Annotated in this window: 51 protein-coding genes (2 of these 51 only partly in view); 46 read left to right on the plus strand and 5 right to left on the minus strand. The window is 39.1% G+C overall.

Going from position 1 to position 57,671, the window contains the following annotated elements; translation table 11 throughout:
* Together pnp and MKY07_RS05170 are read left to right on the plus strand one after the other, a co-directional pair.
* Positions 1-1,715, plus strand: partial view of a polyribonucleotide nucleotidyltransferase gene (gene pnp / locus MKY07_RS05165; RefSeq protein WP_065216404.1) — the 3' portion only. The gene continues 400 nt to the left of window position 1, outside the view; the window shows 1,715 of its 2,115 coding nt (coding positions 401-2,115); the start codon falls outside the window, past its left edge; its stop codon occupies positions 1,713-1,715.
* Positions 1,716-1,947: 232 nt separating this feature from the next.
* Positions 1,948-3,174 carry a pitrilysin family protein gene (locus MKY07_RS05170; protein ID WP_339263992.1) on the plus strand — a complete coding sequence of 409 codons (1,227 nt, stop codon included), beginning with the start codon at positions 1,948-1,950 and terminating at the stop codon, positions 3,172-3,174.
* A 44-nt stretch (positions 3,175-3,218) separates the two neighbouring features.
* Here the strand turns inward: MKY07_RS05170 and MKY07_RS05175 are convergent, their stop codons facing one another.
* Genes MKY07_RS05175 through MKY07_RS05190 form a run of 4 tightly spaced genes read right to left on the minus strand, consistent with a single transcriptional unit; the run spans position 3,219 to position 5,648 of the window.
* Positions 3,219-3,839, minus strand: a complete 621-nt coding sequence (locus MKY07_RS05175; RefSeq protein ID WP_339263993.1) for a hypothetical protein — start codon at positions 3,837-3,839, stop codon at positions 3,219-3,221.
* Positions 3,836-4,432, minus strand: coding sequence for an ATPase (locus tag MKY07_RS05180; protein ID WP_339263994.1), 597 nt, complete (start codon positions 4,430-4,432; stop codon positions 3,836-3,838). The genes MKY07_RS05175 and MKY07_RS05180 overlap by 4 nt, the downstream gene beginning before the upstream one ends.
* Positions 4,432-5,274 carry an ABC transporter ATP-binding protein gene (locus MKY07_RS05185; RefSeq protein WP_339263995.1) on the minus strand — a complete coding sequence of 281 codons (843 nt, stop codon included), beginning with the start codon at positions 5,272-5,274 and terminating at the stop codon, positions 4,432-4,434. The genes MKY07_RS05180 and MKY07_RS05185 overlap by 1 nt, the downstream gene beginning before the upstream one ends.
* Positions 5,275-5,276: 2 nt before the next feature.
* Positions 5,277-5,648 (minus strand): GntR family transcriptional regulator, encoded by a 372-nt coding sequence (locus tag MKY07_RS05190; protein WP_065216400.1) that lies wholly within the window; start codon positions 5,646-5,648, stop codon positions 5,277-5,279.
* Between the two features lie 250 nt (positions 5,649-5,898).
* On the opposite strand from MKY07_RS05190, the gene MKY07_RS05195 reads away from it, so the two are divergent.
* From MKY07_RS05195 to MKY07_RS05305, 23 genes are all read left to right on the plus strand, one after another.
* On the plus strand, positions 5,899-6,171 hold the full coding sequence (locus MKY07_RS05195; RefSeq protein WP_008403221.1) for a YlmC/YmxH family sporulation protein: 273 nt from the start codon (positions 5,899-5,901) through the stop codon (positions 6,169-6,171).
* Complete coding sequence (locus MKY07_RS05200; RefSeq protein WP_014824458.1) at positions 6,164-6,940, plus strand: NAD(P)-dependent oxidoreductase; 777 nt, start codon at positions 6,164-6,166, stop codon at positions 6,938-6,940. The genes MKY07_RS05195 and MKY07_RS05200 overlap by 8 nt, the downstream gene beginning before the upstream one ends.
* Complete coding sequence (locus MKY07_RS05205; protein WP_008403219.1) at positions 6,933-7,523, plus strand: dipicolinate synthase subunit B; 591 nt, start codon at positions 6,933-6,935, stop codon at positions 7,521-7,523. The genes MKY07_RS05200 and MKY07_RS05205 overlap by 8 nt, the downstream gene beginning before the upstream one ends.
* An 84-nt stretch (positions 7,524-7,607) precedes the next feature.
* Positions 7,608-8,648, plus strand: a complete 1,041-nt coding sequence (locus tag MKY07_RS05210) for an aspartate-semialdehyde dehydrogenase (RefSeq protein WP_339263996.1) — start codon at positions 7,608-7,610, stop codon at positions 8,646-8,648.
* Between the two features lie 17 nt (positions 8,649-8,665).
* Positions 8,666-9,577 carry a 4-hydroxy-tetrahydrodipicolinate synthase gene (gene dapA, locus MKY07_RS05215; protein ID WP_008403217.1) on the plus strand — a complete coding sequence of 304 codons (912 nt, stop codon included), beginning with the start codon at positions 8,666-8,668 and terminating at the stop codon, positions 9,575-9,577.
* 326 nt (positions 9,578-9,903) lie between these two features.
* A complete protein-coding gene (locus tag MKY07_RS05220; RefSeq protein ID WP_008403216.1) occupies positions 9,904-11,571 on the plus strand; it encodes a ribonuclease J in 1,668 nt (555 codons plus the stop codon).
* 331 nt (positions 11,572-11,902) lie between these two features.
* Positions 11,903-14,200, plus strand: a complete 2,298-nt coding sequence (locus tag MKY07_RS05225) for a DNA translocase FtsK (protein ID WP_339263997.1) — start codon at positions 11,903-11,905, stop codon at positions 14,198-14,200.
* 199 nt (positions 14,201-14,399) lie between these two features.
* The gene (locus MKY07_RS05230; protein ID WP_014824455.1) at positions 14,400-15,128 is read left to right on the plus strand and encodes a GntR family transcriptional regulator; all 729 of its coding nucleotides are present in this window, start codon (positions 14,400-14,402) and stop codon (positions 15,126-15,128) included.
* Between the two features lie 61 nt (positions 15,129-15,189).
* Positions 15,190-16,302 carry a BMP family protein gene (locus MKY07_RS05235; protein WP_008403211.1) on the plus strand — a complete coding sequence of 371 codons (1,113 nt, stop codon included), beginning with the start codon at positions 15,190-15,192 and terminating at the stop codon, positions 16,300-16,302.
* 258 nt (positions 16,303-16,560) lie between these two features.
* Complete coding sequence (locus tag MKY07_RS05240; RefSeq protein WP_014824454.1) at positions 16,561-18,102, plus strand: ABC transporter ATP-binding protein; 1,542 nt, start codon at positions 16,561-16,563, stop codon at positions 18,100-18,102.
* Positions 18,102-19,151, plus strand: a complete 1,050-nt coding sequence (locus tag MKY07_RS05245) for an ABC transporter permease (protein ID WP_008403209.1) — start codon at positions 18,102-18,104, stop codon at positions 19,149-19,151. Before MKY07_RS05240 ends, MKY07_RS05245 begins: the two co-directional genes overlap by 1 nt.
* 1 nt (position 19,152) lies before the next feature.
* A complete protein-coding gene (locus MKY07_RS05250; RefSeq protein ID WP_014824453.1) occupies positions 19,153-20,112 on the plus strand; it encodes an ABC transporter permease in 960 nt (319 codons plus the stop codon).
* An 843-nt stretch (positions 20,113-20,955) separates the two neighbouring features.
* On the plus strand, positions 20,956-22,218 hold the full coding sequence (locus MKY07_RS05255) for a pitrilysin family protein (protein ID WP_339263999.1): 1,263 nt from the start codon (positions 20,956-20,958) through the stop codon (positions 22,216-22,218).
* Positions 22,219-22,221: 3 nt separating this feature from the next.
* Positions 22,222-23,526, plus strand: coding sequence for a pitrilysin family protein (locus MKY07_RS05260; protein ID WP_339264000.1), 1,305 nt, complete (start codon positions 22,222-22,224; stop codon positions 23,524-23,526).
* Positions 23,523-24,251, plus strand: coding sequence for an SDR family oxidoreductase (locus MKY07_RS05265; protein WP_339264001.1), 729 nt, complete (start codon positions 23,523-23,525; stop codon positions 24,249-24,251). Before MKY07_RS05260 ends, MKY07_RS05265 begins: the two co-directional genes overlap by 4 nt.
* A gap of 47 nt (positions 24,252-24,298) precedes the next feature.
* Positions 24,299-24,556, plus strand: a complete 258-nt coding sequence (locus MKY07_RS05270) for a DUF3243 domain-containing protein (protein ID WP_008403201.1) — start codon at positions 24,299-24,301, stop codon at positions 24,554-24,556.
* Between the two features lie 267 nt (positions 24,557-24,823).
* Positions 24,824-25,612 carry a DUF3388 domain-containing protein gene (locus MKY07_RS05275; protein WP_008403200.1) on the plus strand — a complete coding sequence of 263 codons (789 nt, stop codon included), beginning with the start codon at positions 24,824-24,826 and terminating at the stop codon, positions 25,610-25,612.
* Positions 25,613-25,666: 54 nt separating this feature from the next.
* Entirely contained in the window at positions 25,667-26,569 is a 903-nt protein-coding gene (locus MKY07_RS05280; protein ID WP_231918688.1) for a RodZ domain-containing protein, read from the plus strand.
* Positions 26,570-26,615: 46 nt separating this feature from the next.
* Positions 26,616-27,194 carry a CDP-diacylglycerol--glycerol-3-phosphate 3-phosphatidyltransferase gene (gene pgsA / locus MKY07_RS05285; protein ID WP_008403198.1) on the plus strand — a complete coding sequence of 193 codons (579 nt, stop codon included), beginning with the start codon at positions 26,616-26,618 and terminating at the stop codon, positions 27,192-27,194.
* Between the two features lie 303 nt (positions 27,195-27,497).
* On the plus strand, positions 27,498-28,757 hold the full coding sequence (locus MKY07_RS05290) for a competence/damage-inducible protein A (protein ID WP_339264002.1): 1,260 nt from the start codon (positions 27,498-27,500) through the stop codon (positions 28,755-28,757).
* A gap of 166 nt (positions 28,758-28,923) precedes the next feature.
* Complete coding sequence (gene recA, locus MKY07_RS05295; RefSeq protein WP_339264003.1) at positions 28,924-29,997, plus strand: recombinase RecA; 1,074 nt, start codon at positions 28,924-28,926, stop codon at positions 29,995-29,997.
* 729 nt (positions 29,998-30,726) lie between these two features.
* Complete coding sequence (gene rny, locus MKY07_RS05300) at positions 30,727-32,280, plus strand: ribonuclease Y (RefSeq protein ID WP_008403194.1); 1,554 nt, start codon at positions 30,727-30,729, stop codon at positions 32,278-32,280.
* 263 nt (positions 32,281-32,543) lie between these two features.
* Entirely contained in the window at positions 32,544-33,308 is a 765-nt protein-coding gene (locus MKY07_RS05305; protein WP_339264004.1) for a CpsB/CapC family capsule biosynthesis tyrosine phosphatase, read from the plus strand.
* Between the two features lie 556 nt (positions 33,309-33,864).
* Here MKY07_RS05305 and gucD read toward each other — a convergent pair.
* Positions 33,865-35,334, minus strand: a complete 1,470-nt coding sequence (gene gucD, locus MKY07_RS05310; protein ID WP_339264005.1) for an alpha-ketoglutaric semialdehyde dehydrogenase GucD — start codon at positions 35,332-35,334, stop codon at positions 33,865-33,867.
* Positions 35,335-35,731: 397 nt separating this feature from the next.
* Between gucD and MKY07_RS05315 the strand changes: the two genes are divergently transcribed.
* The 21 genes from MKY07_RS05315 to dnaK form a co-directional block, all read left to right on the plus strand.
* The gene (locus MKY07_RS05315; RefSeq protein ID WP_339264006.1) at positions 35,732-36,919 is read left to right on the plus strand and encodes an iron-containing alcohol dehydrogenase; all 1,188 of its coding nucleotides are present in this window, start codon (positions 35,732-35,734) and stop codon (positions 36,917-36,919) included.
* A complete protein-coding gene (locus MKY07_RS05320; protein WP_339264007.1) occupies positions 36,916-37,947 on the plus strand; it encodes a DctP family TRAP transporter solute-binding subunit in 1,032 nt (343 codons plus the stop codon). Before MKY07_RS05315 ends, MKY07_RS05320 begins: the two co-directional genes overlap by 4 nt.
* Positions 37,948-38,006: 59 nt before the next feature.
* The gene (locus MKY07_RS05325; RefSeq protein ID WP_339264008.1) at positions 38,007-38,513 is read left to right on the plus strand and encodes a TRAP transporter small permease; all 507 of its coding nucleotides are present in this window, start codon (positions 38,007-38,009) and stop codon (positions 38,511-38,513) included.
* Positions 38,514-38,523: 10 nt separating this feature from the next.
* The gene (locus MKY07_RS05330) at positions 38,524-39,789 is read left to right on the plus strand and encodes a TRAP transporter large permease (protein ID WP_339264009.1); all 1,266 of its coding nucleotides are present in this window, start codon (positions 38,524-38,526) and stop codon (positions 39,787-39,789) included.
* Between the two features lie 188 nt (positions 39,790-39,977).
* A complete protein-coding gene (locus tag MKY07_RS05335) occupies positions 39,978-40,739 on the plus strand; it encodes an IclR family transcriptional regulator (RefSeq protein WP_339264011.1) in 762 nt (253 codons plus the stop codon).
* A 58-nt stretch (positions 40,740-40,797) separates the two neighbouring features.
* Positions 40,798-41,751 carry a U32 family peptidase gene (locus MKY07_RS05340; protein WP_339264013.1) on the plus strand — a complete coding sequence of 318 codons (954 nt, stop codon included), beginning with the start codon at positions 40,798-40,800 and terminating at the stop codon, positions 41,749-41,751.
* A gap of 448 nt (positions 41,752-42,199) precedes the next feature.
* Positions 42,200-43,111: an ATP-grasp fold amidoligase family protein gene (locus MKY07_RS05345; RefSeq protein WP_339264015.1), complete on the plus strand. Its 912-nt coding sequence runs from the start codon at positions 42,200-42,202 to the stop codon at positions 43,109-43,111.
* Between the two features lie 27 nt (positions 43,112-43,138).
* Positions 43,139-44,092: a glycosyltransferase family 2 protein gene (locus MKY07_RS05350; RefSeq protein WP_339264016.1), complete on the plus strand. Its 954-nt coding sequence runs from the start codon at positions 43,139-43,141 to the stop codon at positions 44,090-44,092.
* 61 nt (positions 44,093-44,153) lie between these two features.
* Positions 44,154-44,879, plus strand: a complete 726-nt coding sequence (locus MKY07_RS05355; RefSeq protein ID WP_339264017.1) for an NAD-dependent epimerase/dehydratase family protein — start codon at positions 44,154-44,156, stop codon at positions 44,877-44,879.
* A gap of 106 nt (positions 44,880-44,985) precedes the next feature.
* On the plus strand, positions 44,986-45,783 hold the full coding sequence (locus tag MKY07_RS05360; protein ID WP_251689162.1) for a TIGR00282 family metallophosphoesterase: 798 nt from the start codon (positions 44,986-44,988) through the stop codon (positions 45,781-45,783).
* A 212-nt stretch (positions 45,784-45,995) separates the two neighbouring features.
* Positions 45,996-46,151, plus strand: a complete 156-nt coding sequence (locus tag MKY07_RS05365; protein WP_014824441.1) for a hypothetical protein — start codon at positions 45,996-45,998, stop codon at positions 46,149-46,151.
* 131 nt (positions 46,152-46,282) lie between these two features.
* Positions 46,283-46,549 carry a stage V sporulation protein S gene (locus MKY07_RS05370; protein ID WP_008403166.1) on the plus strand — a complete coding sequence of 89 codons (267 nt, stop codon included), beginning with the start codon at positions 46,283-46,285 and terminating at the stop codon, positions 46,547-46,549.
* A gap of 854 nt (positions 46,550-47,403) precedes the next feature.
* A complete protein-coding gene (locus MKY07_RS05375; protein ID WP_339264018.1) occupies positions 47,404-49,137 on the plus strand; it encodes a 2-oxoacid:acceptor oxidoreductase subunit alpha in 1,734 nt (577 codons plus the stop codon).
* Between the two features lie 2 nt (positions 49,138-49,139).
* Positions 49,140-50,006, plus strand: coding sequence for a 2-oxoacid:ferredoxin oxidoreductase subunit beta (locus MKY07_RS05380; protein WP_339264019.1), 867 nt, complete (start codon positions 49,140-49,142; stop codon positions 50,004-50,006).
* A gap of 36 nt (positions 50,007-50,042) precedes the next feature.
* Positions 50,043-50,204, plus strand: a complete 162-nt coding sequence (locus MKY07_RS05385) for a hypothetical protein (RefSeq protein WP_339264020.1) — start codon at positions 50,043-50,045, stop codon at positions 50,202-50,204.
* Positions 50,205-50,753: 549 nt separating this feature from the next.
* On the plus strand, positions 50,754-52,280 hold the full coding sequence (locus tag MKY07_RS05390; protein ID WP_339264021.1) for a methyl-accepting chemotaxis protein: 1,527 nt from the start codon (positions 50,754-50,756) through the stop codon (positions 52,278-52,280).
* A 513-nt stretch (positions 52,281-52,793) separates the two neighbouring features.
* A complete protein-coding gene (locus MKY07_RS05395) occupies positions 52,794-53,120 on the plus strand; it encodes a hypothetical protein (protein ID WP_008403162.1) in 327 nt (108 codons plus the stop codon).
* 140 nt (positions 53,121-53,260) lie between these two features.
* Positions 53,261-54,406, plus strand: coding sequence for a radical SAM family heme chaperone HemW (gene hemW / locus MKY07_RS05400; protein ID WP_339264022.1), 1,146 nt, complete (start codon positions 53,261-53,263; stop codon positions 54,404-54,406).
* Positions 54,407-54,535: 129 nt separating this feature from the next.
* Complete coding sequence (hrcA, locus tag MKY07_RS05405; RefSeq protein WP_008403160.1) at positions 54,536-55,561, plus strand: heat-inducible transcriptional repressor HrcA; 1,026 nt, start codon at positions 54,536-54,538, stop codon at positions 55,559-55,561.
* Positions 55,562-55,638: 77 nt separating this feature from the next.
* Positions 55,639-56,196 (plus strand): nucleotide exchange factor GrpE, encoded by a 558-nt coding sequence (gene grpE, locus MKY07_RS05410; RefSeq protein WP_065217044.1) that lies wholly within the window; start codon positions 55,639-55,641, stop codon positions 56,194-56,196.
* Positions 56,197-56,288: 92 nt separating this feature from the next.
* On the plus strand, positions 56,289-57,671 hold the 5' portion of the coding sequence (dnaK, locus tag MKY07_RS05415) for a molecular chaperone DnaK (RefSeq protein ID WP_065217043.1). 474 nt of this gene lie beyond the right edge of the window; 1,383 of the gene's 1,857 nt are visible here — the first part of the coding sequence; its start codon is at positions 56,289-56,291; the stop codon falls past the right edge of the window.

Here is a 57,671-nt window from a genome sequence, read left to right on the forward strand (position 1 = left end):
CATTATCATTAGCAATTTCTGATATCCCATTCGACGGACCGATTGCAGGTGTACATGTAGGATATATCGACGGTGAATTCGTTGTGAACCCGACTGTAGAACAATCTGCCAAATCGACTGTTCACTTAACAGTAGCAGGTAACAAAGACGCGGTTAACATGGTAGAAGCAGGTGCTTTAGAAGTAACTGAAGATATTATGCTTGAAGCGATCATGTTCGGTCATGAAGAAATTAAAAAGTTAATTGCCTTCCAAGAGCAAATTGTTGCTGAAGTTGGTAAAGAAAAACTTGAAGTAACATTATATGAATTAGATGCAGACTTAACAGCAGCGATCAAAGCTGAATGTGAAGCTGATATGAATACAGCGATCCAAACAGTGGACAAGCAATTACGCCAAGAAAATATTACAGCAGTAAAAACACGTGTAATTGAAGCTTATGAAGCGCAGGAAGCTGACGAAGCTACGATGAAACAAGTGAATGCTATTTTAGATAAAATGGTAAAAGATGAAGTGCGTCGTTTAATTACAGAAGATAAAGTTCGTCCGGATGGTCGTAAGCAAGATGAAATCCGTCCACTTTCTTCTGAAGTAGATTTATTGCCACGTGCACACGGTTCAGCATTATTTACTCGTGGACAAACGCAAGCGTTATCAATTTGTACTTTAGGTGCTTTAGGCGACGTTCAAATTATTGACGGCCTAGGTATTGAAGAGTCAAAACGCTGGATGCACCACTACAACTTCCCTCAATTCTCGGTTGGGGAAACAGGCCGTTACGGTAGCCCAGGCCGTCGTGAAATTGGTCACGGTGCATTAGGTGAGCGTGCGATTTTAGCGGTAATGCCAACAGAAGAGGAATTCCCGTATGCAATCCGTTGCGTATCGGAAGTATTGGAATCAAACGGTTCTACTTCTCAAGCATCAATTTGTGCATCAACAATGGCACTTATGGCTGCTGGTGTTCCAATTAAAGCACCGGTTGCAGGTATTGCAATGGGTCTTGTTAAAAAAGGCGAGCACTATACAGTATTATCAGATATCCAAGGTATGGAAGACCACCTTGGCGACATGGACTTTAAAGTGGCAGGTACAGCTAAAGGTGTAACAGCACTTCAAATGGACATTAAAATCGATGGTCTGTCTCGTGATATCTTAGAAGAAGCATTAACACAGGCGAAAATCGGCCGTATGCACATTTTAGAGCATATGATGTCAACGATTTCAGCGTCTCGCACTTCATTATCACAATACGCACCAAAAATCGTTTCAATCAAAATTAATCCTGACAAAATCCGCGATGTAATCGGACCGGGTGGTAAAGTCATCAATAAAATTATTGATGAAACAGGCGTTAAAATTGATACAGAACAAGATGGTACAATCTACATCGCTTCAGCTGATGAAGCAATGATTAACCGTGCTAAAGAAATGATCGAATCAATCGTACGCGAAGCTAAAGTAGGCGAGTACTACATGGCAACAGTAAAACGCATTGAAAAATTCGGTGCATTCTGTGAAATATTCCCAGGTAAAGACGGCTTACTGCACATTTCGGAAATTCAGGAAGAACGTACGAAAGAAGTAGAAGACGTATTAAAACTAGGTGATGAATTACTTGTCAAATGTATCGAAATCGATAAACAAGGTCGCGTAAACTTATCACGTAAAGTAGTAATCAAAGAAGAAAAAGAGCGCGCAGAACAAGGAAAATAATTGAAACAAGCGTTTCAAACAAGATAAAAAGGGAGGTTGTACACTATTGTACAGCCTCTTTTTTAAATAACGTTAAGCTGAAGTTTGGAGATTTCCATTACTTGATGAAGTATGGTAAGAGGAGGTATGCGTAATGGAGCATACCCTTACTACAAAAATAAGCTTAAAATTGTAATATTACAGATTTTTAAATAATACTTATAGTTTATTAGCCGAAATAAAGGAGAAATTTATGGTACAAGTAATTACAGCAAAAAATGGCGTGCGCATTGTGACAGAGCAAATGCCACATGTCCGATCTTTATCGGTCGGCATTTGGGTCAACGCGGGCTCACGCTACGAAACAAAAGAAGAAAATGGGATTACCCATTTCATCGAGCATATGCTTTTCAAAGGAACGAAAAACCGTACAGCCCGTCAAATCGCGGAAGAATTCGACCGCATCGGCGGAGAGATTAATGCCTTCACATCGAAGGAACATACATGCTATTATGCGAAAGTGCTGGACCATCATGGGGAACTGGCTATCGATATTCTGGCCGATATGTTCTTTAACTCGCTGTTTGCGCAGGAAGATATCGAGAAAGAACGGCAAGTTGTTCTTGAAGAAATCTACATGAGCGAAGACGATCCGGCAGATGATGTCCATGAAAAATTATGGGGCGTCATGTTCCCGGATGATGCGCTAGGCCGTCCGATTTTAGGGACACCGGAAACATTGGCGACATTTGATGAAGAGATGATCCGTGCGTATATGGCGAAACATTACGGCCCTCAAAATGTTGTCATCTCCATTGCCGGTAATATTGAAGAGAGTTTACTGGAAAAAGTGGAAGCATTATTCGGAAACTATGAAGCAAGTGCGAAATCGATTGTTTCCAAACCATCCTATCCGACATTTACACCAGGTGAAATTGAAAAATTGCGTGATACGGAACAGGCGCATATTGCGATTTCTTTCCCTGCAATTGCGGTAAAAGATCCGAAAATGTACAGCTTTATTGCGTTGAATAATATAATCGGTGGCAATATGAGCTCTCGCCTGTTCCAGGAAGTGCGAGAAGATCGCGGGTTGGCGTATTCTGTATTCAGCTACCAGTCGAGCTATGAGGATGTAGGAACATTTACGATTTACGCGTCGGCATCAAAACAAAACCTCGATTCATTAAAGCAGCAGATCGATCAGACGTTATTTGACCTCGTTGCAGGAGGGGTAACGGAAACCGAGCTTGAAAATGCGAAGGAGCAATTAAAAGGCGGCTTCGTTTTAGGGCTTGAAGGTACGGAAGACTTTATGAACCGTAACGGGGTCAATGAACTCATTCACCAAAATCACCGTTCAGTCGATGAAGTATTGGCAAAAATCGATGCCATTTCGATGGAAACGATCGATGAGTTAATTACACAAATTTTATTATCCGAACCGGCAATTGCGATTATCGGACCGGAAAACGAATAACGCAAAAGGACAGCGCGGGCTAGTAGTTAGCATGCGCTGTCCTTTTAAAATTCGGCAGCTTTAAATTTTGTGATGGCTGTTTTAAAGTAGCGGTAATAAACAATCAATCCTAAAACTGGAACAATCGGTGCCCCTATGAGCTCAATGTCCATCATACTAAATATAAGCATGATCAGTAAATGAACAAAGGTAAAGATAAAAAAATAACCGATAATTGTCCCAATTGATATGCTTTTCGTACCCTTTGTCGGATTGCTTAAATAGTTTTTCAGCATCGAGCCGATAGAAGCAATTCCAGCAGCAAAGACGATTGAAATTAATGAAAGTTCAATGCCTTCCATTTGATTAGTTAAATATAAATAAGTTTGATAAATCCCGATTGGAACCGTGATGATCAGCATAAGCAGCAAACTGAAAATAAATAAACTTTTCACAAAAGTCTTTGGGTCAATCGGCATGACACGGAATCGGTTTATAAAATGGTTTTCAAGTAAATAGCTAACACCTAATGCGGGCGACAAAGCTAAAAAATAGAGTGTCAAAAAACCTAAATTAACTTCTTTAATGATCGCCCACTGAATTCCGATCATGATTAAAAAGAATAAAAAAACAGTGATGAATACCTTTCTTGATAAATAAAAATGCATTTTAAGCAGTGCAATCATGGGACGTCCCTCCTGAATTCACGAAAGTAAGTAATGCTTGCTGCGATGATGAGAAGTATCAGTAAACTCATAAATAAACTGAAACTCTGAAAAGTAGATAAGCTTCCTAAAAATACGAGTAGTTGAGATAATCCTAATGGAATAAGAAATATAGAGAAGTTTATCATTTGCCCAAACTTGCTGCGACGAAACAGCAGGAAAAAAGCGATAATAAAAAAGCTGATGGCGAAGCTTACTAATAGCTGTCTGACGGAAGGCAAAACAAGCTGCTTTTCAAGTAATGTTTGAATAGCGGTCGTTGCTACGATTGTATAAAGGATATAATATAGTGTGTAACGACCTAAAAAAGAGAGATCCACAATGAAAAATGTCTTTCTGGAAATCGGAAATAAACTTGTCATGATGAGCTGGTTCTCACGTTGATCCAAATAGACGGCACATAGCGCTGTAATACTGATGGACAGTATTAAGTATGCAGCCATTTCGGCACCTTCAAATAATAAAGGAAGAGCAAAAAAAGATGCTACAAGTGGTGTAAACAAAATCCAGGAAGCCAACCCCTGTTCGTAATAATGAAGAAGCATTTTTTTCATTATTTTCGCCCCTTTACGAAAAACAACATCAAATCATCAATCGTCGGTTTTTGCAATTCAATCATTGGATTTACAAATTCACGCAAGACTAAGTACTCGATTCCAAATACATAATCCCGTTTGCCGATAATCGAATGGTTCGGTATCACTTTCGCTTCCTCATACGTTCCTTTCCAAATCCCGTAACCGTACAGCAGGTCATCTTTATTTTCACTGAACAAAATTTCGCCTTCATGGATAAATGTAATCGTATCCGCAATTTTTTCTAGATCCGTTGTTATATGCGAAGAAAAGAGAATGGCATGATCTTCTTGTTCCATAAAGTGTTGAAGCATACTTAGCACTTCATCGCGCACAATCGGGTCAAGCCCGCTCGTTGGTTCATCAAGCAGCAAAAGCTTCGGCCGGTGTCCCAGTGCCAGTGAAAGAGCGAGCTTCATTTTCGTTCCTTTTGACATCGTTTTAATCTTGTCATACTTCGGTACATCCAGCTGCTCCAGCAACCCGTCAAAATAAGGACGGTCCCAAGTAGGATACACATTCCCGTACAGGACATCGAGCTCCTTTGGGGTAAAGCTTTCCGGTACATGCAGTTCATCAAACACGACCCCGATTTGCGCCTTTAGCTCCACCTCATGTTCGATATGATCTTTTCCGAATAAAAGAATGTCGCCGTCAATCTTTTTCAGCAAATTTAACATCAGTTTGATCGTCGTTGATTTCCCGGCACCGTTTTGCCCGATAAAGCCTGCAATGGTCCCGCTCTCAACAGTGAACGAAATATTATTTAAACGAAATTTTTTGAATTGCTTCGTAACATTTTTTACTTCGATTGCATTCATCATCATTCCTCCAATAGTAAGTCGAGTAAGTCATGCAGTTCCTCTTTTGGCATATTTGCCGTTTTGGCAATGGATACAGCCTTTGTGAAATGAACTTCAATTTGTCGGATCAGCTCTTCACGCAGGAAATCCTGATTGCGCTCTGATACATAGCTCCCTTTACCGGCAATCGTGACGATAAAGCCGTCCCGTTCCAAATCGGCATACGCCCGCTTCGTTGTCATCACACTGATTTTCAATTCTTTCGCCAACGCCCTAATAGAAGGTAGAGAATCACCGGTTAATAGTGTGCCTGTCAAAATAGCCTGTTTTAGCTGATCGGTAATTTGTTCATAAATAGGCTTTTCGCTATTATTGCTCAATTTGATTATCAATCGTTTCACCTCACATGTTCAAACTGTGTATATACAGTATATACAGATATGGCATATTATGTCTACTGAAAAATTAAACAATTTCAGAGGGATTTTTAAATTAGATTAATTACTACCATTATTTTTCCGACCGAGTGCTGTGTGACTCGTTTCCTGTGAGTAGGTCCTTCAAACTTAAATGATGAACCATTTCACTTCTGCCAAAGTTGATGCATATAGTAATGTAGGCTCTTACAAGAGGAGGGATGCAATGCTTTTATCGGAGCTCGCTGAAAAAGAACTGATCGAAATGGAAAACGGTGTTCGATATGGATTTTTAGCCGAGACGGAATGTATTTTTGATGCCAAAACAGGGAAGATTGTCGGATTTGAAATGCCGGCACAAATGGTGAAAATGCCCTTCCAAAAGAAAAAGGCAGGTATGGTAAAATACATTCCCTGGAGTGAAATTATTTTAATTGGGGAAGACCGGGTATTATTTCAAAAAACAACATCGACATTAAAGCATGCCTATGATGACTGAACGCTGGCTTGTGATCGGGACAGATGAGCGGATGAAGTTTTTGGCGAAGCAATTATCGACAAATGATCGCACGGTGTATTACAAAAACACGACTGTTTGGGATGAAGCGCTGAACAAAGTGGCGTTGGAGCTGCACCCGACAGAAATTGTGTTGCCGATCCACCCTTTAACGATTCAAGTGGAGGAGCTTCTAGGCATTCGACAGGCACAGTTTTTTGCGGGGAAATTGACAGATCAGTGGAAAGAAATACTTGAAAACAAGTGCTTGCATTATTATTTGGAAGATGAAACATTCATCTGGAAAAATGCTGCACTTACTGCAGAGGGCTTTTTAGCGCACCTGTATAAAGAAAAAGTAAATGTGCAGTATAAAACAATTATGATTACAGGGTTTGGACGTGTAGCAAAAATGCTTGCCCTGTTTTTAACACGTCTCAATGCAAAGGTCATCATCGCCGTTCGTTCGGAAACGCAAAAAGCCGAGGCCCTTGCATATGGCTATACTGGTATTGAATTAAATGAGAAAAATGATATGGAAGCGGATTTTCTGATTAATACGATTCCGACAAAATGGCTGACAAAGGATTTTGAATCATGGATGGTCCGTCCGATTTATGATGTCGCATCAAGCCCGGGATGTTTGAACGATATCAAATTATCTCAATATGAGCTGCTACCTGCATTACCTGGGAAATACTTTCCGCAAGCTGCAGCAAACTTGTTATACGAAACGATACTAGATTTACGAAAGGAGGAAGCAAATGCTTGAGGGAAAACGCATTGGTTTAGGAATTACCGCATCACATTGTACGTATGAAGATGTCATACCGAAAATTACCCAATTTCGTGAAGCCGGTGCAACCGTTGTACCGATTATAACGCCTTCTGTATTACACGCTGCTACACGATTTGGAACGGGTGAAGAATGGATTGCGAAAATCGAAGAATTCTCTGGGGAAAAGGTTGTCAGTTCCATTGCGGAAGCGGAGCCATTTGGGCCGAGTAATCCGTTAGACTGTATGGTAATCGCGCCGATGACAGGGAATTCCATCAGTAAATTTGCGAATGCCGCAACAGACAGTGCCGTACTGATGGCAGCAAAAGCAACACTCCGAAATGGTTCACCTGTAGTACTTGGTATTTCAACGAATGATGCGCTTGGGTTAAACGGGATGAATTTAATGAAATTAATGAATGCGAAAAACATTTTCTTCATTCCATTCGGTCAGGACGATCCAATTAAAAAACCGACGTCGCTTATAGCGGATTTCACAAAAATGCTCGATACTGTAGCATATACGCTCGCTCATAAAAAACAGATTCAACCGATATTTATACAATATTTTAAATAATCAAATTATCTCGCACAATTCTAATAATATATGATACAATATCCAACATTATATACATACCGATAATTTTAGGAGAGATGAGACATGACAAAGAAATTGAATGTTGCCGTAGTTGGGGCAACAGGAGCTGTTGGTTCAAAAATGATGGAGAAGCTGATTGAGCGCAAATTTCCAATTGCATCTATCAAGTTTTTAGCTTCTGCTCGTTCAGCGGGAAAACAAATTGAATTTAATGGTGAAAACTATACGATAGAAGAAGCGAAACCGGAAAGCTTTGAAGGGATCGATCTAGCATTATTTTCAGCAGGCGGGGCTGTATCAGAAGTATTGGCACCTGAAGCAGCAAAGCGTGGAGCGATTGTGATTGATAACACAAGCCATTTCCGTATGGATCCAGAGGTACCGCTTGTTGTACCGGAAGTAAATCGCCATGCATTAAAAACGATTCCAAAAGGGATTATCGCAAATCCAAACTGTTCGACAATTCAAATGGTTGCAGCATTACAGCCAATCCGTGAAAAGTTCGGTCTAACAAAAGTTGTCGTATCGACATATCAAGCGGTATCCGGTTCTGGTGTGGCAGCAATTGAAGAGCTGCGTGAGCAAAGTACACAGTGGGATGCAGGTAAAAACGTTGAAGCGAAAGTTTTGCCGGTAAAATCAGATAAAAAACATTATCCAATCGCACGTAACGTCATTCCGCAAATCGATAAATTTACGGACAATGGCTTTACATATGAAGAAATGAAAATGATCAATGAAACGAAAAAAATTATGGAAGCACCTGAGCTGAAAGTCGCTGCAACATGTGTACGTGTTCCGGTTGTTTCCGGCCACTCAGAATCGGTTTATATCGAACTTGAGCAAGAAGCAACAGTACAGCAAATTTTTGACGCATTAACGGATGCGCCGGGTATTGTTCTGCAAGATGACATTCGCGAACAGCTTTACCCGATGCCAATTTTTGCGGAAAATGAAGAACCGACATATGTTGGACGTATTCGCCAAGATTTAGACAACAAAAAAGGATTCCACTTATGGATTGTGTCAGATAATTTATTAAAAGGGGCTGCACTCAACTCAATTCAAATTGCAGAAGCTATGCTAGAGGATCACTTACTATAAGGGGAGGATTATTAGTTATGGATTTCGGACGTATTGGTACAGCGATGATTACACCGTTTAAAAAAGACGGTACGATTAATTATCCTGAGTTAGAACGTATCATTAATCATTTAATTGAAAATGGTACAGATTCAATTATTGCTTGTGGAACAACTTCGGAAAACCCGACAATGTCAACTGAGGAAAAAATCGAGGTCGTGCGCTTTACAGTTGAAAAAGTGGCAGGACGCATCCCTGTTATCGCAGGTACAGGTGATAACGAAACAGCTTACTCGATTATGATGACTCATAAAGCAGAGGAAAATGGGGCAAACGGAATCATGCTCGTAACTCCATATTATAATAAGCCAAACCAGCGCGGCATGTATGCCCACTTTAAAACAATCGCAAAAGAAACGAAACTTCCTGTCATGCTATATAATGTCCCTGGTCGTACAGGTGCCAACATTTTAGCGGAAACAACGATTGCGATCAGCAAAGATGTACCGAATATTACATGCATTAAAGAAGCAAGCGGTAACCTGGATCAGATGGGCGACATCATTGAAAATGTCGATTCGGATTTCCATGTGTACTCAGGTGATGACGGGTTAACATTGCCACTTCTTGCAATCGGCGGTCGCGGTATTATTTCTGTCGCTTCACATGTTGTAGGAAAAGATATGCAGCAAATGGTTCGCGCATTTGAAGAAGGCCGTCATCAGGAGGCTGCAAAAATTCACCGTGCATTACTGCCGCTCGTTCGTGCGCTGTTTGCACAACCAAATCCATCACCAATTAAATATGCGATGACAAAACTAGGCTTTGATACGCTTGATGTACGGATGCCAATGATGGAAATGCTACCGGAAGAAAAGGCAGCATTTGATGAAATTTGGGATACGTATCAGGAAAAAGCAAAAGGTTTCCGCGCATTACAAGTAAACTAACACATACACAGTCACTCCTTCCGATGAGAAGCGGGTGACTGTTTTTTTTATTTTAGCGAAATGAGGATTATAGAGGATGAACTGAGAATTATTCATAACTAACTGAGGATAATGCGTCAATGCTTGAGGAATATCCGTCACCAGCTGAGGATTACACAGTTTAAACTGAGGATTAAAATTTCCGCGCCAAGTAAAACGGCTGCGATTTTAATTTGCCCGGCATAACGTAAAAAAAGAAAATCACTTTTTTATTTGTACTAACGTCATTCTCACCGTATAATGAACTTTAAGTGGTTGCTGTTCGGAACAATTTAGGAGGAAATAAAGTGACAAAATCAAAAAATGAACTAATCCGTGTCATTCCATTAGGTGGAGTTGGCGAAATCGGAAAATCAATGTATGTAATAGAAATCGATGAAGAGCTTTTCGTAGTAGACAGTGGGCTCATGTTCCCAGAAGACGAAATGCTTGGAATTGATATCGTCATTCCAGATATCACGTATTTAGAGGAAAATAAAGATCGCGTAAAAGGTATTTTCCTAACACATGGACATGAAGATGCAATTGGATCGATTGCGTATGTATTAAAGAAAATTAAAGCACCGGTATACGGTTCGAAGTTAACGATTGCATTGGCGAAGGAGCATTTAAAAGAATTGCCTGCACCTTACCAAGTGAAATTCTTTGAAGTATCGAGCAATAGTCGCATGAACTTCAATTCTACTTATGTGACATTCTTCCATACAACACATAGTATTCCAGATTCATTAGGTATCGTGTTCCATACTTCTGAAGGGGCTATCGTTCACACGGGTGAATTTAAATTTGACCAGTCGGCAACAGGCAAGTTCAAGCCGGATTTGGCAAAGATGGCGATGCTCGGTGAAGAAGGCGTATTCATGCTTTTATCAGAATCAATGGAAGCAGAACGCCCAGGTTATACAACAAGTGAAGCAGTTATTGCAGAAGAATTGCAAAAAACGTTCCATTCGGCACCAGGTCGAATTATCGTAGCATTATATGCATCTAACTTTATTCGTATTCAGCAAGTGTTTAGACAAGCTGCCGCATCGCACCGTAAAGTCGCAGTAGTCGGAAAATCGTTAGAAAAAATGGTCGATATCGGTGTGAACCTAGGCTACTTGGAAATCGATGAATCAACACTTGTACCAGTAAACGAAATTCATAAATATCATGATGACGAAATTATTATTATGGCTACGGGCAACAAAGGTGAACCACTTGATGCACTAGATAAAATTGTGCGTAAACACCACCGTGACATTAAAATCAGAAATACAGATACAGTGCTGATTACATTTACACCATCACCAAGCATGGAAGTGCAAATGTATAACACGATGAACCAATTGGCAAAAGCGGGCGCACATGTCATGACTTCGAACAAGAAAGTTCACGTTTCAGGTCACGGCAGCGCCGAAGATTTAAAACTGATGCTGAACTTTATGAAGCCGAAATACTTTATTCCGGTTCAAGGGGAGTACCGCATGTTAATTGCGCACTCGAAACTTGCACAACAAGTAGGTCTGCAAAAATCACAAATCTTCATTGCAGATAAAGGCGATATTGTTGAATACAAAAACGGCAAAGTGCGTATGACAGGTCGTGTACAAGCAGGGAATGTACTGATCGACGGAATCGGTGTAGGCGATGTAGGGAATATCGTACTGCGCGACCGTAAACTGCTTTCTCAAGATGGTATCTTCATTGTCGTTGTGACATTAAATCGTGCACAGAAGAAAATTGCTTCAGGTCCCGAAATTTTATCGCGCGGATTCGTTTACGTTCGTGAATCAGAACAGTTAATGGAAGAAGCATCTGAAATCGCACGCGAAGTGATCGAGAAATATGTCGGCAAAGAAACGTTCGAATGGACAAACATTAAGCAAGAAATTCGCGACACACTAAATCAATATTTATTCCAAAAAACAAAACGTCGTCCAATGATTATTCCAATCATTATGGAGTACTAATTTGAAGGGGAGACATATCATTGCTCCCTTATCTAATAATCAAAAAGGGTTTTCTTACATTAAGCGTGAGAAAGCCCTTTTTCTAACTAAATTTCCGGAGTCGAGATGTTCTTTATAGAGTTGAAATTAGCGAGAGCTGGATAAAGACAGTAAAACCTGAAGATTACGTGAAAAAAACTGATTTTTCGGTACATAGCGGTAAAACTATTTTAATTCAGCACAAACTAAGTTATCGCTTACGCTTAAATAACACATCAACATAATTCGGAAGCCTATATTGCAACTTTGGCGTCTAACAATATGGAACAATTTTTAAGTAGGTGAACAACGATTGGATAAAAAGAAAAGTAGTAAGTCAAAAGCAAAAGCAAAGCCGACGCTAAAGCCAAAAACAAAAGAAGAGATGCATCCGCTCGCATATGAAATTATCGGATTGCTGCTCATCGCATTAGCCATTATCGAATTTCTGGAGTTCGGACTTGTTGGACGAATGCTCCATTCAATTGCCATGTTTTTCTTCGGCAATTTACATTTTATCATTCCATTATTATGCTTTTTAATCGCAGGGATGTTAATGGTTAAACGTCGGGGTGTCGCATTCAATACCCGTGTCGTATACGGTGTGCTGTTTGTTGGGGCAAGCTTGACAATTTTCAGTCATAGTTTGTTATTCGAACAAATGCATGCAACGAATACATTGTTGTCCAATTCCGTATTAAAGGAAACTTGGAGAATTCTCATCAGTACGGAGGGAATCGTAAACCGCAGCAATGCGCTCGGCGGAGGGATGATCGGCGGATTATTATTCAGCCTGTTCCACGTTTTATTTGATGCTTCGGGAGCTAAAATTGCCGCATTTGTATTATTGGCAATCGGAATTATTTTAATTACCGGAAAAGCGCTCGTGCCAATATTAGTGGAGAAAGCCCCGAAACTTAAGGGAAAGTTCAAAAGGACGAAACGCAGCACAAGAAGTAAGCCGCAACCTGAAACGAAAGAGAAGCAGCGTCGTTCTAAAACCGAACCGATTATAGAAGAGGAAGCGGCTGATTTGGAAGACCTGATTATTACAACGGCAACGCCAGCACCACATCATGAACCGATCATTTCAAATTTTGTGGAGCAGGTAAAACAGGAAAAGCAAAAGGGTAGCGAAATTGAGGTAGAAGAAAAAATAAGTGAGCCGATCATGGCTGTAACTTCCGAACCGGACCAAACTTACATTTTACCTTCCATGCAGCAACTGAATCCACCACCAGAACATGATCAAAGCGGTGAATATTCGGTCATTCAAATGAATGCAAAAAAACTGGAACAAACGTTTTTAAGCTTCGGTGTAAAAGCGAAAGTGACACAGGTTCATTTAGGTCCTGCAGTTACAAAATATGAAGTCATGCCGGACACTGGTGTAAAAGTAAGTAAAATTGTCAGCCTTCAAGATGATTTGGCACTTGCCCTAGCAGCAAAAGATATTCGTATTGAAGCTCCGATTCCAGGTAAGTCGGCTGTCGGGATTGAAGTACCGAACAGTGAAGTAGCTGTCGTAACATTACGTGAAGTGCTTGAAGCAAATGAGCAGGTGAAAGTCGGGGCCAAATTGCTGGTAAGTTTGGGACGCGATGTAACAGGTCAGGCGATTGCGGCAGAACTTAACAAAATGCCCCATTTATTGGTCGCTGGTTCAACCGGCAGCGGTAAAAGTGTATGTATCAATGGCATTATTGTGTCACTATTAATGCGCGCAAAACCAAGTGAAGTGAAAATGATGATGATCGATCCGAAAATGGTGGAGCTAAGTGTATATAATGGTATTCCGCATTTACTGGCACCGGTTGTAACAGATCCGCGTAAAGCGGCACAGGCTTTACAAAAAGTTGTGTCGGAAATGGAACGACGCTACGATCTATTTTCACATTCCGGTACAAGGAATATTGAAGGATATAACGAATATATCGATATAAGCAATGAAGAGGCTATGGAGAAACAACCGAAGCTTCCCTACATTGTTGTAATTGTCGACGAGCTGGCGGACTTAATGATGGTTGCGTCAAGTGAAGTGGAGGATGCGATTACACGGCTTGCCCAAATGGCGCGTGCAGCAGGAATTCACCTCATTATCGCGACACAAAGACCGTCTGTTGATGTTATTACCGGTATTATCAAAGCAAATATTCCTTCCCGTATTGCATTTGCCGTGTCATCTGCAGTCGATTCCCGCACCATTTTGGATATGGGTGGGGCAGAGCGACTACTTGGCCGCGGCGATATGCTGTATTTACCGGCAGGAGCATCCAAACCAGTCCGTGTGCAAGGTGCATTTGTAAGTGATCATGAAGTGGAACGAATTATTAACAGTGTTATTGAACAGCAAAAAGCACAATATGAGGAGGCGATGATTCCGACAGATGAACCGATTGTTGATGTGATGGATGAAACGGATGACTTGTATGACGATGCAGTTCAGCTCGTACTGGAAATGCAAACAGCTTCCGTATCTTTACTGCAGCGCCGATTTAGAATCGGGTATTCGCGTGCAGCCCGAATTGTCGATCAAATGGAGCAACGCGGTGTCGTCGGACCACCTGAAGGCAGTAAACCGCGTCAAGTTCTAGGGAACCGATTTAACTAGAAAACCTTGACATTATCGGACTTTTCGGAATATATTCTTTTCTATAAGTTTTGAAATAAATTCGCTAATTTTTCACATTAACGTAACACATTTAAAGAAATATGTTTTCTTTTTTCGTTTAAAGTGTTATATTATTCACGAATTAGTAGGAATGTTGTACATCAGATGTCTGATCTCTATGTTATGGTGGTGATACTAATTGACAATTAAAGCAGATCATCGTCATTTATACTTACAAGTTATTGATCGTTTGAAGTCAGATATAGATAAAGGGACCTATCGTGAGAACGAAAAATTACCCTCAGAATTCGAACTTTCAAAGACATTAGGTGTAAGTCGTGCAACGCTTCGTGAAGCACTGCGACTGTTGGAAGAAGAAAACATTATTGTCCGTCGTCATGGTGTTGGTACATTCGTCAATCCAAAGCCGGTCTTTACGTCAGGTATTGAACATTTATCGAGTGTATCATCTATGATTGAAAACGCTGGTATGAATCCAGGCACAATCTTCATCAGTGCGAAGGAAGAAAAAGCCACGGAAGATGATGTCGAACGTTTCCAAGCTGACATTGATGACAATGTTATCACGATTGAACGTGTAAGAACGGCAGACAATGAACCGGTCGTCTACTGTGTGGACAAAGTACCGGCAAATTTACTGCCAAAAGAATTTATAAGTAATCAAAACGTTTCTATTTTCTCGGCTTTAGAGCAAACCGGATCCATCCGTGTCGCATATGCAGTGACATATATCGATCCTGTAGGCTTCCACGATGAAGTATCACCGATATTGAAATGTGGGCCGGAAACAGCATTGCTTGTATTAAAGCAACTTCACTATGATGAAAATGATCGTGTTGTTCTTTATTCAAAAAATTATTTCAGAGCTGACAAATTCAGCTTCCATGTAGTACGTAAACGGGTGTAGAACAATAATTTCTATTATTTAATTCCTGCTAATATCAATTACCTTTGAGGGGGACTCATTAATGAAAAAGCGTAAATTTGGTTTATTAATTTCTTCTGTAGTAGCAACTGGTGCAATTTTGGCAGCATGCGGAACTGACGATGAGGGCACTGATTCAAAAGACACTTCTAAAAACGATTCTACTTCTGGTTCTGAAACAAGCACAGACGCTGGTTCTGGCGATTTCTCAATCGCAATGGTAACAGACGTTGGTGGTGTAGATGACAAATCATTCAACCAATCAGCTTGGGAAGGTGTTCAACAGTTCGGTGCTGACAACGGCCTTTCTAAAGGTGAAGGTGGTTTCGACTACTTACAATCTCAATCAGATGCTGACTACAACACAAACTTAAACAACTTATTACGTCGTGACTTCGATTTAGTATTCGGTGTTGGTTTCATGATGGGTGATGCAATTGAAGAAATCGCTAATGACAATCCAGATGCACAGTTGGCATTAATCGATGCTGAAGTTGAAGCTGACAACGTAGCAAACATCCTGTTCAAAGAACAAGAAGGTGCTTTCTTAGCTGGTGTTGTTGCTGCTTCAATGTCTGAATCAGGCAAAATCGGTTTCGTAGGCGGCGTTGATATTCCAGTAATTAACCGCTTCCACGCTGGTTTCATCGAAGGTGCAAAAGCTGTTAACCCGGATATCGAAATTCAAGTAAACTACACAGGTGTGTTCGATGATGCATCTAAAGGTAAAATTGCTGCGAACTCAATGTACTCTTCTGGCGTAGACATTATTTTCCACGCTGCTGGTGGTACTGGGAACGGTGTATTCTCAGAAGCAAAAGAGCGTAAAGCAAAAGACAAAGATGCTAACGTATGGGTAATCGGTGTTGACGCTGACCAATATGCAGAAGGTCAAGTGGATGACTCTACAAACATCACTTTAACTTCTATGTTAAAAGGTGTTAACAACGCAGTAGTGGATATCGCTACAAAAGCGAAGAATGGTGAGTTCCCAGGCGGTGAAACAACTGTTTACGGTTTAGCTGAAGACGGTGTTGGCTTAGCAGATTCTCGTGGTGCAATTCCTCAAGAAGTATTAGATAAAGTAGAAGAATATAAAGAGAAGATTGCTTCTGGCGAAATTAAAGTTTCAGAAGAAAAACCGAAAGATAAATAATAATTCTTAATGGTAATCATCATAGGGGAATTATTCCCTATGATGATTTTCTAATGTGAACGCGCGTTTTAAAAATTCAGTAAATTTAGTATTGATAGAAATGTAAGCGTTATATTTTCATAGAATGGTAAGAAAAAGACCTATTTAGTGTTGAATTCGTCTGAAAATTGATAGATGAAAGATTTTACCAAAAATCTTTCATGTGTTAATTTTATAAAAATAATTTTAAAAGATAAATAGCCTAAGGGAGTGAGTCTATTGGAATACGTGATTGAAATGCTAGGAATCCGTAAAGAGTTCGGTAATTTCGTAGCAAACAACAATATCACCCTCCAGTTAAAAAAAGGCGAAATTCATGCACTACTAGGAGAAAACGGTGCAGGTAAATCGACTTTAATGAATGTACTTTTCGGTCTATATCAACCAGAAGCCGGAGAAATTAAAGTACGCGGAGAATCAGTAAAAATTACAGATCCAAACAAAGCAAATGATTTAGGAATCGGAATGGTCCACCAGCACTTTATGCTTGTGGAGAACTTTACGGTTACGGAAAATATCATTTTAGGTAGCGAACCTACGAAACTAGGAGCTATCAACATTAAAGATGCCGCAAAAGACATCGCTGCATTATCGAAGAAATACAATCTGGATGTGGATCCATATGCGAAAATTGAAGATATTTCTGTCGGAATGCAACAACGTGTAGAAATTTTGAAAACGTTATACCGTGGTGCGGAAATCCTTATTTTTGACGAGCCCACTGCATCATTAACACCGCAAGAGATTACGGAATTAATGGCGATTTTAAAACTTCTGATCAAAGAAGGCAAATCGATCATTATCATTACGCATAAGCTAAAAGAAATTATGGAAGTATCTGACCGTGTAACGATTATCCGTAAAGGTGAAGGGGTTGGAACAGTCGTAACGAACGAAACAAACCCGGATCAGCTTGCGGAATTAATGGTAGGCCGACAAGTAGAATTCAAAACAGAAAAAGGGGAAGCAAACCCTACTGAAGAAATCTTCAAAATCGAAAATCTTGTTGTAACGGATTACCGGGATGTCGAAAAAGTAAAAGGTTTGAATTTATCGATTCGTCGTGGTGAGATCGTTGGTATTGCAGGGATTGACGGAAATGGTCAATCAGAATTAATCGAAGCAATTACAGGACTTCGTAAAATTAAGAGCGGTAAAGTTACTTTAGGCGGCAAAGATATTACAGGTTTAAAACCGCGTGAAATTACGGAAACAGGGGTAGGACATATTCCTCAGGACCGTCACAAACACGGGCTTGTCCTGGATTTCCCTATTGGGCACAATATCGCACTACAAACTTACTATAAATCGCCAATTTCAAAAGGCACAATCATGGATTATAAGAAAATTAACGAAAAAGCACGTAAAATTATTGAAGAGTATGATGTTCGTACAGGTCAAGGCGAAATGACGCCTGCACGTGCACTTTCAGGCGGTAACCAGCAAAAAGCAATTATCGGCCGTGAAGTTGACCGTGATCCGGATCTGCTGATTGCAGCACTTCCTACTCGTGGATTGGACGTTGGGGCAATTGAATTTATCCACTCTCGTTTAATCGAGCAACGTGATAAAGGAAAAGCCGTATTATTAATTTCATTTGAATTAGATGAAGTAATGAATGTTTCTGACCGCATTGCCGTTATTTATGACGGGACAATCGTCGATACGGTTTATCCGAAAGAAACATCTGAACAAGAGCTGGGCTTATTAATGGCCGGTGAAAAACGTAAAGCAAAGGCAGTTAAGGAGGGGAACGAATAATGTCAAATCGAGTTGTGAATCTGCTCGTTCCACTCATCTCGGTAGTTTTAGGATTACTCGTTGGCGGAATCATCATGGTTGTCAGCGGCTATGATGCAATCGATGGGTATACTGCCCTATGGAATGGTATTTTCGGAGATTCTTATTCTATCGGTAATACAATTCGCCAAATTACACCGTATATTTTAGCAGGTCTTGCGGTAGCATTCGCCTTCCGTACTGGATTATTCAACATCGGTGTTGAAGGTCAGCTATTAATGGGCTGGCTTGCAGCGGCATATGTCGGATATGCAATTGAAGGATTACCACGTATTATCCACTTGCCATTAGCATTACTAGCGGCTGCGGCAGCTGGTGCATTCTGGGCATTTATCGTCGGTTTCCTGAAAGCAAAACTTCAAGTACACGAAGTAATTGCGTCGATCATGTTAAACTACACAGCATTATATTTAACAAATGCTGCAATTAAATCATTATCAGACGGCGGTTTCAAAACGCCGACAGTATTAGAGTCCGCTACACTACGTAATCAGTGGTTACGTGACATTACAGATAATTCAAGTCTTCACTTAGGGATTATCGTTGCGCTGATCATGGTTGTTGTTATGTGGTTCATTTTAGAAAAAACAACGCGCGGTTATGAGTTGAAAGCAGTAGGGTTCAATAAAAACGCTGCTGAATATGCAGGTATGAACGTAAACCGCAATATCATTTTAGCGATGACAATTTCCGGTGTATTCGCCGGTCTTGGCGGTGCGATGGAAGCATTGGGAACATACCAGAACGCATCGATTAAAGCAGCTGCTTCAGGTATCGGATTCGACGGGATTGCCGTAGCATTACTTGGTGCAAACAATCCAATCGGTGTATTCTTCGGGGCTTCATTATTCGGTTCCCTGAAATACGGTTCTTTAAACATGCCGAACGAAGCTGGAATTCCGGAAGAAATCGTATCGATCATTATCGCAGTAATTATTTTATTCGTAGCATCAGGCTATATTTTACGTGTTGGTTTACAGAAATTCGGAAAGAAAAAGGAGGGCAAGTAACATGAGCTTTTTAGAAGTGTTATACTTTATCGTCCCTTCTGCCCTTTTATACGCAACACCGCTTATTTTAACAGGTATCGGGGCTCTATTCTCGGAGCGTGCAGGGGTAATCGGTCTTGGTGTTGAAGGGTTAATGATTGTCGGTGCATTTACAGGTATTTATATAAACCTTGAATACTATGCTGATTTTGGGAAAAACGTCATTTGGCTGGCTTTATTGGCAGCGTTGTTGGCAGGGGCCATCTTCTCGTTGATTATTGCCGTTGCAGCCGTAACATTCCGTGCAGACCAAACTGTTACAGGTGTTGCGCTGAACATGCTTGCTGCAGCGATTACAGTATTCTTGGTAAAATTAATTTACGGTAAAGGTCAAACAGACATGGTTTCAGCGCCATTACAACGTTTTGAAATACCGTATTTATCCGATATACCGTTTTTAGGACCGCTTTTGTTCCAAAATGTATACTCTACAACAATTATCGCATTGGTTGTTGCGGTAGGAGCATGGTTTGTTCTTTACAAAATGCCATTCGGTTTACGTATTCGATCAGTAGGAGAACATCCAATGGCAGCGGATACGATGGGGATTAACGTAGCAAAAATGCGTTATATCGGCGTTATGATTTCCGGTGCATTAGCAGGTGTTGGTGGTGCTTCATTGGCTATGACATCATCTGGTGATTTCTCTGGCTCTACAGTAGCAGGACAAGGTTTCATCGCCATTGCCGCAATGATCTTCGGTAAATGGCATCCACTTGGTACCCTAGGTGCTGCACTGTTCTTCGGATTAGCACAAACATTAAGTATCGGTGGCGGGAATATCCCATACATTCAAGAGATCCCACCAGTAATCCTGCAAGTCCTGCCATACGTCCTGACAATCCTGGCATTAGCAGGCTTCGTAGGAAAAGCAGTAGCACCAAAAGCATCAGGCGTTCCATACATCAAAGGAAAACGCTAATTATAAAACTGTCTGTACAAAGTAGATTTGTACAGGCGGTTTTTTGGTGTTGAATAAATGTGGGCACTGAATTTAATAGCCAAATTGCTGGAGAAAGTAGAACTGATTGAAGAGAAAGTGGAAAGTTTTGAGGCTAAAGTGGAAAATATTTAGAGGAAAGTAGAATGTTCAGGATCTAAAGTAGAAACTTTTCAGGGGAAAGTAGAGTTTTTTAAAGGAAAAGTAGAAAGTTATGGGGCTAAAATGGAAGCTATTTAGGAAAAAGTGGAACTTCTCGCTCGAAAAGTAGAAAGCGTTGATTTTATTAACCGAGTTGCGGGAAAAAGTAGAAAGTTTTACGGCTAAAGTAGAAGCTATTCATGAAAAAGTAGAAACCGCGGAATTTATTAGCCTTGATCTGTAAAAAAGAAGAACCATTATAAAGTAAAAAATAAAATTAACGAACCTTGCCACGAATTAGATAAGCAGCCCAAACTTCATACAAAACCATAGTTGTGCGGAGTGGAGGGTCCGACTCCTAGGGGATTAAGCGTGCGCGGAAAATCCACTTGATGTATGCCGCCGTAGAGGCAAACATCAAGTTAGTTGGAGCCACGCCCCCAGGAAAGCGTGCCCTGCAACGCAGCATAACGGACTCCATTAATAAACGCAGAAAGCGTCTAGAAATTTTATTATAAAAAGAAATATTTTTAATTTTTAACCGTTGATATTTTTCATTCATAAATGTCACGAATTAGGGAACACTTAGTACGGATAATAACTTTGCACAAATGAAGGCAACACATGTATAGTAGAGAAGAAGCATTTATATTTATATTCACGAGGTAGTCAGGAGGAGTTTTTTTGTTTTTAACAACCGAAATTGCGAAAGGTGTTTCGCTTCATATACGACAAACCGCCCAATTCAAAACGGTGAACTTTTCGATCAAATGGAGAGCACCATTAAATGAAGAAACAGCGGCACAGCGTACAGTATTATCGAATGTCCTGCAGCACAGCAACGAAAAATTTCCAACATCGGCAAGTTACCGCAGCTATTTAGATGACCTTTTTGGCACAGTATTGTATTTTGACACAGCAAAGCGCGGTCAGGAGCATACTGTACTATTAAATGTCGAAACAGTAAACGACCAGTATTTATCACATGGCAATGTATTAAATGAAGTAATCGATCTGATCCATGAAGCAATCTTCAAACCGAACTTCGAAAACGGCGTATTTAAAGAATCAATTGTCAACCGCGAAAAAGAGATGGTCATCCAACGTATCCAATCCATTTTTGATGACAAGTCACGCTATGCACAAAAACGTTTAACAGAAATTATCCGTCCAAACAGCGCAGCATCATTTTCTGCAAACGGAAACATCGAAGCTGTAAAAGCAATTACACCACAATCATTAACAAAAACATATGAAGATATGCTAGCAAATGATGTCATTGATATTTACGTTGTCGGCGATATTAATATCGAAGAAATGACGCAGCAGCTAAAAGCAGCATTCCCGTTTGCTGACCGCGATGCACATCAGACAACAAAAGAAGATACAACTCCTGCAAACGTTGAACCATATACAAAAGAAACGCAGGAAATGAAACAAGGGAAACTGCATATCGGGTACTCGACACCTGTACGATTTGGCGATAAAGATTTCCCGATCATGCAAATTTTCAACGGTATCTTTGGCGGATATGCCCATTCAAAATTATTTATGAATGTCCGTGAAAAAGAAAGTTTAGCTTATTATGCATCAAGTTCTTACGCTTCTCAATACGGATTATTGTTTGTCGTGTCAGGTATTGAGCCGGCAAATGAAGAAAAGGCACGCCAACTAATTGCCGATCAGTTAAAAGTGATGCAAAACGGAGAAATTACCGATTTAGAATTGGCGCAAACGAAGGCGATGCTTATTAACCAGTTAAAAGAAGCATTGGATTCACCTCGTGGCCAAATCGAAATTTTTGACCAATACAAAGCATTAGACGAACCGTTTAATTTGGATACGTGGACTGCACGCTGGCAAGCTGTGTCAAAAGAAGATGTGCAAAAAGTGGCACAGGATATTAAATTAGAAGCAACGTATTTCTTATGCGGTAAGGGGGAGTAATCCATGGAAACAATTGAATTCCAGCAACTAGATGAAACATTATATTACAAGCAGCTAAACAATGGATTAGACGTATACATTTTGCCGAAAAAAGGCTTTTCAAAAACATTTGTGACATTCACTACAAAGTATGGTTCAATTGACCGTACATTCGTACCGATCGGAGAAACAGAACCGGTTACTGTTCCGGACGGGATTGCCCACTTTTTAGAGCATAAAATGTTCGAAAAAGAAGACGGGGATGTATTCCAAAAGTTCAGTGAAGTCGGTGCGCAGGCGAATGCGTTTACATCATTTACCCGCACAGCATATCTGTTCTCTGCAACAGACCATATTTATAAAAGTACAGAAACATTATTGAATTTCGTTCAGGAACCGTACTTCACAGAAGAAACGGTGAATAAAGAAAAAGGCATTATCGGACAGGAAATTACGATGTACGATGATCAGCCGGATTGGCGTTTATATTTTGGCGCGATCGAAAATATGTATCATAACCACCCGGTGAAAATTGATATTGCCGGCACGATCGAGTCAATTGACGGAATTACGGCAGAGCATTTATATACTTGCTACAACACGTTTTACCACCCATCAAATATGCTATTGTTCGTAATCGGTGCAGTAGATCCTGTTGAAATGATGGCGTTTATTGAAGACAACCAAAACAAAAAGACGTTCCAGAAGCCGACAGATTTAAAACGTTTGTTTGATGAAGAACCAACAAATGTCGCAGAAAAAGAGCGCGTGCTTCATATGGATGTCCAAAAACCTAAAGTGTATGTCGGATTAAAGGCGAAGCAGGTTGATTTAAGCGGCGAAGAAATGCTGAAGCATGAGCTTGCTGTTCAGATCGGCGTTGAATGTTTATTCGGCCGCGCTTCATCGTTCTATACAGATGTATATGAAAAAGGCTTAATTGACGAATCATACGGCTATGATTTCTCATTGGAAAATGGCTACGGTTTTGCACTGATCGGCTCTGATTCGGAGCAGCCGGAGCAGCTTGCCAAATTGATTAAAGAGAAGCTTGCACAATCAGAACAGGAGAACTTATTCACTTCTGAAGATGTAGAACGTATTAAACGTAAAAAAATCGGTTTCTTCCTGCGCGCATTGAATTCGATTGAATTTATCGCCAACCAGTTTACTCGTTATAAATTTAACGACATGAACTTATTTGATGTGGTACCGGTGCTAGAGAGGATTACAGTCGAAGATATCGTCAATGCATTTAAGACGATTCAAGGTGAAGAGCAACAAACGGTGTTTACTATCATGCCGGTTAGCGGGCGCGATCAAAAATGAAGAAGTTTGCATTAGTTTGCGGTGCTTCCGGTGCGATTGGGCAAGCGATTTGCCAGCAGTTAGCACAGGATGGCTGGTCACTCTATCTGCATTATCACACAGGGCATACTGTCATTGACAGTATGCTTCAAACGTTTACCGAAAACTTTCCGAATCAGGAGTTTATACCAGTAAAAGCAGATTTCAGCAGTGACACCGGGGCGGAGCAAATCGCCGCCCAAATTTATTCTTTACAGGCGATTGTTTATGCGAACGGCCATGCATATTATGATTTGCTGGAAAACACACCAGCCGCGGAAATGACCAAACTTTGGCACGTCCATGTACAAAATCCGATGCGAACAACCGCACTGCTCGCGGGCAAATTACGAGCGAACAAAGTCAGCTATGTGCTTGTCATCGGTTCAATCTGGGGTGATGTCGGAGCAGCGGGCGAAGTAGCCTACTCAGCTGTAAAAGGCGCTCAGCACAGTTTCGTAAAAGCATACTCGCAGGAAGCGGCGTTTAGCGGCATTCGTGTTAATGCGATTGCACCTGGAATTATTAATACGAAGATGAATGCAAAGTTTGATGCCGAGGAGCGCGAAATGATCGAAAGTCAAATTCCTTTACAATCTTTTGGTGAAGCGCTCGATATCGCGAATATGGCGGCTTTTTATTTAAGCGGACGTGCAGATTATGTGACAGGGCAAATAATTCGAGTTAATGGCGGTTGGTACATATAATTTCCTGATATCCGCACATACTAATTGTGCGAGAGGAGGGAAAGCAAATGGGACTTTTACAAAACTGGGAACAATGGACAAGCTTCTTAGGTAAACAAGTATCTGATGCAAAAGAAAGCGGCATGCCTAATAAAATGATTGAGAAGGCCGCAGTTCAGATTGGTGAATATCTTGCGAAAAACGTTGACCCACAAAACGAGCAAGAGCGTGTGTTATCAGACTTATGGTCTGTTGCCGAAAAGGACGAAAAGCAAGCAATTGCAAGCTGTATTATGAAGCTCGTTCAAAATAAGCCACAACACTAATCGGCTATACGAAAAAATGTCACTCACTGCATAAGTGAGCGGCATTTTTTTCGGTTTACATATTTGCATGATTTACTAATTGAACCAATCTCCAACTATAAATGCATGATTGTCCAACATTGTTACTTCCAGAACGGGTTTTTTTAAAAATTATTTCAAGAAAACTAACAAAAACGTGGCTTTCTAACTTTTCAATAGGTAGAAAATCCGCTATGATGGAACTTGTAAGAAATAAATACGTTTCTATTATGAGGGGACAGATACAAAATGGGCGAATGGTATTTTGAATATGAAATTCAAGTGAATCGACCAGGTTTATTAGGAGATATTGCATCGCTGTTAGGAATGCTTCGCGTTAATATTGTCTCGATTAACGGTGTGGATGAGGAGCATCGCGGAATGCTGTTATCTACAGAAAACGAAGAATCTATCCAGCGTTTTATTTCAATCGTCTCAACAATGGAAAATATTAATGTAACAAGATTTCGTGAGCCAAAGCTGCGTGATCGGTTGGCTGTTCGGCATGGGCATTATATACCGAAAGATGCGGATGAAAAAAATACATTCCGGTTCGTACGTGACGAATTAGGAATTTTAGTTGATTTTATGGCCGAATTATTTAAAAAGGAAGGGCATAAATTAATTGGAATCCGTGGAATGCCGCGTGTAGGAAAGACAGAGTCAATCGTTGCCGCAAGTGTGTGCGCGAATAAAAAATGGATTTTCATTTCTTCTACTATGATTAAACAAACCGTCCGGAATACGTTAATGGGCGATGAGTTTAATGGGAATAATATTTTTATAATGGACGGTGCCGTCACACGTCGCTCGACGGATGAACGCCACCAGCAGTTAGTTCGGGAAATCATGGGTATGCCGACGATTAAAGTCATTGAGCATCCAGATCTGTTCGTACAGCATTCATCATATAAAATAGAAGATTTTGACTATATTATCGAATTGCGCCATGAGCCGGATGAAGAAATAACATATGAAATTATTGAAAAGAATAATATGTTATCAAGTACAGACCATTTTGGCGGATTTGATTTTTAGTAAATATGAGGGTACATAGTATGTGCTCGCATTATTTGAATATATTAAAAGTAGGTGTTTTTTTTGACGGAACTAGGAGCTCGCTTGAAAGAAGCGAGATTAGCTAGAGGTTATAGTTTAGATGATTTACAAAACATCACAAAAATCCAAAAACGTTATTTAATAGGAATCGAAGAAGGCAACTATACTATTATGCCTGGTTCTTTCTATGTACGTGCCTTCATTAAGCAATATGCAGAGGCAGTTGGATTAGATGCGGATGAAGTATTGACTGAGTATCGAAAAGATATTCCGGAAATGCAAAAAGAAGAGGTCGCGCAATCATTCACACAAAGTCCGAGTCGCCGCAATATGAAAGCGACATCGAGCAATAAAATGAATGAAGCAATGCCGAAGTTGATCGTCGCATTGTTTGCGATTGTCATCATTGTCGTGATTACAACTCTCTACATTCAAAAAACGGGCAGTACCCCGGATGGAGCAGAAGAGGATATTGAACCGATTGAATACGAACAAAATCCTAATTCAACACCAACAAAACCTGTTGAAGACAGCGAAGAAAACACAGATGCAGACACAGAAGAAAACACTGAGCCTGAAGAACCTGTTACAGAAGAGCCTGAAGCAGCTCAAACGATCAGTGAAGGTGTTGTACAAGGTGAAGATACAACGTTTGAAGTATCGGGAACAGACAGCTTGAATATCCGTGTTGAAGTAGCAGGTGATACATGGGTTGGCATTCGTAATGAAAACCGCCAAGAGCAAGTAAATGCACGTGTCTACAAAGCTGGAGAAGTAGTAGAACATGATTCAACGGCAAACGGTTATGCACGTATTCGCTTAGGAAACTCAAAAGTGGCAAAAGTTTACGTAAATGATGTAGAATTAGCTTACGCACAAGATATGGTTTCTCAAAACGTGATTTTAAAGTTAGTGAATGAAGGACAAGGAGAGTAGTCATCTTAAAAGATGGCTCTTTTCTTTAGACGAAAGGTGTTAGCAAATGAACATACCAAATAAGATTACAGTCTCGCGCATTTTATTGATCCCACTATTTGTGATTGTAATGATGTTTGATTTCGGTTGGGGGAATATGACGCTGTTTGGCGCGGAAATGCAAGTGAACTATTTTGTCGGGGCACTTATTTTTATTTTCGCTTCTGCAACGGACTGGGTAGATGGCTACTATGCCCGCAAATATAATTTAGTGACGAACTTAGGGAAGTTTTTGGACCCGCTTGCAGATAAGCTGCTCGTTTCCGCTGCCTTTATTTTATTGGTGGAAATCGACCTGGCACCTGCCTGGATTGTCATTATCATTATTTCGCGTGAGTTCGCGGTAACGGGACTTCGACTGATTTTAGCTGGACAAGGGGAAGTCGTAGCGGCGAACCAGCTTGGTAAAATTAAAACTTGGGCCCAAATCGTGGCGATTTCTGCATTAATTTTACACAATACGATTTTTACATTAGTTGGCATACCTTTTGATATGATTATGCTTTATGTAGCGTTGTTCTTTACAGTATGGTCTGGATGGGATTATTTCTATATAAACCGTCGTGCATTATTGGATTCAAAATAAATAAAATTTCTAAAACTAGGTTAGAATTTCTTTTAGGATAGGTAATAGTAATAAGTATCCATAAAAGACATAACAGATGCCCGTGCATTTTGGACGGCCTGTTTTTCTAATCTAGTTTTCTTTATTTTTACAGCAGTTGCCAAAACAACTGCTGTAAAAAAGCCTCTGGTAGATGTCACAGATTTTTTAAAGGAATGGAAGTCAGCCAAAAAACGTCGCGTCGTGCGACAATGGCTGACTGACCCACATCCTGTGTGCCTGCAATTCCGCCGAGGCGTAATTGATATTTAGGGGGTTTTAGGAATGAATGCAGAAATTATAGCGGTAGGATCGGAATTATTATTAGGACAAATCGCCAACACGAATGCGAAATTTATTTCGAGCCAGCTTTCGGAACTTGGCATTAATGTTTATTATCATACAGTTGTAGGAGATAACGAGGCGCGGCTACTAGAGGCGATCAAAATTGCGGAACAGCGCGCGGATGTAATTATTTTCTCAGGTGGTTTAGGTCCGACAAAGGATGATCTGACGAAGGAAGCGATTGCGAAGCATTTGAATCGTACGTTAGTGTTTGATGAAACGGCGCTGTTTGCGATTGAGGAATTTTTCTCGAAGCAAAGACGACCGATGACGGAAAACAACCGAAAACAGGCGCTAGTACTGGATGGCTGCGAGGTCTTGTTGAATCAGCATGGGATGGCACCGGGGATGTTTTTGGAGGAAAATGACCGCATTTATATTTTACTGCCGGGTCCGCCAAAAGAACTTGAGCCGATGTTCCAATATGAAACGAAGCCAAAACTTGCGGCACTTTTACATGACGGCGGCGTAATTTTATCGCATGTACTACGTTTTTACGGGATCGGTGAAGCAGATCTGGAAACCCGTATACAGAGTATTTTGGAGGAACAGACAAATCCTACAGTTGCCCCGCTTGCTTCAGATGGTGAAGTTACATTGCGCATTACGGCAAAAGCACAAAACGAACAACAGGCATTCCGTCTAATCGAGTTAAAGAAACGTGAAATTCTCGATATCGTCGGAGAATACTATTATGGCGTAAATGATGAATCATTAGGTTTCAAGCTTGTGCAAATGCTTCTTGAAAATGAATTAACAGTTTCCGCTGCCGAAAGTTTAACGGCCGGTCTGTTCCAGTCGGAGCTGGCAGAAATCCCGGGTGTTGGATCTGCATTAATCGGCGGTGTTGTGACGTATACGAAAGAAGCAAAAATTAAGCACCTCGGTGTTTCCGGTGAACTGCTTGATGAAAAAGGCATCGTCAGCAGTGAATGTGCAGCAGCAATGGCAACACAAGTCCGTGAAAAGTTCGGTACAGATATCGGCGTTGGGTTGACGGGAGCAGCAGGACCGGGTGATCATGACGGACAGCCTGCAGGATCAATCTGGGTTGGCATTAAGATCGGTGACACAGAACCGCTCACGTACCGACTACAATTAACCGGTTCAAGAAATACGAACCGAATCCGCGCAGTGAAGTTTACATTCAGCTATTTAATGAGAGAATTAGCGAATCAAGGTTACAAAAAGCTGATTTAGTTGTTGTATTCTAATGAAAAAGACAATTTGATCAGTGATTTAAAGACATTTAGAAACATTCAAAGAAAAAGCGAAAATATGTTCGCTTTTTTCTTGAATGTTATCTCATTAGCAAGTATAATAGAGACATAAGTTAAATAAAGCTTTTTCTTAAGGAGGAAATAGTTTGAGCGATCGTAAAGCAGCATTAGATATGGCGTTAAAACAAATAGAAAAACAATTCGGTAAAGGTTCTGTCATGAAGTTAGGTGAAAACTCGAACCGTCATATGGAGACAACTTCATCAGGCTCTATCGCAATTGATGCAGCATTAGGTATAGGCGGCTACCCGCGCGGACGTATTGTAGAAGTTTACGGACCAGAATCATCTGGTAAAACAACAGTTACATTACATGCCATCGCAGAAATTCAGGCAAACGGCGGTACAGCAGCGTTTATCGATGCTGAGCACGCACTTGACCCGGTATATGCACAAAAATTAGGCGTTAACATTGACGAATTATTATTATCACAGCCGGATACAGGTGAACAAGCACTTGAAATCGCAGAAGCATTAGTACGTTCTGGCGCGATTGATATTATCGTAATCGACTCTGTAGCAGCATTAGTGCCAAAAGCCGAGATCGAGGGCGAAATGGGTGACTCGCACATGGGTCTCCAAGCGCGTTTAATGTCACAGGCATTACGTAAATTATCAGGTGTTATTAATAAATCGAATACGCTTGCTATCTTCATCAACCAAGTTCGTGAAAAAATCGGTGTTATGTTCGGTAACCCGGAAACAACAACAGGTGGACGTGCCCTTAAATTCTACTCTTCTATCCGTTTAGAAGTACGACGCGGTGAAGCGATTAAGCAAGGTACAGAAATTATCGGTAACAAAACAAAAATCAAAGTCGTAAAAAATAAAGTAGCACCACCATTCCGTACAGCAGAAGTGGATATTATGTACGGCGAAGGGATTTCAAAAGAAGGCGAAATCGTCGACATCGGTGCAGAACTGGATATCATCCAAAAGAGCGGTTCTTGGTATTCATACAACAGCGAACGAATCGGCCAAGGTCGTGAAAATGTAAAACAATTCTTCAAAGAAAACCCTGCAATCAAAGAAGAAGTGACAGAAAAAATCCGTCAACACTTCGGTATCGGCGAACTAGGCTACACAATCGGTGCCAACGATACAACTGAAGAAGAACTGGACGAACTAGAACTATTTGAAGACGAAAAAGATAAAGAATAATGTTACAGACCCAAGCGAAGAATTTAGCTTGGGTTTTTGTTTTGTGGGGGAAAGGCGGTTTTATGGATAAGGTGGAGCGGTCTTTGGTGAAGTACCTGTTGGGTCAGGGGAGCGTTGGAGTTTATTAGAATAAATATGAGTTTTATTAGACGATCTTTGAGTGTTATTAGAAGATGGGAAGCAGGAATTAGAAAATGAGATTGACTTAGGCTACTTTGATTAAATTTTTCTAAGCAAAACCGGTGGGAAAAATAAAGCAGGGTTTTTTATTAGAACAAATGTTTGCTATATTAGAAAAGCTCCACCCCATATTAGAAGATTCGATGAGAATATTTGAAAATCGGGACGACTTATTTGAAGAAGTACAGAATATATTAGAAAATCGCAAGTTTATTAGAACAAATAAAAATATATTAGAACATTTAGAACTATATTAGAACTTCCCGCCTCCTGGTAGCCCGTAAATCGCGTTAACCGGATTCTTTATAGAAAAGATTGGTAACCCGCCACCCCAATACAGACTAATTTCTGGAAGTCCCTTAATGGACCATAAAAATATAAAAAACCCTTTAAACCATGGCTATTCTTGACATACCTAATTTTGAACTATACAATTAAAATGTATAATTTCTAAATTTTGAAATGAATAGGCGGTATGTTTGAATAATTCAGATATATTATGCCGACTAAAAGAACATCAGACATATATAGGCATAGGAGGGAAACGATATGGAAATGATACTCCCTGCTTTGCTAGGATTCGCTGTCGGTGTCGCTGTTATCTATTTCTACATGAAAAACGTGAATGATTCAAAAGTGACTGGTGCAAAGCATGTTGCCGAGCAAATCGTGGAAGACGCGAAACGTGAAGCGGATGCACTGAAAAAAGAAGCACTGCTTGAAGCAAAGGATGAAACTCACAAATTTCGTACTGAAGCGGAAAATGACATTCGTGACCGTCGTGGAGAACTTCAGAAACAAGAGAACCGTTTATTGCAAAGAGAAGAAAACCTTGACCGCAAAGATGAAACTCTGAACAAAAGAGAGATAAGCTTAGAGCGTAAGGAAGAAGCTCTGGCAAGCAGACAACAGCATATTGAACAGATGGAAAGCAAAGTAGAACAACTTGTTGCAAGTCAAAAAACTGAGCTTGAGCGCATTGCAGCTCTGACGCGCGAAGAAGCGAAAGAGGTTATCTTGAAGGAAGTTGAAAACGAACTTTCTACAGATATCGCTGTAATGACAAAAGAATCAGAATTGCGTGCAAAAGAAGAATCAGACAAAAAGGCTCGAGAAATTTTATCACTTGCATTACAACGCTTTGCAGCTGACCATGTTGCAGAAACAACAGTGTCCGTTGTAAATCTGCCAAATGATGAGATGAAAGGCCGCATTATCGGTCGTGAAGGCCGTAACATCCGCACATTAGAAACGCTTACAGGTATCGATTTAATTATTGATGATACGCCTGAAGCAGTTATTCTATCCGGCTTTGATCCGATCCGCCGTGAAACAGCTCGTCTTGCATTAGAAAAACTAGTTCAAGATGGTCGTATTCACCCGGCACGTATCGAAGAAATGGTTGAAAAATCCCGCCGTGAAGTGGACGAACAAATCCGCGAAACAGGTGAGCAAACAACATTTGAAGTAGGTATTCATAACCTGCATCCGGATTTAATGAAGATCCTTGGTCGTATGAAATACCGTACAAGCTATGGTCAAAACGTATTAAAACACTCAATCGAAGTAGCCCACTTAGCAGGATTACTTGCTGCTGAACTAGGCGAAGATGTCACATTAGCGCGTCGTGCAGGTTTACTGCATGATATCGGTAAAGCAATTGACCACGAAGTAGAAGGAAGCCATGTAGAAATCGGTGTGGAACTGGCAACAAAGTATAAAGAACACCCAGTTGTGATTAACTCGATTGCATCCCACCATGGTGACACAGAAGCAACTTCAGTTATCGCTGTACTTGTAGCAGCAGCCGATGCATTATCAGCAGCTCGCCCAGGTGCCCGCAGTGAAACATTAGAAAACTATATTCGCCGCCTTGAAAAGCTGGAAGAAATTTCGGAAAGCTATGACGGCGTTGAAAAATCATTCGCGATTCAAGCAGGTCGTGAAGTACGTATCATCGTACAACCTGAAAAAATTGATGATCTGGCGTCACATCGTTTAGCGCGAGATATCCGCAAACGCATTGAAGAAGAACTCGATTACCCAGGTCACATCAAAGTGACAGTTATTCGTGAAACACGTTCAGTGGAGTATGCGAAATAATTAAAGTTTTTTTATCTTTTTTAAAAATCCCCGTTTCATAGAAACTAATCTATGAAATGGGGATTTTTATTATATAAAATTTTATATTTCTCATTCAGCCTTTAAGGAAATTTGAAACTAAAAATAATTATTAGGACATTATAAAAGAGTTTTAGAGTTTTAATAGCATTTTTTTGTTCATATATTATTATATTGAGATTTGCGTATTTATAAGGCTTCGTAGGAATTCTTTTCAAAATTAATGGAGAGAGAGGGAAAAGACAATGATTGATATCCATAGCCATATATTATTTGGAGTTGATGATGGGCCAAAAGAATTGCAGCATACACTTGAAATGTTGCAAAAAGCTGTGGATGAAGGAATCACAGCAATAATTGCAACTTCACATAGTTTCCATCCTCTGTACCGTGTATCTCCCGAAACGGTGTATGAACAGATTGCTATTATACAGCAACAGGTAAATAAATATAATATTCCTTTAAAAATATATGCTGGACAAGAAGTACGCTTAGTCGGAGAGCTTTCTACACTATTAGAGGAAAGGAAAGTATTAACCCTTGCAAATTCCAAATATATACTCATTGAATTACCGTCCCACATTATCCCATTCTATACAAAGGAAATTATCATTAAGCTTAAATTAAAAGGAATTATCCCAATTATAGCGCATCCAGAGCGTAATAAAGTAATTGCAGAACGCCCTAGTAAGCTAGAGGAGTTAGTAAGGGAAGGGGCAATGACACAAATTACTGCTGGAAGTCTTACGGGGCAATTTGGAAAAAAGGTTCAAAAACTTTCGTTGGATTTAGTGAAAGCCAACTTAGTCCATACTTATGGTTCTGATGTCCATAACCTTACTACAAGACCATTCCTCTTTAATGAAGGATTATCTTTTTTAGAGAAAAAGAAAGAACTAGATGCAGTTGAGCTATTTTTAGAAAACAATGCTCGGATAATTGAAAATAAAGATTTTATATTATATGAACCAGAGGAAGTACAATTTAAAAAATCCTGGTTAATATTTTAAATTGAAAAACTTTACAGCTTTTGGTAAAAATAATGAAATAAAAATTATTCAAGAGAAGGTGAAAATTTGATTGAAGTTCGAAAGCATTCTGAGAAATGGAGAATAGCAAAGTTACCACAATATTTACAGAAAGAGCTTGAAGAAATTATTAAAGACGAACGATTAAAGGAAAGCCGTGTAGATTGAATAAATCTACCAAGGGCTTTTCTTTTTTTGCTAGCTACTATTTTACCGCTATAGACTTAAAGATGTTACAGGATTAAATTATTCTGTAACGGGATGGGGAGATTAGAGAGCTTAATGAAGTAGTAAAAGCTGAAGGTGTAAATTCAGGCGAGAAGCTGAATTTGTTTTAGAATAGAAAACCTTTGCTCATGAATTGAATTATGGTTTTACTATAGAACTTGGAAAGTTATAGTAGCAGCGACCTGTAAATATGCGCATACAAAAGGCAACCTCAGTAGAACTGACAGCTGCCTTTTAATCTCTTATTGCCTAATTTGTAATTTTTTTAAGAGTATTCTTTACATAGGATTTTTAGCCCAAATATTTGGATTTAACCTTTGATAAAGATTGTTTTTACTTCTGTATAAAACTCTTGTGCTGCTTCACCTTGTTCACGAGAACCAACACTGGAACCTTTCATTCCACCGAATGGGGCTTGTAGTTCAACGCCGGCACTTTCTGCATTTACTCGAACTAATCCAGCCTCAATTTCATCCGAAAATTTAAGGAAGGAATTGATGTTAGAAGTAAAAATAGATGCGCTAAGTCCAAATTTTGTATCATTAGCGGCTTTAATAGCTTCTTGAATATCCGCAACTTTAATAAGTGCGATTACTGGACCGAAGATTTCTTCTTGGGCAATTCTCATGTCTAAATTGACATTTTCAAATATCGCTGGTGTAATGTAGAATCCATTATCATATTCATCGCCTGTAAGAACTTGCCCTCCTGAAATAAGCTGTGCACCTTCTTCTTTTCCAATACTAAGATAGCTTTTGACAGTATTGAATTGACTTTCACTTGCACATGGACCCATCCAAATACCATTTTCCAATCCATTACCAACAGTAATTTTTTCCGTTTCTTGAAGGAGCTTTTCTTTAAAGGCTTCATAAATACCAGCTTCCACAATAACCTTGCTAGTAGCTGTACATTTTTGACCAGTAGAACGAAATGCCCCACTGATAACAGCTTCAACTGTTTTATCGAGATCCGCATCATTAGCTACGATGACTGGGTTTTTTCCACCCATTTCTACTTGGGATTTGATACCTCGTTCAGCAGCGGACTTTAAAACTCCCTGCCCAACTGTTTCGGACCCTGTAAATGTAATAGCATTCAGTAGAGAATGCTCGATAAGGCCTTGGCCAATGATTGATCCAGAACCTGTGATGAAATTTAAAACACCATCAGGTAAGCCAGCTTCACTAAAGCATTCAATGATTTTTGCTGCTGTGACTGCCGCTTCCGTAGCAGGTTTGAACACAACTGTATTTCCGTACACAAGAGCAGGTGCCACTTTCCAAATAGGAATTGCTACTGGGAAGTTCCAAGGAGTAATGATACCAACCACACCTACTGGTACACGTTTAGTAAACATAAGTGCTTCATTATCAGATGATGGAATGACATCCCCATTTTTTCTCATACCTTCACCTGCATAGTAGCGAAGAATTGCTACACCACGAGATGTTTCTCCTTTTGCCTCAGGAAGGGTCTTACCCATTTCAAGCGTCATTGTCTCAGCAATTTCATCGATTCTTGATTCAAGAATATTGGCAACTTTGAAGAGAAATTGGCCACGAGCACTTTGTCCGATTTTCCGCCAGTCTTCTTTTGCATGGTGTGCTGCGTTAACTGCTCTTTCAAGATCGTCCTGTGTAGAACTTTGAACACGTCCTACCACTTCATTCTTATTCATAGGGCTAATGCTATCAATTAATTTTGTAGAAGCAGACTCTACCCATTCATTATTAATGTAATTTTTGTAAGTTGGAATTTTTGAAGTAATTGAAACCATTTTAATATCCTCCTTTATTTTTAAGAAAACATTTTTTTCTAACCTAGGTTCATGAATAAATTGGGTTCAATATACAGAACAAAGTTCACACTACAGAACTATAAAGCAAGTGTATCAAGTAATAAGGGTAATTTCAATTTATTTTTTGAATATTTAAAAAAGTTGTTATATTAAAATTTCTTTAAGGGAATAATTGATCTTTTAATTAGTTTTAAGATGCTTTTTATCTTAGGGATTTTAAAAGTTCTGGTAAATAGTAGATTATTATAGAGGTATATTAACAATTTTAAAAATTCAAAAAAATGTTGATTTTTCTTTTTGAGTAGTGTTATATTCTCACTAGGTTCAATATATTGTAACATGTTCAACATAATGAACAAGAAGGGGGAGGTAACAAATGAAGAATGTATATAACTTTTATATGCCTACAAGAATACTCTTCGGGCAAAATTCTCTAAAAAAATTAAGTGGAATTCTAGATTTATATAGTGAAAGAAACTTTTTGATAGTAACTGATAAAGGGATTATTTCAGCTGGGATACTCAATAAGATAACTAATGTTACTGATATGAAGGGTGTCAAATATCAAATCTTTTCCGAGGTAGAACCGAATCCCAAATCTGCAACTATAAAAAAAGGGGTGGATTTTGCTACTCAAAATAAAATTGATTTTATTATTGCTGTTGGCGGAGGAAGTAGTATAGATACTGCAAAGGCGATAGCAGTAATGTTACGAAATCCGGGAAGTATTCTGGATTATGAAGGAGTTGGAAATATACCAAACCAGCCTGTCGAGACAATTGCTATTCCCACAACTGCCGGAACTGGAAGCGAAGTAACAGCTTCTACAATAGTTACTGACGAATCAACATTATTCAAAGTAGCTGTAATAAGCGAAAAAATTTTCCCGACGTATGCGATAGTGGATCCAATGTTAACTTTAGAATGTCCAAAATCGATTACAAGTTCAACAGGTATAGATGCGTTAACACATGCTATTGAGTCTTATTTATCTAAGCAAGTTAATGGCGTTGTATCGGAGATGGCATTAAACGCTATCAAACTAATAAATGACAATATCTTAAATGCATATATACGTGGTGACGATATAGAAAGTCGTACAAATTTACTAGAAGCTTCTATGTTAGCTGGATTATGTTTTTCACAAACACGTTTAGGAAATGTACATGCGATTTCTCAATCGTTCGGTGGAATATTCGATATCCCACATGGATTTGCAAATGCAGTTTTGCTGCCTTACGTCTTAGAATTTAATTTGCTAGCTGCAGTGGACAAGTATTGTGATATTGCGAAGGCAATGAGTGTATACGACGAAAAGTTGTCTAAAAATGAAAACGCATACAAAGTAATTGAACGCATAGTTGAATTAAACGAACAGTTGGATATTCCGAAGACAACCAAGGAATTAGGAATTAATTTGGATTCAATTGAAGTTCTCATTAGAGATTCTTTACGTAGCGGAAATATTAAGGTGAATCCTAGGATAACAAATGCTTCAGATGTTAAGAAAATTATAGAAGATTCATATTATGGGAAATTAAATTTATTGGAGGTTAGCAAATGAAAAAACTAAAATTACTGTTATTAACTTTAGGAATCATTATCCTTGCTGCATGTGGTGATGAAGGGACAAGTATTGAAACTAGTGCTAGTGGAGAACAAGTTTATAAATTAAAAGTGGCTCATTCATCTGCTGCGACTGATGATCGTTTAGAAAATTCGCTTCAGGAATTTAAAAAATCAATAGAAGAAAAATCGAATGGTCGTATTATTATTGAGACTTACCCTAATAGCCAATTAGGTGCTGAAAGGGAAACATTAGAAGGTGTACAAAACGGTTCAATTGAAATGGCAGTAATTTCGACCGGGCCATTTTCAGGATTTTCGAAATCTATGATGGTATTAGATTTACCATATTTATTTAAAAATGGAGAAGAGGCATTTGAAGTATTAGATGGTGATTTTGGTGATAAGCTATTTGATAATTTGCTAGAAGAGACTGGTTTACGTGGGCTTGCCTGGGGTGAAAATGGAGTGCGTCATATGGCAAATAATAGCCGAAAAATCGTGACTCCAGAAGATGTAGAGGGTTTAAAAATTCGTACACAAGAAAACCAAGCGCATATGGATATGATTAAAGCATTCGGTGGTGGACCAACACCTATCGCATTCAATGAATTGTATAGTAGTCTTCAACAAGGTGTAATTGATGGGTATGAAAATCCATTTTCATTAATTGTAGGAATGAAGTTTTATGAGGTAACAAAGCATCTTACATTAACAAGTCATGTTTACGGAGTTTATGGGTTTGTTATTAATGATGATGTATATAGTTCTCTGCCTGCAGATTTGCAAGAATTACTAGAAGAAGAAACAGATAAATGGGCAGTTATTGAGCGCGAAATGAATCAACAGCAAGAAGAAGCAGGAAGAAAAGTTATGGAAGAACACGGTGTTGAAATTACAGAACTTACAGATGAACAATATAATGCTTTCCGCGATCTAGCTGCTCCAGTAGTTGAGAGCTACCGTGATGTTGTAGGTGCTGATGTTTATGATCTATTGATGGAAAAATTAGAAGCATACAAGTAAATTTTAAAAAATACCTGCCAAGTCATTCTTGGTAGGTATTTTAGAAAGGTGTTGATAGGATGATAAAGAAAATTGATAAAATTATGGATTTCTTTGAAGAGAATTTTGTATTTATCGCTCTTTTATCAATGTTATTAATAGTATTCGCAAATTTTGTATCTCGGTATGTTTTTGGTTCTCCAATTACTTGGGGTGAAGAAGCTTCAAGATATTTAATGATTTGGGCAACATTTATTGCAGCTAGTCTAGGAGTAAAAAAAGGGGCCCATATTACATTAGATATTTTAGTTGTGTATCTACCAGAGAGAGCTAATCGCATTTTGCGAGCAACAAGTTATATCGTATCAATGGTTTACTGTGTAATTTTAATTGTAATTGGTATACCGTTTATTGATAGTTTAGTTGAAAAAGGACAATTATCCCCAGCTTTACATATACCCATGTCCATTATTTATCTAGCTGTATTAATAGGGACAATATTCATGTTTATTAGATATGTGTTACTGTTTATCTCCGACATTATTAAGTCAGAGCAAATTGAAAAACCAGAGATTTTTGTAGATTAGGAGGGAGCATATGATAACAATATTAATTGTGGTATTAATTGTATTACTCTTATTAAATGTTCCTTTAGCTATCGGAGTAGCATTTGCATCCATAATTGCATTATTAAACTCTGATCTATCTGAATTTGTTGCTATTCAACGTATGATCACGGGCTTAGATTCATTCCCTCTAATGTCTATACCACTATTTATGCTTGCTGGTAAGATTATGGAAAAGGGGGGGATTTCAAAAAGGCTAGTGGATTTTGCGGGCAGTATCGTAGGATCTGTCACAGGTGGATTTGCGATTATCGCAGTTATTGCTAGTATGTTCTTTGCTGCTATATCAGGCTCTGCACCAGCAACAGTAGTTGCGATCGGTTCAGTGATAGTCCCAGCGATGATTAAAGAAGGTTATGACAAAAAATTCTCATTAGCTTTAATTGCTTCTGCCGGAACTATTGGAATTATTATTCCACCAAGTATTCCATTCATTACGTATGGTATTTCATCGAATACCAGCGTTGGTGACCTATTTATAGCTGGAATCTTACCGGGTATTTTAATGGGATTAGCATTAATCACTTATGCATATATTATTTCGAAAAAACGTAATTATAAAGGTTTAGAAAAATCCACTTGGTCCAACTTTTGGAAACATTTTAAGAGTTCAATTTTAGGATTATTGATGCCGATAATTATTCTAGGTGGAATTTATTCAGGATATTTTACGCCAACTGAATCGGGTGCAGTAGCATGTGTATATGGTTTGGTGGTGGCATTATTTATTTACCGAACAATGAAATTTAAAGATTTAAAAACTACATTTGTAGAGGCTGGAGTTTTATCAGCTATGGTACTATTTATTATTGCTGCAGCTAACTTGATGAGTTGGGTCATTACAGTCGAACAAATTCCTACAAAATTAGCAGCACTATTAACGGAGATTACAAATAGTCCAGCAATGTTTATTATAATAATTATGTTGATATTCTTTATCGTAGGTATGTTTATTGAAATCAATGCAGCTATTATTTTAATTGTTCCAATTCTATTACCTATTTTAAATATGTATGATATTAATCTGGTATATTTTGGTGTTCTTATGATTGTAAACTTGGCAATTGGATTACTGACACCGCCATTAGGAGTAAATCTATTTGTAGCAAAATCATTAGATACAATACGATTTGATGAGCTTGTTAAAGCCGTCATACCATTTATCGTTATAATGATAATTGTACTAGCTTTATTAGTAATTTTCCCTCAAATTTCTTTAGTTTTATTAGGTGGTTAATATTAAAGGTTAAAAAAATTAACTGAAATTTTTGGGGTATTAAAATAGTATAAAATACACAAAATCATTATGGTTATATAGAGATATTAAAAGAATTGGGCATTTACGAGATTTTATTGCTATAATTATGCTAGTTTTGATAGTTAATAATGTTTTTTTAATGTCAATAATTCTACTAGGTGGTTAATATGAAAAAGGAATATCAAGTTCCAGCATTACTTAAAGTCGATAGAATTCTTAGAATGGTAGCAAACCATAAAGGCTCGTTACGTTTAATAGATATTTCAAAAGAATTGGGTATTAGTAAAAGTTCATGTTTCAATTTATTACGTACTTTAGAACAATTAAATTGGTTAGAAAAAGATCAACATGATGAATATAAATTAGGTCCAGTTCTTGGTCATTTTGGTCATCACTATTTTAAAGATTTGGAAATGATCGACATTTTTAATGCTGAAGCCAAAAAATCTTTACCAATTATTGATGAGCATATTCAATTGGGGATTTTACAAAGAAATCAGGTAATGTATTTAGCAAAAATCAAAGGCTCGTCAACTTTTGATTTAGTAACATATCCGGGTATTTTATTTCCAGCACATAGTACGTCCGTCGGAAAAATTCAATTAATAAATAAAAGCTATGAAGAGTTAGAAGAATTGTTTCCGGATGGTTTAGAATCAGTAACTCCATATACAATTAAGAATTTAAAGGTCCTCTATGAAAATTTACAAGAAGCTAAGATTCTTGGTTATATAGAGGAACATCAAGAATCTGCATTAGAATTTCATTGTGTAGCGTGTCCTATTTATAATGCAGATGGAGAGATTATTGCAGGTGTTAGTACAGCGATGCTAACAGAAAAATGGAAAATTAAGCATGATATTGCCCGTGAAGAAATTATTAAACTAAGTCAAAGGCTATCCTATTTAAACGGTTACGAAAGTAAATAAATTATTATTAGAAGGTTTTAGTTAAAGGCAAATTATATTCAAGGTGAGGTGTTTAATTATGAAAGAGTCACAGAAATTACTTGAAAAATTAGGCTATCCTATTTCGGATATAAATAATTTACCAACATCAACTAAAAGGTTTCCAGACGGTGCTCAATATCGTATTGAAATACCAAGTGTTGAAGGACCAGTCGCCCTTAAAGAACTTTTAAAAGCAATTGATGAATATGGTGTTAAGATTCATCGGATTTCGCAAGGTAGTGGAATTATGCTTCAAACCGATGAAGAGATCAAACAAATGTGTCAATTAACAGCTGAACGTGGCATAGAATTAAGCTTATTTGTAGGACCAAGAGGAACTTGGGATATTAGTCCTGGTCCTATAACTTCAGCAGGAAAATCACAAGCATTACGTCATGAAGGGACGGATCAGCTTGTTTATGCTATGGAAGATTTAATTAGAGGTGCCAAGCTTGGATTAAAAGGTGCGCTTGTCGCAGATGAAGGGCTACTACTAATGACAAAGCATATGAAAGATGAAGGTCTATTGCCAAAGGACTTTGTGGTAAAAGTTTCAGTACAAATGGGGGCCTGTAATCCAGTTTCTATAAGGCTAATGGAGGATCTTGGGGCAGATACGTATAATGTACCTTCTAGTATGACTCTCTCTAAACTTGCATCAATTCGTCAAGCGACAGATTTACCAATTGATATCTATATAGAAGTACCGGACAATTTTGGCGGATTCTTACGTTACTATGAAATACCTGAAATTATTCGTGTATTATCACCGGTCTATATCAAGTTTGGTTTAAAAAATCATCCAGATGTTTATCCATCCGGAAAGCAATGGGAACCTACAAATATCTCATTGGTTAGAGAGCGTGTTCGTCGTGCAGCTATTGGCATGGAAATTATTAATCGCTATTACCCTGATGCCGTAATGTCTGAATTAGGTGCTGAAGGTTTAGGTATTTCAGACATTACTAGAGAAAGTACTGTGAAAAATTAAATTTGCTCATGTATGTATTAGTGTTGTTGTTAATAGCTGAATGGATTTAAATTTCAAAAAAAGCAGCGTGTCATCCTTAAAGGAATGACACGCTGCTTTTCTCATTATTGATTAAGTTACGGTTGAATTTCCTTTACCTAAAGTTGAATAACTCATGAAATAGCATATAGGGAACATTGAAGGTGTTTAAAAATAATCATATTCTAAATATCTTTTTTTCGTTTTATACATAGAAGAAAATCTTGAATAATAGGTATATATTTAGTGATTCATGACTATACTAATAAAAGATAGTTATAGAATCTAAAAGAGAATATATTAAGTACTATATCTGCTTTACCATCCACCCTAATACCTCTCTATTATTCACAGCTAAAATTTCACTAATTACCATAATCCTGATCAATTAGTAATGTGAAAAAATAATAGAAGGAGCTGTGATTCGTTTATGCAAATCCCAGTACATGCAAAGCGCTATGCATTCACACAAGTCGTAAAGTTATCCCCAATTGCCGCAAGTAAATTATTATATTGGAACAGATTCAAAACCCGTTTAAACCTGGAAAACCCAAAGACCTTCAATGAAAAACTGATGTGGCTAAAACTATTTGAAGATGTTGAATTTAAAAGAAGATTTACGGATAAGGTGAAGGCACGCGAGTATATGATTACAGTCGGCTACAACTATTTACTGCCGCCACTAATCGGTATTTTTGATGAAATAGAAGATATTATTTTCGAACAGTTGCCGAGAAAATTTGTATTGAAATGTTCGCACGGCGAGGGCATGACAATTGTTTGTGAAAATAAACGTGAAATGGATTACCGGGAAACAAGGCAGCATTTGGCGGAAATGATGGCAAGGGATTATTCGCTAAAATATGCGGAGCCTCACTATTCATCAATCATTCCTAGAATTATTATCGAACGTTTAATCGAATCATCGACTGGCGATGATGTAAAAGAGTACAACATTCATTGTTTCCATGGAGTACCGAAGATTATCGAATCCACTTTCGACCGCTTTACACCGAAAGAGCAAACATTAATGTTAACACCGGACTGGTTCAATACGAATTATTTAAAGAAAAAGCATCCGTTTGACGAAGCAAAAGCAAGACCTGCACAGCTGGAAGAACTGCTCGCGATTGCGAAAAAGCTGAGTAAGCCGTTTACGTATGTGCGGATTGATTTAAAGGTAGTAGATGAGAAAATGTACTTTAACAACTTTACATTCACACCGGACGCTTGTTTAAATAACCAAATTCAAGAAGATGACAGTTTGAAACTTGGTCAATGGCTTGATTTGGATATTGAGAAGTCAAGGCATCCGGTTTATGTAGCCCGTTCCAAATATTAATCATCTTAACTAATTAGGAGGATTCCCATGATACCGATTGTGTCTATTATTGTGGCAACACACCATGTTGAATATTCGATAAGAGAATGTCTGAAAAGTCTGCAGCAGCAAACATTGCAAGCGATTGAAGTGCTAATTATGAATAATGGTTCTTCTAAAGGAACGGCTCTTATTTGTGAAGAGTTTGTCAGTGAAGATGAGCGTTTCAGTTTATTTAACGCGCAAAACCTTACGTTAAGTGAAGCGCGCAATTATGGGATGCAGGAAGCTGGCGGAAAATATATTGCCTTTGTGGATGGACATGATTTTGTGGAAAGTACGATGTATGAAAAGCTTGTGCAGCGAGCTGAGCAGAAGCATGCGGATCTCGTGCTGTGTGGGTATACGAAGTACTGGCCGGAAACAGAGAGAAAAAAACTGGTGAAAGTAAATGAAGCACTGTTAACAAAACCGAACCCTGTTAACTATTATCTTACAAAGCACAATGAAGCGTATATTGTGCCGTGGAACAAACTGTTTTTGCGTTCCATCATTATGGGGGAACAATTATATTTTGATAATCATCCATTTTTTGAAGATGTCGGATTTATCGCGCAGTACTTATCTTTTGCGAAAAAGATTGCTATTGTGAACGAAGCGCAGTACAACTTTGTGCAGTATGAAGATATGCTGATGAAAAATTATAGTCCGTCTATTGCCCATTCACATGCGCAAACGTATGCGCAATTGAAGCAGTTTTTTGATAAAAGGCAATACCGCAATGTGATGGAAGGTTTAAATTTACGTCTATATATTCACCGTTATCATCATGTATTATTAACGACGTCCAACTCACGACAGGTGAAATCGCTGGAACGTCAAATAATTCGGGAAAGCAAGAATTTCTCCCAGCTTCCATGGAATCTTCGCTTTATGAAACCGTTAGTGAAAATGAGGGTGTATCCGACATTTTTCCGGTTGGTTCATAGGGTAAAGGCTTAGAGAAAGTGGGAAAACTCGTTACATTACAAGTAAAATTCGAAGCCGATAAGGGGGAATATTTGTGATATTAGTCGTTGGTGGAGCAGGCTATGTTGGAAGCCATGTCGTAAATTTATTACTGGAAAAAGGGCCGGTCGTTGTGTATGATAATTTATCCACAGGACACCGCGGATCAGTTGATGAGCGGGCTATTTTTATTGAAGGCGATTTATCAGATCAGAAACGTCTAACACAAATATTCACGTTGTTTCCCGTTCAATCTGTCATCCATTTCGCAGCATCGGACTCAGTCAAGGAAGCAATGGGGAATCCTGAATATTACTATGAAAATAATGTAGGCGGCACATTGGCGTTATTGAAAGTTATGAGGGCATGCCGAGTGAAAAATATTGTGTTATCTTCAGCTGTTACAGAGGAAAATAAGCTACTAGAGCAAAAGTGCATGATTGAACAGATGCTGGAAGTTTATACAAAAGCTTATGATATGAATGGAATTGTTCTTCGTTATTGTAAGAGTACGAATGTACAAACAACGGATAGTGAAAGTCCTGAAGATGCGGTTTCTGAAGGGACAGGCAACCGTGGTTTCAATAATGTGACTGATGTAGCGAATGCCCATGTTTTGGTGCTTGAAGCGTTGGAGCGGGGCGAATTGGCTTATAAAATGTATGATTTATCGGCAGTTAGTTCGGAAAATTTGCAGCAGGAATTGGACTGGCAGGCGGAACGGAATGTACATGAAATGATTGAAGATGCATGGAATTGGCATGAAAACTCAAAATGTTAGCGTATTACTCTGTTACAATTCAATTTGTAGCAGTTTTTTTGCGTCCAGTGTGAAAACAGTGGTAAAATAATTAGATGTTGAAGAACAGAAAGAGTGGTTTTTAAAAATGAAAGTATTATTTATTGGCGATATCGTCGGTTCAATCGGTCGCGATGCGGTAGAGCAGTATTTGCCTCGATTGAAGAAAAAATATAATTTAGATGTAGTGATTGCAAACGGTGAAAACGCTGCAGCAGGGCGCGGCATTACACGTGCGATTTATAATGATTTACTTCAAATGGGTGTTGATGTCATCACAATGGGTAACCATACATGGGACAACAAAGACATTTTTGATTTTATCGATGATGCGGATTACTTAGTGCGTCCGGCAAACTTTTCTAAAGATGCACCAGGACGCGGTATGACACAAGTGTCGAAAAACGGTGTGACGATTTCGGTCATCAATCTGCACGGGCGCGTATTCTTGCCGCCGCATGAAGATCCGTTTGCGATGGCAGTCGAAATGGTCGAAGAAGCGAAGAAAACGTCACCAATCGTATTTGTCGATTTCCACGCTGAAGCAACAAGTGAAAAAATCGCTTTAAGCTGGCATCTGGACGGCAAAGCATCTGTCGTTGTCGGAACACATACACATGTCCAAACAGCGGACAATCGCATTTATCCAGGCGGTACAGCATACATTACAGACGTTGGCATGACAGGTCCATATGATGAAGTATTAGGTATGGGAAAAGACAACGTTATTTATAAATTCCTGACAAATATGCCAGCTCGCTACGAAGTACCAAAAAAAGGCCGCGCCGTTTTAAGTGCATTCTTTGTTGAGATTGACGATAAAACAGGCAAAGCAATTCGCCAGGAACGTGTACTCATTAATGAGGATAACCCGTTTCAAGCGTAAGTGAATAAAGCACCTATTGCTGAAGAAGAGGCAACTGTCTTTATTGTTCGGTGATAGGTGCTTTTTGTATGGGAGAATTTTATTAAGGCTTAATCTTCGGTTAAATTAAGAATTAAAAATGTAAGTGTGGGTAATCTTGTTGACTTTGAAAAGCTTTCCTATTCCACCTAAAGTTATTATTAACCCTGGCAAATAAATGCAACGGGGCGATTATGGTTTTGAATACAGGGGTAACCGACAAACGTGCCGCGAAAAAAGCGCAAATGCTGTTGTCGGCTTCACATACTAAGATATTAGGTGTCGTCTTGAACAACTACAAAACACCGAATCAGTTTAATTATTACAACGGGTATCGTTATGCTGAATAATCTGATTAATTTCTTGCACTAGTTACGAAAAACGGATTCTAATTGGTCATTGAAGCGCATACAATGACGTACAGGCAATAAAAATTGCCTAAAAAAAAGATAAAGCAGTACTAGATGAGGAGGAAATAGCTGTGGATTCATTAAAAGTATCATCTCGTTCTAATCCTAATTCTGTTGCAGGAGCACTCGTTGCGGTTATACGAGAGCAAGGGTTTGCTGAAATGCAGGCGGTAGGTGCAGGTGCGTTAAACCAGGCAATTAAAGCAGTAGCAATCGCTCGAGGGTTTGTAGCCCCAAGCGGCACAGATTTAATTTGTGCTCCGGCTTTCGCGGACATCATCATTGCAGGAGAAGATCGTACGGCATTAAAACTACTCGTTGAAAAAAGAAGTCGTTAATTCATGAAGAGCCATACACCCGCTTAGCATCCAATTTGCTAAGCGGGTGTTTTTTGGTTTGCGGGATATATTTAAATAGAAGGAATTTAAATTGGCGGGAGTTTTAATCGTCAATTTAGGCTAGTTATTCGTCACTTTTGACGTTTTATCGTCAACAGGGATTTTTTAATTCGCCCCTTTATAAGGATGGGAATTTTAATCGTCACTTTTATCACGATAATCGTCAAAACCAATTATTTAATCGTCAGTTTCTGTTGCTTATTCGTCACTTTGCAGTAGATAATCGTCAATCATGAACGGATATTCGTCACTTCCATTTTTGATGAGAAATGAAACTCTCCCTTCTTAAATTAAAATCCTAATCTCATTTTTTCCTGAACGCAACCCTTTTACATAATCAATCGTCCTCCAATAAAAGATTTCCCATATAAATTTTAGGGAATAGAAATCTAAATTTACATCAAAACAAATTGTGTACAGAACTTTCCGTCAAAGGTCTGATTTTTTGACTCGATATGACATTTGCAATAGTAGAGACTAACACTTCATGTTAAACTAATGTAGGAAAAATAACTTCTTTCAGTAGAAGTCTTCTTATATTTACAAGAGGCAGGATAAAAGCAAGTGTTTACTTTTTAAGTGAAATGCTAATTCACTGAAAGAAGTTAAGCACCGGCGGATATCACGAATTCGGAAAGGAGTTTTTTGAGCTAGCGTGCTAGCACAAAACCGAATTCGGATGCAATTACGCATTAGCGTAATTGATTTCTACAAGGCTGTGCAATCGGCAGCTGCTCGATAAAGCATCTTATACGCTTTATTTATAAATACAGAAACTTTAAGGAGATGTTGATATGTTACATCAGCTTTCATGGAAAGTCGGTGGGCAGCAAGGTGAAGGGATTGAGAGTACAGGTGAAATCTTCTCAATGGCAATGAATCGTCTAGGGTATTTCCTATACGGTTACCGTCATTTCTCTTCTCGTATTAAAGGTGGCCATACGAATAATAAAATTACGGTTCGTCCGACAGAAGTACGCGCAATTGCGGACGACTTAGATATACTAGTGGCGTTTGACCAGGAAACGATCGACGTGAACTATAAAGAATTAACACCATCAAGTATCATTTTAGCGGATGCGAAATTTGATCCGAAAAATCCGGAAGACTGTGTCGCGCCATTATACGCGGTGCCATTTACGGAAATTGCGGCTGAGCTTGGTACGTCTCTTATGAAAAACATGGTTGCGATTGGTGCAACGGCAGCACTTTTAAACTTGGATGAATTGGTTTTCCAAAGTGTTGTTAATGAAATTTTCGGACGTAAAGGTGAAGAAGTCGTTGCGAAAAACATTGAAGCGATCGAACGCGGACGTCAGGCGATTTCAGAGCAGATCGGTGATCGTGTAGGTACATGGGAAATTGCACCTGCTGACGGAAAACGCCGTATGTTCATGATCGGTAACGATGCAGCGGCATTAGGTGCATTGGCAGCAGGCTCTCGTTTCATGGCGGCTTACCCGATTACACCGGCATCTGAAATTATGGAATACATGATTAAGAAGCTTCCATTAGTAGGTGGAGCGGTTATTCAAACAGAAGATGAGATTGCTGCAGCAACAATGGCAATCGGTGCAAACTACGGTGGTGTGCGTGCATTCACGGCATCAGCTGGTCCTGGTCTTTCATTGATGATGGAAGCAATTGGTCTTTCAGGTATGACGGAACAGCCGCTTGTAATTTTTGATACACAGCGTGGTGGTCCATCAACAGGTTTACCGACAAAACAGGAGCAATCGGATTTAATGGCGATGCTTTACGGTACACATGGTGAAATCCCGAAAGTAGTCATTGCGCCTTCCACAATGGAAGAAGCGTTTTACGATACAATTCAGGCATTTAACATTGCCGAAGAATTGCAAATACCGGTAATCGTGATGACAGACTTGCAGTTAGCATTAGGTAAGCAGTCGGTTGATCCATTTGACTACAGCAAAATTGAAATTCGCCGCGGTAAAATTGTCGAAGCGGTGGAAGACGAAGAAACGAAAGATTACTTCAAGCGTTATGAAAATACAGAAGATGGCGTTTCTCCACGTGTCCTGCCAGGTACAAAAGGCGGTATTCACCATGTAACAGGTGTAGAGCATGATGAAACAGGTAAGCCATCTGAAGCTACGGGCAACCGTCGCACGCAAATGGATAAGCGTATGCGTAAATTACAGCATGTCCGCTTTGAAAATCCGGTATATGTGAATGCGCCTCATGAAGATGCGGACGTATTACTTGTAGGTTTCAACTCAACGCGCGGTGCATTGGAAGAAGTACAGGAAAAGCTGAATTCTGAAGGCGTAAAAGTAAACCACGCACATATTAAGCTGATCCATCCGTTCCCTGCAGAAGAGATGAGTGCATTAATGGATAAAGCGAAAAAAGTGATTGTCGTGGAAAACAATGCGACAGGTCAGCTTGCAAATGTGATGAAAATGAATATCGGTGGTCACGCGAAGACAAAATCGATTCTAAAATACGATGGTACACCATTCTTACCACGTGAATTAACAAACTTAGTGAAGGAGGAAATTTAATCATGGCAACATTTAAAGATTTCCGAAATTCCGTAAAACCTAACTGGTGTCCAGGTTGTGGTGACTTCTCCGTACAAGCGGCGATTCAGCGTGCAGCAGCAAATGTAGGCTATGAACCAAGCGAATTAGCAGTTATTTCAGGAATCGGCTGTTCAGGTCGTATTTCTGGCTATATTAACTCATACGGTTTCCACGGCATTCACGGTCGTGCATTGCCGATCGCACAAGGCCTTAAAATGGCGAACAAAGACCTGAAAGTTATCGCTTCTGGCGGTGACGGTGACGGCTTCGCAATCGGTATGGGTCATACAATCCACGCAATCCGCCGTAACATCGACATTACGTATGTAGTAATGGACAACCAAATTTACGGATTAACAAAAGGGCAAACATCTCCACGTTCTGCTGCTGGTTTCATTACGAAATCAACACCAGGCGGAGCAATTGAGCCATCATTAAAACCATTGGAAGTTGCGTTAACAGCAGGTGCGACATTTGTGGCACAAGGCTTCTCAACGGATATTAAAGAACTGACAGCAATGATCGAAGCCGGTTTAAACCATAAAGGCTTTTCATTTATTAACGTATTCTCACCATGTGTAACGTACAATAAAGTAAACACATACGACTGGTTCAAAGAGAACTTAACGAAGCTTGCTGACATCGAAGGCTATGATTCTTCTAACCGCGAAATGGCCATGCAAACAGTAATGCGCCATGAAGGTCTTGTAACAGGCATTATTTATCAGGATACTGAAACAACTTCGTATCAGGAAAAAATCAAAGGCTACTCAGAGCTGCCGTTAACAGATATCGATATTAGCTTATCAGAAGTACAATTTGATCAGTTGACTAAGGAATTTATGTAAATAGTTTTTAGGGCTATACAGGCTGGAGTTTCCGGCTTGTATAGTTTTTTTGTTTTGGGGGCAATTATAGATTTGGGCATTTTATTGGAACAATGGAGTGGTTTATTGGAACAATGGAGTGGTTTATTGGACAATAATAATAGTTTATTAGAAAAAATTGGTGCGTTATTAGAAAAACGAACAAGAAAATTTGAATAAAGCATCTTTAGAGCTATTTTTGAATTTAGGTGCGATAGGGAATGAGTTGGCATGGGTTTTTATTAGAACATTATAGTGGTTTATTAGAAAAAGTCACCGTGATATTAGCAAATCAGAAGATGATATTTGAACATTCCGAACACTTATTAGAACAACAGGGGGCTATATTAGAAAATCCGCATTTTATTAGAACAATTAAAAATATATTGGAAGATTTCTTAATATATTAGAACATCTCCAGCCACCAGCCTTTCTTAATTAAAAAAAGAACTAGACATTGCTAGATAAAACGAAATATTGCGGGGATACTAATTGGTTCAAATTTCGGCTCAATTGCTAACTTGTCCGTTATGACGGCAGCAATTATAATTTACATAACAGATTATCCGACACTCATTGTCATTATTTCAATCAATTACATTAAGTCTTCTAAGGTAACAGAAACGAAAACCCTCACACTTTTACAACAATTTTACATATTTACATATATCCGTTTACATAGTCCCTTTATACTGAATCAAAATACTTAGATAAAGGAGGTAGTGTAACGTGCGCTTTCGGAATGCGATTAAATTTAAAGACCGGCTTGCCGTATTAATGATCATTTGTATTTGCTCGAATATCATTTTAACCGTATTTAGTATGGATTACTTGAGGAAAATGGAAAGAGAAGCACAGGCTTTATATGAAGAAAAGCTCATGACCTTACATATGATGCAGGACATCGAACAACAGTATCTCAAAACGAATGAAATCCCGGTGCAATCCACAGAACACTTAAAAACAGCCGCATTCGATTCCAAAATGGAATTTTATATGAAGCAGCTGGCAAGCGATCCATCAGCCGCACTATTTGAAGAGATAGATGCATACATAATCGAGCGGGCATCCGCACAATTAACCAATCATGAAAATGATATAAAATTCGGCTACAGTCTCCTATTATCGATTTCGATCATATTAATGCTGCTTATCCTGTTTTTCGGCATTCAGGCGATTCGCTCGATTAATAAGCCGACACGGGAGCTAAAGCAGCTATTCAAACTTGTGCAGCACGGGGATTTAACGAAATACGCGACATACTCGGCGCGTGATGAGCTTGGGGAAACAACAAAATATTATAACTTAATGATCGCGGACATGAAGGAACTCCTAAAAACAGTGCGGAAAAATACAGAATCGGCGACAGAAGCGAATAACGAACTTCAAACAAATGCAGAGCAAATTACGACAGGGGCAGTCCGGATTGCGGCAAGCTCGGATGACATGAGAGGTTCACTGCAATATGCCACAGCCCGATTATCGAATAATGCGGCATCTGTACAGCAAGTAGCAGCCGGAATTGATGAAATAACCGAGCGTATGCACCATGTGGATCACTATATAAAAGAAACAATTGCACAGGCAGTGGACGGGGAAGCAATCGTCGGGCAAAATATAGTACAAATGCAGGATGTGGAACAGGCGATGCAAACAGCGAGTAATACGATTATCGAGCTGAATGAGCAGACACAGCATGTTTCACGGGCGGTCACGATGATCCACTCAATTGCCGATCAGACGAATTTGCTTGCACTGAATGCCTCGATCGAAGCAGCAAGAGCAGGGGAACATGGTCGAGGTTTCGCTGTAGTAGCTCAGGAAGTACGTAAATTGGCGGAACAATCGCAGGAGTTTACAAAATCCATTGCAACTATTGTTACAAAAATTCAGCAAGGAACGTTGGAAGCGACGACCAATATGGAAAATGCGATGCGCAGTGTTGATACGGGCGTCACTACAACGCAACTCAGCGCTGCCAAGTTCAGAGAAATTACAATGCAAGTACAACAAATCAGTCCGCAAATGGAGCACGTTTCTACTATTATGAATAAAATTTCCGACCATACCCATGATGTGGCGCATAGTTCTATTGAATTAAGCAACCGCTCCGAGGAAAATCTTGTGTCAATGCACCTCATTCAGGAACAGATTGACATGCAGAAAAAATCAACGACCGAAATTTATGAAGAGATCCAAAGCATCGCAAAAAATATGCGGTCCTTAACACATGCAGTAAAACGATTTCACATTTAATCAAAAATGCTTTTGACGAGTTTTGTCGAAAGCATTTTAATTTTTGTTATATTACTGTAATATTTATAAGTAATTTACAGGAAAAGATAAAAATACGATAAAATTTGTAATTATTTTCTGAAAACTGATGAAATTTATCATGAAAACTGGTATCTTTAATCAAGAAGTCATATTAATGAATGATATGTAAATTTATCCCATAATGCAATACGCCTATAGTCATTAATTTAATATTAAGAATATTTTTAAGAATCTATCTTTTAATAAATTATTGACTGTAGTAGAATAGTGGTATAAAAATATGTGTTTTATTTATTAATATGAAATTATATAGAGAGAATAGTTAGTAGAAAATACTTAGGTCGTACCGTTTCATTTCATTGCAGACTTCATTATTCTAAATGTTTGCAAAAGGACAGAGTGTTATGTTCAACGTGGCAAATATTTAATAATTGCTGTGATCAATTAGATTTGTCATTAGATAAATATATTAATTAAGGGGATGTATTTTTTATGAACAGTCAAATTCAACTAATTGCACCAAAGTGGTTTGTCCAGGATGAGCTACATATTATCGAAACGATCGTAAGCAAAACGTCAGCGGATACAGGTATTGTCATTGCAGGTGAAAACTTCGATGCAACAAAGCGATGCCATCCAACAGTTCGACTTTATATGATCCAACTATTTAATGACCAATATGAAATAACAAAAGAATTGGATGCCTTCCAATTTGACACTGCTGAAGAAGCGCAGCAATTTTGCGCAAAGCTGCCTGAAATGACGGCTATTGATTTGGTTATGCTAATGAATAAGGAAGAGCCTGTATTTTCTATTTAATAGATTAATCCAGCTTTGTTGAATGAATCTTCATTTAACAAAGCTTTTTTTGTTGTTCTTTTTCCGAGGGTCCGTATTTGTATTTTAGTGGAGAAAGGCTACAATAAAGGAGAACAACTAGAATAAGGAAGTGATTTTAAATGGCTAGAGGTGTATATATTCACATTCCTTTTTGTCATCAAATTTGTAACTACTGCGATTTTAATAAAGTATTTTTTAAAAATCAGCCAGTTGATGAATATATTGAAGCGCTTGGACGGGAAATGGAAATGACGGTAGCGCAAATGCCGGAAGCGTTCACGAATATCGAAACGATTTTCCTTGGCGGCGGTACCCCGACGGCATTATCCGCAGAGCAAATTGAAAAATTATTGGGACTGATTACGAAACATATTCAGATGTCATCCGTAAAAGAATTTAGTAGTGAAGCCAATCCGGATGAGCTGACAATCGATAAATTACAGGCACTTTATAATGGAGGCGTCAACCGATTAAGTATGGGTGTCCAATCATTCGACCAGTCGCTGCTTGAGAAAATCGGACGTACCCATTCAAATGAACATGTATATGAAACAATCCAAAACGCAAAAAATGTTGGATTTGAAAATATAAGCATTGATTTAATGTATGGTCTGCCTGGCCAGACGATGGAACAATGGCAGGAAACGCTTGAAAAGGCATTGGCACTGAAGCTGCCGCATTATTCGGCGTACTCGCTGATTGTAGAGCCTAAAACGATCTTTTATATCCAGTATGCTAAAGGAAAGCTGCACTTGCCGACAGAAGATCTGGAAACGGACATGTATAGTGTTTTGATGGATACGATGGAAGCGCATGGATTAAAGCAATATGAAATCAGTAATTTTGCGAATGAAGGCTATGAGTCAACACATAATAAAATCTATTGGGATAATGACGAATACGCAGGATTTGGTGCTGGTGCTCACGGTTATTTAGAAGGAATACGTTATTCGAATGTTGCACCGATCAAAAAATATATTGAAACGGTGATGGCAGGGGAGCGCCCTTTATTGCATGAGCATGAAGTGACAGCTGATGAGAAGCTGGAAGAGCAGATGTTTTTAGGATTAAGAAAATCTGCTGGTGTGACGCATGAAGAATTTGAAACGAAATTCGGTCAGCCGATGCTTTCTATATATAAGGAGATAATCGACCAGTTACAGCAAGAGCAGCTGATTGAACTGGACTCTGAAGGGATCCGTTTAACTAGAAAAGGCCGTTTTATCGGCAATGAAGTATTTCAGCGGTTTTTAGTAGGGGAATAATCTTTTTACAGCCGATACTTGAAAAATGTTAAAAAAAACGGACGAATTCATTGACATCAATTTAGAGATTTGCTAATTTATAAATATATTAGCACTCCTCTTAATCGAGTGCTAACAGAGGTGAGAAAGATGTTAACAAATCGGCAGTTACAACTATTGCAAGTAATCATAGACGAATTTGTGATGTCAGCACAGCCTGTTGGTTCGCGTCAACTATCCAAAAAAGAAGGAATTACGTATAGTGCTGCTACAATACGTAATGAAATGGCAGATTTGGAGGAGTTAGGGTTTTTAGAAAAAACGCATACTTCTTCAGGCAGGGTACCTTCTGAAAAAGGGTATCGCTTTTATGTCGACCATTTACTTCAGCCTCAAATCATTTCGAGTGGCGAAGTAGCGCAAATCCAGTCGCTCTTTAAAAAGCAGATTGTTGAAGCAGAACAAATTATAAAAGAATCCGCAAATATATTATCGGAGTTAACGACATACACGACGATTTTACTCGGTCCGGATGTTCAAAAACATCGTGTCAAGAAATTCCAGATTGTACCGTTAACAGAACAGACAGCGGTGGCTATTATCATCACAGATAACGGTCATGTAGAAAATCGCACATTAACGTTACCACCGGGTTTTAACCCGCATGATATTGAAAAGATGGTTAATATTTTGAATGACCGCCTAGTCGGTGTACCGTTATATGAGCTGCCGGTAAAGCTTCAGACTGAGGCAATATCGGTATTGAAGTCTCATATTCATGCATCCGATTCGATTGTCCGGTCCTTGTTATCCATTACTTCAAACCATCACGAAAATAAAGTTTATTACGGTGGTAAGTCCAACATGTTGAATCAGCCGGAGTTCCATGATTTAGAGAAAATGCGAATGCTGATGGATCTGATCGACAAGGAAAGCCAAGTTCAAACTTTATTCAATGAACAGAAACATGGTATTCAAATCCGAATAGGTTCAGAAAACAATCATTTAGCAATGGAAAACTGCAGTGTCATCACCGCTTCCTTCCTTGTCGGGGAAGAACAGCAGGGGGCGATCGCAATTATCGGTCCGACGCGCATGGATTACCGACGTGTTGTTACATTATTGGATGTTATGACAAACAGTCTGTCCAGAGCGTTTTTCGATAAAAAGCAGTAATGCCGTTGATTCAGCGGTCTTAGCGTAATACATTACCACTGAATTCATAAATGATTGATACTCGAGGAGGAAAAGAAGTGTCAGAAACAAAAAACAATGAAGAATTGCAGCAAGAAGAAACTACGGAAGAAGTAGTGGAAACAGCTGAAACTACTGAAACAGAAGAAATCACAGTAGATGAAAAAGATCAGAAAATCGCTGAACTGGAAGCAAAACTTGCTGAAGAGGATGCACGTTATCTGCGTTTGCGTGCAGACTACGATAACTTGGCGCGTCGCACGCGTTTAGATCGTGAAGCAGCGGAGAAATACCGTGCACAAAGCCTGCTGACAGAACTTTTACCAGTGCTGGACAATTTAGACCGTGCACTGCAAATAGAAGTGACGACAGAAGAAGCGGCATCATTGTACAAAGGTGTACAAATGGTATATGACCAGTTACTTGCTGCAACCGAAAAAGAAGGTCTTTCGATCATTCCGGCAGAGGGCGAAAGCTTTGATCCGAACTTCCACCAAGCTGTAATGCAAGAGCAGGACAGTGAAAAGGAAACAGGCATCATTTTACGCGAACTGCAAAAAGGGTATCAGTTAAAGGACCGTGTACTGCGTCCGTCAATGGTATCAGTAAACGAGTAATTTAGTGCTTTTCGGTGCTATTTATATATTTAATAAATTTGATGTTTATATCAAACACATTTTGTTTTTTACTATTAGGAGGAAATTAAATTATGAGTAAAATTATCGGTATTGACTTAGGAACAACAAACTCTTGTGTATCTGTATTAGAAGGCGGAGAACCAAAAGTAATTCCAAACCCAGAAGGTAACCGTACATCTCCATCTGTAGTAGCATTCAAAAATGGAGAAAAACAAGTTGGTGAAGTAGCAAAACGCCAAGCTGTAACAAACCCGAACACAATTATTTCAATCAAATCAAAAATGGGTACGAATGATAAAGTAAAAGTGGATGATACAGAGTACACACCACAAGAAGTATCTGCAATGATTTTACAATACTTAAAAGGCTATGCTGAAGACTACTTAGGCGAAAAAGTAACAAAAGCTGTTATTACAGTTCCTGCTTACTTCAACGATGCTCAACGTCAAGCAACTAAAGACGCTGGTAAAATCGCTGGTTTAGAAGTAGAGCGTATCATTAACGAACCAACAGCAGCTGCTTTAGCTTACGGTTTAGATCAGCAAGATGTTGATCAAAAAATCTTAGTATTCGACTTAGGTGGCGGTACATTCGACGTATCAATCCTTGAATTAGCAGACGGCGTATTCGAAGTATTGGCAACAGCAGGTGACAACAAACTTGGTGGTGACGACTTCGACGACAAAATCATTGCTTATTTAGTAGAAGAGTTCAAAAAAGAAAACTCAGTAGACTTATCAAAAGACAAAATGGCAATGCAACGTTTAAAAGATGCAGCTGAAAAAGCAAAAAAAGACTTATCAGGTGTAACTTCTACTCAAATTTCATTACCATTCATCACAGCAGGTGCTGATGGCCCGCTTCACTTAGAAATGTCATTATCACGTGCAAAATTCGATGATTTAACAAAAGACTTGGTAGAACGTACAATCGTTCCTACACGTCAAGCATTATCAGATGCAGGTCTTTCTGCTTCTGAATTAGATAAAGTAATCTTAGTTGGTGGTTCTACTCGTATTCCTGCAGTAGTGGAAGCAATCAAAAAAGCTACTGGTCATGAGCCACACAAAGGCGTAAACCCAGATGAAGTAGTAGCAATGGGTGCTGCTGTACAAGGTGGCGTATTAGCTGGTGACGTTCAAGGCGTATTATTATTAGACGTAACACCATTATCATTAGGTATCGAAACAATGGGCGGCGTTATGACGAAACTGATCGATCGTAACACAACAATCCCTACATCTAAATCACAAGTGTTCTCAACAGCTGCAGACAACCAACCAGCAGTAGACATTCACGTATTACAAGGTGAACGTTCAATGGCTGCAGACAACAAAACACTTGGTCGCTTCCAATTATCTGATATTCCACCAGCACCACGTGGAATTCCACAAATCGAAGTAACATTCGATATTGATGCGAACGGTATCGTATCAGTTAAAGCGAAAGACTTA

It is taken from the genome of Solibacillus sp. FSL W7-1472 (assembly GCF_037969775.1).
Lineage (GTDB): Bacteria > Bacillota > Bacilli > Bacillales_A > Planococcaceae > Solibacillus > Solibacillus silvestris.

Excerpts from the sequence above, each read along its gene's own strand:
- rny (WP_008403194.1), top strand. The coding sequence starts at position 30,727 with ATGGAAATGATACTCCCTGCTTTGCTAGGATTCGCTGTCGGTGTCGCT.
- MKY07_RS05195 (WP_008403221.1), top strand. The coding sequence starts at position 5,899 with ATGCTTTTATCGGAGCTCGCTGAAAAAGAACTGATCGAAATGGAAAAC.
- MKY07_RS05235 (WP_008403211.1), top strand. The coding sequence starts at position 15,190 with ATGAAAAAGCGTAAATTTGGTTTATTAATTTCTTCTGTAGTAGCAACT.
- MKY07_RS05200 (WP_014824458.1), top strand. The coding sequence starts at position 6,164 with ATGACTGAACGCTGGCTTGTGATCGGGACAGATGAGCGGATGAAGTTT.
- MKY07_RS05365 (WP_014824441.1), top strand. The coding sequence starts at position 45,996 with ATGGTTTTGAATACAGGGGTAACCGACAAACGTGCCGCGAAAAAAGCG.
- MKY07_RS05305 (WP_339264004.1), top strand. The coding sequence starts at position 32,544 with ATGATTGATATCCATAGCCATATATTATTTGGAGTTGATGATGGGCCA.
- MKY07_RS05205 (WP_008403219.1), top strand. The coding sequence starts at position 6,933 with ATGCTTGAGGGAAAACGCATTGGTTTAGGAATTACCGCATCACATTGT.
- MKY07_RS05335 (WP_339264011.1), top strand. The coding sequence starts at position 39,978 with ATGAAAAAGGAATATCAAGTTCCAGCATTACTTAAAGTCGATAGAATT.
- MKY07_RS05270 (WP_008403201.1), top strand. The coding sequence starts at position 24,299 with ATGGGACTTTTACAAAACTGGGAACAATGGACAAGCTTCTTAGGTAAA.
- MKY07_RS05375 (WP_339264018.1), top strand. The coding sequence starts at position 47,404 with ATGTTACATCAGCTTTCATGGAAAGTCGGTGGGCAGCAAGGTGAAGGG.
- MKY07_RS05325 (WP_339264008.1), top strand. The coding sequence starts at position 38,007 with ATGATAAAGAAAATTGATAAAATTATGGATTTCTTTGAAGAGAATTTT.
- MKY07_RS05175 (WP_339263993.1), bottom strand. The coding sequence starts at position 3,839 with ATGATTGCACTGCTTAAAATGCATTTTTATTTATCAAGAAAGGTATTC.
- MKY07_RS05345 (WP_339264015.1), top strand. The coding sequence starts at position 42,200 with ATGCAAATCCCAGTACATGCAAAGCGCTATGCATTCACACAAGTCGTA.
- MKY07_RS05290 (WP_339264002.1), top strand. The coding sequence starts at position 27,498 with ATGAATGCAGAAATTATAGCGGTAGGATCGGAATTATTATTAGGACAA.
- hemW (WP_339264022.1), top strand. The coding sequence starts at position 53,261 with ATGGCTAGAGGTGTATATATTCACATTCCTTTTTGTCATCAAATTTGT.
- MKY07_RS05245 (WP_008403209.1), top strand. The coding sequence starts at position 18,102 with ATGTCAAATCGAGTTGTGAATCTGCTCGTTCCACTCATCTCGGTAGTT.
- MKY07_RS05340 (WP_339264013.1), top strand. The coding sequence starts at position 40,798 with ATGAAAGAGTCACAGAAATTACTTGAAAAATTAGGCTATCCTATTTCG.
- MKY07_RS05315 (WP_339264006.1), top strand. The coding sequence starts at position 35,732 with ATGAAGAATGTATATAACTTTTATATGCCTACAAGAATACTCTTCGGG.
- MKY07_RS05260 (WP_339264000.1), top strand. The coding sequence starts at position 22,222 with ATGGAAACAATTGAATTCCAGCAACTAGATGAAACATTATATTACAAG.
- MKY07_RS05210 (WP_339263996.1), top strand. The coding sequence starts at position 7,608 with ATGACAAAGAAATTGAATGTTGCCGTAGTTGGGGCAACAGGAGCTGTT.
- MKY07_RS05275 (WP_008403200.1), top strand. The coding sequence starts at position 24,824 with ATGGGCGAATGGTATTTTGAATATGAAATTCAAGTGAATCGACCAGGT.
- MKY07_RS05380 (WP_339264019.1), top strand. The coding sequence starts at position 49,140 with ATGGCAACATTTAAAGATTTCCGAAATTCCGTAAAACCTAACTGGTGT.
- MKY07_RS05185 (WP_339263995.1), bottom strand. The coding sequence starts at position 5,274 with ATGAATGCAATCGAAGTAAAAAATGTTACGAAGCAATTCAAAAAATTT.
- hrcA (WP_008403160.1), top strand. The coding sequence starts at position 54,536 with ATGTTAACAAATCGGCAGTTACAACTATTGCAAGTAATCATAGACGAA.
- MKY07_RS05350 (WP_339264016.1), top strand. The coding sequence starts at position 43,139 with ATGATACCGATTGTGTCTATTATTGTGGCAACACACCATGTTGAATAT.
- MKY07_RS05250 (WP_014824453.1), top strand. The coding sequence starts at position 19,153 with ATGAGCTTTTTAGAAGTGTTATACTTTATCGTCCCTTCTGCCCTTTTA.
- gucD (WP_339264005.1), bottom strand. The coding sequence starts at position 35,334 with ATGGTTTCAATTACTTCAAAAATTCCAACTTACAAAAATTACATTAAT.
- MKY07_RS05170 (WP_339263992.1), top strand. The coding sequence starts at position 1,948 with ATGGTACAAGTAATTACAGCAAAAAATGGCGTGCGCATTGTGACAGAG.
- MKY07_RS05360 (WP_251689162.1), top strand. The coding sequence starts at position 44,986 with ATGAAAGTATTATTTATTGGCGATATCGTCGGTTCAATCGGTCGCGAT.
- dapA (WP_008403217.1), top strand. The coding sequence starts at position 8,666 with ATGGATTTCGGACGTATTGGTACAGCGATGATTACACCGTTTAAAAAA.
- MKY07_RS05330 (WP_339264009.1), top strand. The coding sequence starts at position 38,524 with ATGATAACAATATTAATTGTGGTATTAATTGTATTACTCTTATTAAAT.
- MKY07_RS05265 (WP_339264001.1), top strand. The coding sequence starts at position 23,523 with ATGAAGAAGTTTGCATTAGTTTGCGGTGCTTCCGGTGCGATTGGGCAA.
- MKY07_RS05320 (WP_339264007.1), top strand. The coding sequence starts at position 36,916 with ATGAAAAAACTAAAATTACTGTTATTAACTTTAGGAATCATTATCCTT.
- pgsA (WP_008403198.1), top strand. The coding sequence starts at position 26,616 with ATGAACATACCAAATAAGATTACAGTCTCGCGCATTTTATTGATCCCA.
- MKY07_RS05180 (WP_339263994.1), bottom strand. The coding sequence starts at position 4,432 with ATGAAAAAAATGCTTCTTCATTATTACGAACAGGGGTTGGCTTCCTGG.
- MKY07_RS05395 (WP_008403162.1), top strand. The coding sequence starts at position 52,794 with ATGAACAGTCAAATTCAACTAATTGCACCAAAGTGGTTTGTCCAGGAT.